Below are 57,671 nucleotides of genomic sequence, written 5' to 3' on the forward strand. Positions count from 1 at the left end.
TGCATCCACAGCTAATTCCAGTAAGTTTCCTTCTCCGGTTTTCGCGCAAAGGATTAATTTATCCAATGATTTCTGTACTTTTTCACTATCTCTGCTCGCTTTAATGCGGTCCAATTGCTCCAATTGCTGTTTTCGAACCATTTGGTTGTCCACATCTAAAATAAGTAAAGGATCTTCTTTGTCGAGTCGGTATTGGTTTACACCTACAATAATATCCTGGCCGCTATCTATACGCGCCTGTTTTCTTGCCGCCGCTTCTTCAATTCTAAGTTTCGGAATGCCAGCTTCGATGGCTTTCGTCATTCCGCCAAGCTCTTCCACTTCTTCGATGAGTTTCCAGGCACTTTCAGCAATCTCATTAGTCAAACTTTCTACATAATAGCTTCCTGCCCAAGGATCGACTGTTTTAGTGATTTTAGTTTCTTCTTGTAAAAATATCTGTGTGTTTCTTGCAATTCGAGCAGAGAAGTCTGTTGGTAAAGCAATGGCTTCGTCCAATGCATTGGTGTGTAACGATTGCGTTCCTCCAAAAGCTGCTGCCGATGCTTCAATACAGGTACGGGCTACATTATTAAAAGGGTCTTGTTCTGTTAAACTCCAACCACTAGTTTGGCAGTGGGTTCGTAAAGCCAATGATTTATCATCTTTTGGATTAAACTGTTTTACTAGTTTAGCCCAAATCATTCTTCCGGCACGCATTTTCGCAATTTCCATAAAATGGTTCATCCCAATAGCCCAGAAAAAAGAAAGGCGCGGAGCGAACTCATCAATTTTCATTCCGGTTGATAATCCCGTTCTGATGTATTCTAGTCCATCGGCTAGTGTATACGCTAATTCAATATCGGCGGTTGCACCTGCTTCCTGCATATGATAGCCGGAAATGGATATGGAATTGAATTTCGGCATTTTCTTGCTCGTGTATTCAAAGATATCTGCAATAATTTTCATCGAAGGAGTAGGAGGATAGATGTACGTATTACGCACCATAAACTCCTTTAGAATGTCATTTTGTATGGTTCCTGAAAGTTGCTCTGGTTTTACCCCTGACTCTTCGGCAGCAACAATATAGAAAGCCATAATAGGCAATACTGCACCATTCATAGTCATTGAAACTGACATTTCATCTAAGGGAATCTGATCAAACAATACTTTCATATCTTCGACAGAGTCAATAGCAACTCCTGCTTTTCCTACATCACCCACAACGCGTTCGTGATCTGAATCATAACCACGGTGTGTAGGTAAATCAAAAGCGATAGATAATCCTTTTTGTCCTGCGGCTAGATTTCGTCTATAGAAAGCATTGCTTTCTTCGGCAGTTGAAAATCCGGCATATTGACGAATTGTCCAAGGGCGACGCACATACATTGTGGTGTAAGGCCCTCTTAAATTTGGCGCAAAGCCAGCACCAAAATCAAGATGCTTTAGGTTTTCAATATCTTTTTTAGAATAGGTGGGTTTGAGTTCAATGCCTTCAGCCGTAAAAAAGTCTGCAGTTGAAGCATCTTGTTCTTGCAACGCCGGTTCTTCTTTCGACTTTTGACTATCTAATTGAATATGTTGGAGGTCATTTCTTATCATTTGTGACACTAATTTATACGTATTGTTGACTGATTGCAGTTCTACACTATTTTTCTAAATCCAGACGTTCTTGTTCTACTTTTTCGGCTAATCGTTTTTCGATTATTGGAGTGATCAAGGTTTTTCTTGGCTTGACTTTTACAAAAGGAAATAATTCTAAATCCTGTTTCATCTTGTCGTCTTTGTTTGGGTATTTATTAGTTCCTAGCAAGACTTCTTTTCCTGAGTCAAAAAGTTCCTGTTCTTTATCAGCGCTTTCCTGAATTTTCCTTTTGATGATGCCTTCATTCAATTGTTTAAGAAAACCGCCATTGGCTTCGATATCTTTGAATAAAGTCAATGCTTTTTCGGCTAATTGAATAGTCAATGTTTCAATATAATAACTTCCGTCCGCAGGGTTATTTACCTTGTCAAAATAGCTTTCGTTTTTTAGAACTAATAATTGGTTTCTGGCGATTCGATCTCCAAATTCATTGTCTTTATGATATAGTGAATCGTAAGGCAAATTAGCAATTGCATCTGCTCCTCCTAGGATTGCCGACATGCACTCGGTTGTAGTACGCAACATGTTTACGTTGTAGTCATAAAGCGTTTTATTCCGTTTTGTAGGAGAAACTAAAAGATGGCATTCTAAGTTATGGTTGTATTCTTTAGCGACTAAATTAAAAAGCAATCGCAACGCTCTTAGCTTTGCGATCTCAAAGAAATAATTGGTTCCCACGGCAACCTCTATAACTATCGGCTGACTGATAACCGGAATTCTGTTGAAATATTCATTGACATGCGCTAAGGTGTAAGCAAGCTGCTGTACCATATTGGCTCCCGCATTTTGATATAAGGTAGCGTCAATACTAATTATGGAACTGTTTGGAATCGCTGTAGAAAGTAAGTTCAACGAATCAAAATTGTTTTTATCTGTAGTTGTAAACCAATTGCCGTCTCGAGCTAATTGCCCTATTGGATCTAGGTTGTAATGCGCAATGGCCTTTTTCTTATATATTATTGCATCAATCTTTTTGACGAAATCGATTGAGAAAAATTTAAAATTGAAGTAAACAGCAACGTTTTCTATAGGAAGTTTTTCCAAAAGTTTTGCTACGTCTACAGTATCATTTTCTAAAGTAAAACGAAGGCTATCGGCACCTCTGTTCAAAGTGTCCAAGGCCCTTTCTACTGATTTTTCAATGTCGAAAACAAAAATGTTTTGACAAATTTTAAATTCAGATGCTTTCGTGTTTACCGCTGCTGCTTTTGTAAACTCATCTTTATGATAAAAAGGTTTTACCTTAATGTCTTCTGGCGAATTCCAGATTAAGGTTTCATTGTAATCTGCTCCCTTTAGTTCAAATTGGATTTTTTGTTTCCATTGTTTGGAAGAAACAGGATCGAAATCTTCGAATAAATTAGTAGCCATTTTAATTTTGATTTTTAATAATTCAAGATTTATTATTTTTTTTCTATGCTGTCACCTTCAAATTCTATGATGTAAATATCCTCGCTATCTTTTTTCATGTAATACTTTTCGCGAGCATATTTTTCTATTTGTTCTGGGTTCTTCAATTGCTTAATCTGTTTTTCGTCTTTTTTAATTTCTTCTTGGTAGTACTCTTTGTTATCCTCGAGTTCGCTGACTTGATTGTCTAGAAATCGATGGTCAAAATACGAATAGTTATCCAGAAAAATCATCCAAGTTGAAAAAAACAACAACACCCACACATATTTATTGCTTAAAAATTTAAACCAAGGTTTGTCTTTATGCGGATTTGTCATGTTTTATTTATTTCCGAGTACAGTAAAAATTAATCGTCTTGACCTGAATTGAAACAGAAAACATTTCCCGATAACAATCAGGATTGTTTCTTAAAATTGTAACGTGATAAAATTACAATAAAATTATAGAATTCTTTGATTTATTACGGCACGAACTACGTCAATTGCAACCGTATTGTATTTATCATTCGGTATGATAATGTCTGCAAATGCTTTAGTAGGCTCTATAAACTGCTGATGCATTGGTTTTAGGGTGTTTTGATATCTGCTAAGAACCTCGTCCATATCACGTCCGCGTTCGGCAATGTCTCGTTTCATACGGCGAATCAGTCTTTCGTCAGAATCAGCATGAACATAAATTTTTACGTCAAACAAATCGCGTAACTCTGGGTTGGCCAGTATTAAAATCCCTTCCACAATCATTACTTTTCTGGGATGAGTAGTAATGGTGTCTTCCGTTCTGTTATGAGTAACAAAAGAATAGACGGGCTGCTGTATTGTTTTCTCTTCTTTAAGCTCTTTTAAATGGGCAACTAACAATTCGAAATCTATAGCGCGAGGATGATCAAAATTAATTAAAGCCCGCTCGTCAAAAGATAAGTTGTGGTTCTCTTTATAATAAGAATCCTGAGAAATAATTCCGACTTCTGTCTCAGGTAATTCATTCATAATCTGATGAACTACGGTAGTTTTTCCGCTTCCTGTTCCGCCTGCAATCCCTATAATGAGCATATAATGGTGTTGTTATAAATTGATAGTGCAAAAATAGGAATTAAATCGGGAGTGATTTTTATTTTTCGCATAAAATATTGGGTTTTAAATGAAGTAGCTATTCCGGCTATCCGTTTCAAGTTTTTGCCCGAAAGCTGTTTTTCCGATGCCCTATAAAGAGCTTCTTCTAGTCGCTTTTTTAGGCCAGGAAAAGAATAGCTTTTGGGCTGCAACGCTTTTCACTACTATCCGGGCTATTAAATGATCATTGGAAAAAAAACGAAATTTACCAAATTGAACTAGTAGTGAGGAAGAAGTGGTAGTATTAAAAACAAAAAGAGAGAACCAAACAAATGGCTCTCTCTTTTTAAAAAGAATTCAGATCTTACTTATTTATTCTTCTTTGCTTTTATCATCATTTCCAGTTGGTCCCAAAGTTCTTCAGGAATAGCTTCCAACATATTAAATTGACCAGCGCCTTTCAACCATTCACCACCGTCAATAACCACGACTTCACCATTTATATAAGCAGAGAAATCAGAAACCATGTAAGCGGCTAAATTGGCTAATTCCTGGTGGTCTCCCACACGCTGTAGCGGTACTTTTTTTGCCATATCAAATTTTTCGGCAAGATCGCCGGGCATCAATCTGTCCCATGCTCCTTTGGTAGGGAAAGGTCCAGGTGCAATTGCGTTGGTACGGATTCCGTACTTTGCCCATTCTACAGCAAGACTTCGCGTCATGGCAAGAACTCCTGCTTTTGCAGTAGCGCTAGGTACAACATAAGCCGAACCAGTCCAAGCATACGTAGTTACTATGTTTAATACCGTTGAAGACTTTTGTTTGGTATCAATCCAATGTTTACCAAAAGCAAGTGTACAGTTTTTTGTTCCTTTTAAAACGATATCAATAACCGTATCAAAGGCGTTCGCAGATAATCTTTCTGTTGGGGAAATGAAATTTCCTGCTGCATTATTTAGCAAAACATCTACTTTTCCAAAGGCTTTCAATACACTTTGCAACATGTTTTCTACTTGATCATAATGACGTACGTCACATTGTAGCGGCAAACAAGTTCCTCCGGTTGCTACCTCTAGTTCTGAAGCAGTATTTTTTAATTTGTCTAAGTCTCTTGAAGTAATGGCAACATTTGCTCCCAGTTCCAGGAAATACTTGGTCATTGCTTTTCCTAAACCGCTACCGCCACCAGTAACAACTATTACTTTTCCTTTTAGCGCATCGTCGCGCAACATTTTATCGGTATAACTCATAATTAGTTTGTTTTTTTTTTTTGGCATTGTAAATATAGAAAAATTTAAATAGTATGCACGCATATTAAAATCAAAAATTCATAGGCTTAGATTTTGCATAACCTTTTTGCCGCTTCTTCTAGAGTCGCATTGTCTTTTGCAAAACAAAAACGGATTAAATGAAGATCTTTTCCATTTTCATAGAAACTCGAAATAGGAATCGCAGCTACACCATATTCCGTGATTAATCGTTTACAAAAATCTACATCATTTTCATTAGAAATAGCGGCGTAGGAAGCTACTTGAAAATATGTACCTTCACATGGAAGGAGTTCGAACCTACTTGTTTTCAATAGTTCTCTGAAGTAATCCCTTTTCGCCTGATATAAAATTCCAATTCCTTCAATCGAAACTACATCTAGGTACTCGCTTATTGCTACTTGGCAAAGACTGTTGACGCTAAAAACTAAAAATTGATGTACTTTTTTAATTTCGTTCATTAAATGTTCCGGGGCGACAAGATAGCCTACTTTCCAACCAGTAACATGAAATGATTTCCCAAACGAAGAAACCATGACACAACGGTTCAGGAGATTGATGCGAGTATGCGCCGAAATATGTTTTTCTTCAAAAGTGATGTATTCATAAACTTCATCAGAGAGGACGATAATTTTTGGATATTTTTTGAGTATCGATTCTAAGGCTTCAAAATCGGATTGGGTCAGAATCTTTCCAGTTGGATTATGTGGATTATTGATGATAATCATTTTAGTATTCGCAGAACATGCTTTTGCGATAGTATCCCAATTTGGGGTATAATCATCGTTTAGAGAAACGCGTACCGGCGTTGCGTTGCACAATAATACAGGAGCTTCATAACAGTCATAGCTTGGATCTAGAATAATTACTTCGTCGTCAGTCTCAACTAAAGCTTGAATAGTGGTAAAAATAGCCTGTGTAGCGCCCGCAGTTATCAGTATCTCTATTTCTGGCAGAATAATTCTTCGGTAGGATTTTTTGACCAGAAGCGCTATGTTAGACAGTAGAGGTGGGTAGCCCGCCATGGGAAGGTATTGATGTACATTCTCTTTGGCCAGATGGGTGACAATATCGGTTAATAGAGAATCAACAGGAAAATTAGGGAAACCCTGCGAAAGATTAATGGCGCCATGTTCTGTAGCCATTTTTGACATTACGGTAAAAATACTCGTAGTAATGTTTGGGAGTTTTGACATACCTTTCTTTTTAGTACTCTAAAAGTAAGCAAATGGTTTGAGTTAATATGCTGTTTCTTTAAGATTCAGAAGTGCTAGATAAAATAAAGAAAGACACTTCTTGCGGAGTGTCTTTCTTTATTGTTTTTATTTTTTCGCCATGGGCATATCTGAATTCCCCATATCTCTGATGCAAATGTATTTTCCTTCCTTTTTTTCAAAAAGACTGATAAAATGTCCGCTATTGATTTTTGTATCTGTGGAGTCCGTTACCTTATATCGGCCGATTTCGACTACCATATTCCCATCAATTGAAGGATGGATTTCTTGAGTTTCGAAAGCGATTTTTGCGCCTTTTGGGAAAGTAAGTAATTCGGTTTTCATGGATTCATGAATCGCTTTTTTTCCTTCTATGGGCATTTTACCGTTTGAAAAACTAACAGCATCCTCCGCATAGTAAATTATTCCATCGGGGTTTCGGTTATTGTAGGCTTCGGCAAAAGCATTTTCCATTGCTTGAATTTCAGTTTTGATTGCCTCTTTGTCAACCAGGACTGCGGGAACTTCTTTCTTTTGATTACAAGCTACCATCAAAGACATGATAACTACCAATAATCCTCCCTTAAAAATACTGTTTTTCATAATTATATTTTTTTAAAATTTAACATAATTGATTAAGTTAAAGATTAAGGGTTAATAAATTTAATTATAAAATATTGATTATCAGTATTTAAAGTGGTCATTTTGATTTTTTATTTTACTTTGAGTCATAAAGTAAAATAAGACTAGTCGTTAAATATTTGGAAGACAATTGTTAATGAACAAGCAATCATGAAAAAAAGATCGCTTATTAACTGATCTCTTTTTTTATGATTGCTTTTTAGTTTATTCAGGAGAGTTTTATTTTATCACGATAGTAGAAGCGGGATTTCTTCCGTCGTCATAGGCTTTCATAAAGGCATCTTTAGATTCTTTCCAGCTATAGATTGATTCAAATATTAAAAAAGCTAACATACCTAATAAGAATACACGAATATCTCTACTAGTTACTTTTATTTAAATAGTTTAAAGGTTTAGGGATGCTAATTTATATTTAAATTATTCTTTTGTATTCACAAAATTACATTTTATGGATAATAAAAATAGTTGGACGTTTATGCAGGTCGATTTTTTCTTTTTTCCAAGCCGAAATTCTCTTGGTTTTGATGTACTCGGTTGGTAATGTGATGTCTGTGGCAATGCATAAATGGGTTTCTGGATGCAACGTCTGTAATAAATCTTCTAGTAAGTTATTATTACGGTACGGTGTTTCAATGAAAATTTGAGACTGATTTTTTTCGAAAGAGGTTCTTTCGAGAGTTTTAAAACTGACTCTTTTTTCGTCTTTATCGATAGGTAAATAACCGTGAAAAGTAAAGCTTTGTCCGTTCATTCCTGAGGCCATCATAGCTAAAAGGATAGAAGAAGGTCCTACTAACGGTACCACTTGTATGCCATTTTCATGCGCTAATTTAACGATTACAGCGCCAGGATCTGCAACGCCAGGACATCCCGCTTCACTCATTAGACCTACATTTTTACCTTCTAATAAAGGTTGGATGAAGTCTTGGTGTTCTTTCACTTCGGTACGTTTGTTCAAAACAAAAAGAATTAATTCTGATTGTTTTTTTTCGGGATGTACTTCTTTGATTGATTTACGAGCTGTTTTTTCATTCTCAACAATATAGTAATCAATGAAATCTATAGTTCTTTTTACGGTCTGCGGTAAAACATCCATCGGGTCACAATCTCCCATTGTTGTAGGGATTAAATATAGTTTTCCTAAAAGAGTAGCTGGTTTCATTATGGGTACGTTTATGTTTTTTAATCGAAATTGTTTGACAAAAATAGAGGATTAAATAGATAATTAAACCTTTCGACAAGTTTAAAAATCCAAAGAATACTAATTTAAGCGTGCTTAGCTATTAATTTGTCGGCGATGATATCACAAACTTCATCGAGCATACCATAGACAATCTCAAATCCGTTTGTCATTCCGAAATACGGATCTGGAACGTCTACGTTTTCGTTTGGATACAATTCATTTAATATGATTTGTACTTTGTCTTTGTGGGCTGTGTTTTCTTTAAGATTAATTACATCCGTATAATTAGAATTGTCCATTACATAGATATAATCATAAGTGTCAAAGTCGGCGGTTTTGAATTGACGTCCTCTTTGATTGGAAATGTCAAGGTTGTGGTTTTTTGCCGCGGCTATCGAACGTGCGTCTGGAGCATGACCTATATGCCAAGATCCTGTTCCTGCAGAAGCTACAGTGAATTTATTTTTGGGAAGTTTAGAGGCTAAAATGCCTTCGGCCAAGGGTGACCGACAAATATTTCCCAAACAAACCATTAAAATTTTTATGGACATGATGCGTTTATAGCGTTAATTTTTTATGGATATCTTCAACAAATTTCTTGAATTGTTTGTCGGTAGCTACAAGATTGTCAACCGTTTTACAAGCGTGCAATACAGTCGCATGATCACGATCTCCAATTTGGTGTCCAATATTCGCCAAAGAAGCTTTTGTAAATTTCTTCGCAAAAAACATCGCTAATTGTCTTGCTTGCACTACATGCCTCTTTCTAGTTTTCGACTGCAACGTTTCTAAATCCAATTGAAAATAATCGGAAACTGTTTTCTGAATATAATCGATCGAAATTTCGCGTTTTACATTTTTCACAAATTTTTCAACGACGCTTTTTGCTAATTCGATTGTTACTTCTTTTTTATTGAAAGAAGATTGAGCGATTAGAGAGATTATCGCTCCTTCAAGTTCTCTTACATTCGATTTGATATTACGCGCTACATATTCTATGATTTCTTCTGGAATCTCAACACCATCACGATACAGAATGTTTTTCAAGATAGAGATTCTAGTTTCGTAATCCGGTTGGTGCAATTCTGCAGACAATCCCCATTTGAATCGAGATAACAAGCGTTGCTCGATATCTTGCATGTCAACGGGTGCCTTATCAGAAGTAAGAATAACCTGTTTTCCATTTTGATGTAAGTAATTAAAGATGTGGAAAAATACATCCTGTGTCCCCGATTTACCAGATAGGAATTGTACATCATCAATAATTAAAACATCAATAAGCTGATAGAAATGAATAAAATCATTTCGGTTATTTTTCTTTACTGAATCAATATATTGTTGGGTAAAAATTTCAGCTGAAATATATAAAACTGTTTTTTCTGGATATTTATCTTTAATTTCTACACCTATTGCATGTGCTAAGTGTGTTTTACCTAGCCCTACACCACCAAAAATTAATAATGGGTTGAAGGAGGTTCCTCCTGGTTTATTGGCAACAGCCATACCTGCTGAACGGGCTAATCTATTTGAGTCTCCTTCAAGAAAATTGTCAAAACTATAGTTTGCATTCAGCTGCGATTCAATTTTTAAATTTCTAATTCCAGGAATTACAAATGGATTTTTTAATTCTGGGTCTAGGTTTTTAAAAGGAGCGTCAATATTTTGAGGTTTCATCGGTGCCCGATTCGCACTTGGCAATTGTTCCGTAAACGGTTGTTTGTTGCCATAAGTGTTTTCCATCTTAATTTTATAAAGTAACTTCGCGTTTTTACCAAGTTCTTTAGTTAAGGCGACTTTTAATAATTTTACATAGTGCTCTTCTAGCCATTCGTAGAAAAATTTACTTGGTACTTGAATATATAATGCGTTATCGGTAAGTTCAACTGATTTAATAGGTTCAAACCAAGTTTTGAATGCTTGATCCTGAATGTTGTCTTTTATAAAAGACAAGCAGTTTTCCCATACTGATTGAGCAGTTTTGTTCATAAATTCTATGTAAATTATTTTATTTAGTAATCTTTGTCTTATTAAATAATGCTTAAAAAAGCACTATTTTTCGGGGTAACAAATATGTGAACAAATTTCTGTAAAAAAAAATATTTAGGGGTTGATTATGTAATATTATTGTTGTAAGTAGTATTTGGAAGCTAAAAATGTAATAAAAATAAATAAAATATAATATGAAAGAACACGAATTTAACGTACGGGTACGGTATGCTGAAACGGATCAAATGGGGGTTGTTTATCATGGGAATTATGCTCAGTATTTTGAGATGGGACGCGTGGAATGGCTTAGAAACCTTGGGATTTCTTATAAATGGATGGAAGAAAATGGGATTATGCTTCCGGTAGTTTCGTTGAATATAAATTATAAAAAACCAGCCCGTTACGATGACCTTTTGAGGGTAAAAACTATTTTTAAAAGTCAGAGCTCCGTTAAGATTGAATTTGATTATGAAATTTACAATGAGCAGGAGGAGTTGTTAACAATTGCTAGCTCAATTTTGGTTTTTGTGAACATGAAGACGGCCCGGCCGACACTTCCACCCGAGTATGTCTTGGAGAAGCTTTTAAAAATGTAAAAATTAAGGAAAAAAATATTTATTCTGTAATATTTATGTCAATTTCAAATATAGAATTAAAAATGTCGAAAATCATTTCGGCATTTTTTTTTCGCGTTTTTATCTCGATTTTTCCTATCGGTAAACCAGTTTCTTCGTTTATCTCCATTTCTTGAGATACGATTTCTAGCTTTTTTTCTTTAATTACTCGCATGACTTTATTCATGTTTTTATAATCAAAGGAAACTTGATAATGGATATCTATCGTTTTTTCGATAATTTCACAACTTTCAAGCGTGAGTTGTGCAGTTGTTTTGTAAGCAGATATTAATCCGCCAACGCCTAGTTTAACGCCTCCAAAAAGTCGAGCGACTACTACTAGTGTCTTTGTGAGAGAAAAGGACTGAATTTGGCCATAAATAGGCATTCCTGCGCTATTGCTTGGTTCTCCATCGTCATTGGCTCGGTAAGAAAGCGTGTCGGTACCTATTTGGTAGGCATAACAAAAATGACCTGCATTTGGATGCTTTTTCCTTAAGCCTTCAATAATCGGTTTTACTTCGTCTTCTGATTGAATAGGATAGGCTGAGCCAAAAAATTTACTGTTTTTTTCTTTATATAGTATTTCTTCCGACGCGAATGCGATGGTATTGTAGGTGTCTTTAATTTCCAAAAGCGGTTTTCTAAATTATATTTTTATTGAATAAGTCTACCACATCTTCTTGGCCTACCTGTAAATTCCATACTTGAAACCCTAGTGATAGCGCAGCGTCTGTGTTTTCTTTTTTGTCATCGATGAATAGAGTGCGCTTTGCTTGCAAATCATGTTTGTTTAAAACGTAGTTGTAAATTTCAAGATTTGGCTTTCTCATCGCTATTTCAAACGAAAAATAAACTTTTTCAAAGCACTTGTAAAAATCACCGTAAAAAGACGCACCATTATTTTGTTCGAATGTTTCGATATGTATTGCATCAGTGTTGCTGAGTAAAAACAAGCGGTATTTTTTAGATAGCATTTGTAGAAATTCTAATCGATATAAAGGGAAATCTAGTAAAATGGCATTCCATGCTTTTAAAATCTCATCAGTACTAGCAGTCGGAATGTGTTTTTGAATGCCTCCAATGAATTTTTCAGGGGATATTTTACCGGTTTCAAATTGAATATTCAACTGGTTTAAATCGTCATTCCACTCCGTAAGTCCTAAATTTCGTAGTCCGTCAACAGTGGCTTGTTTGTCTAAATTAATAAATACATCTCCAAAATCAAAAATAATTGCGTTAATCATGGTTTCTGGATATTAGAAGTTCATCTTGAACTATTATGTTTTTTTCCAAATAAGATCCGCTTAGTATCGGAGCTTTTGTGCCTTCTTTAAAAAAGATATTGCCTTTAAAAACTCGTGCTTCATCCCAGAGATTAGCATCAATGAAAGTTTGCAGTGTTTGCCGGCCTCCTTCAATAATCACCGATTGAATTTGATGTTTGTATATGGCATCTGCCACTTGGCTTGCTATGTTTTTTTTAAAATCAAGGATTTCAAAGGTAAGGTTTTCTTTGTCGGTATTCGTTTTTGTTTTTGAAAAAATAATTGTTTTTACTTGATTGTCAAGTATATGACTATTTTCTGCTATGCGATTGTTCTGATCCAAAACAATTCTGGTAGGATTGTTTCCCGACCAGTCTCTTACATCTAATTTTGGATTGTCGTCAATGACTGTTTGCGTTCCCACAAGAATTGCCTGTTCTTCACTTCTCCATTTATGAACTAATTGCCTTGAATAGCTGTTAGTGATCCAAACCGGTTTTTGTTCTGACTTTGTTTTGGGAGAGATAAAACCGTCTTGACTTTCTGCCCATTTTAAAATAATAAAGGGTCTTTTCTTTTGATGAAAAGTAAAAAACCGTTTGTTCAGTTCGTGGCATTCGTTTTCAAGAATCCCAACGGTTACTTCTATTCCAGCTTCGATTAATTTTTTTATTCCGTTTCCAGCCACTTTTATATTTGGGTCAACCGTTCCGATAACTACCTGTGGAATTTCATTTTTTATGATTAAATCAGAACAAGGAGGTGTTTTTCCAAAATGACTGCAAGGTTCTAAGCTTACGTAAATGGTTGCTTTTTTTAATAGGGATTTGTCTTTGACGGAATTGATGGCATTTACTTCGGCGTGAGGTTCGCCCGCTTTTTTATGCCAGCCTTCTCCTATAATTCTATCTTCATAAACAATTACGCTACCCACCATCGGATTAGGATAGGTGGTTCCTAGGCCGTTTTTGGCTAATTGGATGCATCGCTGGATGTATTTTTCATGTCTCTTCACAATGCAAAAGTAGTTATTTTTGGGGTTTGCCTATAATCTTTGGGATTAGTTTTGAAACTTCTGAAAATAACGGTAAACAATTTCTATTTTTGTCTTTTTATAAACAAGCAGTTATACAGAATGGAAAATTGGATTATTAGAAAAATAGAAAAAAGAGATAATAAAGCTGTTGCTCAGTTAATAAGAGCGGTTTTTGATGAATTGAATATCCCAAAAGTAGGGACGGCTTATGCTGATCCGTATTTAGACTTAATGTTTGAGGAATACAATAAACCCAAATCAGTTTATTATGTTGTTGAAAATAATGGAAAAATAGTTGGTTCGGCGGGAGTGGCTCCTCTTGAAAATGAAGCTGCAACCATTTGCGAATTACAAAAAATGTATTTTTTGCCTGAAACACGTGGTCAGGGGATAGGGGGTCAAGTAATGGCTGTATGTCTGCAAAGCGCGAAAGATTTTGGTTTCGAAAATTGCTATTTGGAAACGATGCCTTTTATGCATGATGCTCAAAAATTATACAAAAAAGTAGGTTTCGAATACATCGATGCTCCCATGGGAAGTACGGGTCATGTTTCTTGTCCAGTTTGGATGCTTAAGAAGTTATAAAATTCCAAAATTGAACATTCAAAATTCCTTGTTCCTTTTTTAATATTGAAATAGAAATAAGAAGGAGTAGTTTAAAAATTTATTTCAGAAAGTTGAAATACAAACACCATGAAAATTAAAGAATACAGAAGCCAATTTATTCAAGAACTACTTCCGATTTATGATGAAGGTGAATCCGAGAGTTTTTTTTACCTGATACTAGAGGAAAAGCGTCAGTTGAAAAGAATTGATTTAGCTCTGAATCCCGAGTTGTTTTTTTCGGAAAAGGAAATAATACTTTGGAGTTCGATCCTAGAGCAATTAAAGTTGGAGATTCCCATTCAATACTTACTGGGAAAAACTAGTTTTTATGGATTAGATTTTGAAGTAAATGAAAACGTATTGATTCCGAGACCCGAGACCGAAGAATTGGTGGAGTGGATTATTGAGGGGAATTCAAAGACTGAGCGATTGAAAGATTTAAAGATTCTAGATATTGGAACGGGAAGCGGGTGCATTGCTATTTCATTGGCTAAAAATATACCGAATGCTAAAGTTTACGCAATTGATGTTTCTGAAAAGGCTTTGGCTACAGCCAAAAAAAATGCTATTCTAAACCAAGTCGATGTAAAATTCATAACCCAGAATATTCTAGAGACAGAGGATTTAAAGGAACAATTTGATATCATTGTTTCGAATCCTCCTTATGTTCGGAATTTAGAGAAACAGGAAATAAAGAAAAATGTTTTGAACAATGAGCCTCATTTAGCTCTTTTTGTAGAAGATGATGATGCACTTATTTTTTATAAAAAAATCGCAGCATTGGCAAAGAAAAATCTTTCGGACAACGGACAGTTATTTTTTGAGATTAATCAATATTTAGTGAAAGACATGGTCGCTTTGCTGAAGAATATGAATTTCAAAAACATTGAATTACGAAAAGATATTTATGGCAATGACAGAATGTTACGAGGGACGATTTAAGATTTTTAGCAACTCTTTAAAAGTCAATAAAAGACCTGGTTTGTCATAGAATTACTCGTATCGCAAAGCTTCAATCGGGTCTAGATAAGCGGCTCTAATCGCAGGATACAAGCCGGAAACGATAGCGACCATGAAACTGGTGAAAAAAGCAGCCATGATGGCTCCCCAGGGAATGACAAATGCAAAACTTAAAGCAGTCGCGATTCCGTAACCGATTAAAATACCTAAAATTATTCCTACAATACCTCCCAGTTGACCAATGAGTAAAGTCTCTATGAAAAACTGAATAGCGACAGTAGATCTTTTGGCTCCTAATGCTTTTCTTACTCCTATTTCTCGTGTTCTTTCAGTTACCGAAACAATCATGATATTCATCAAGGCAATAGAAGATCCTAAAACGGTAATAATTCCTATCAACCAGGAAGCTAAGCCAAGGTATTTGGTAATCCCAAGGATTCTATTGATAAGATCATCACTGCGCACAACCCCAAAATTATTGTCTCTAACGGGGCTTAACTTTCTAACATTACGCATCGTTATGATGGCGTGATCGATGGCTTGATCCAGTAATTCTTTATTAGAAACCATGATGCTCATGGTATAATTAATGTTTGGTGCTGTAAATAAGGATCGAGCGACTTGTATTGGAATTAAAACTCGTAGATCTTGTTTATTACCAAAAGTGGAACCTTTCTCTTTTAAGATGCCAATTACTTTAAACCTTGCGCCACGTATCGAAATTGTTTTTCCAATAGGGTTTGTGTCTTTAAGTAATCCTTTACCAAAATCTGAACCTACGATACAAACATAGTTATTGTTATCAATATCAAAACCCGTAAAATTTCTTCCTAAGCTTGTTTCTAAACCTGAGTTCGTCATAAAATATTCGTCAACACCAACAACTGCAATTTCAGGATCTGTTTTTGTCGCTTCATATTTTACTTCTGCAGTAGAAGTTGCCGTAAAGGATAGGGAAGTTTCTGTAAAGGGATAATCGTATTTATTTTTAAAATCGACTGCTTCGGGGTAGGAAATAATAGGATTTATAATTTCACGTTCGTCTCCTCCTCGTCTTTGCGCTGTGTTTTCGTATTGCTTGACGTTAAAAGTATTGGCTCCCATGGATGCAAAATCAGAAGAGATAGTGTTCTCCAAGGCAGAAACCACAGTCAGAATACCCACTAAAGCTGTAATTCCTATAGCGATAATTAATACGGTGAGCGAGGTACGCAATATTTGGGTCCTAATAGAACCAAAAGCAATTCGTACGTTTTCTTTGAATAAATTTAGCATCATGGTAGTTTGACACGAAAATACAATTTTTGTTACAAGTTTGTTTTGGAAGGAGTGTTATTTATTTTAAAAATAAGATATTTGCAATCTGAATTTACGAATTGGGAGTTTACGAATTGGGAATTGTTTACCATCTGTTTAAATCCTGAATCCTAAATTATAAATCCTAAATTAAAAACAATGGCATCAAAACCGAGCATCCCTAAAGGAACTAGAGATTTTTCACCTGCTGAGGTGGCAAAACGTCAATATATTATCCAAATCATTAAGAATAATTTTGAGAAATTTGGTTTTCAACCAATAGAAACACCATCGTTTGAAAATTCAGAAACCTTAATGGGAAAATATGGAGAAGAAGGAGATCGTTTGATTTTCAAGATTCTAAATTCTGGGGATTTTTTGGCGAAAGCTAATGCTACGCATTTAGAAAATAAAGACAGTACAAAGTTGACATCGAGTATTTCAGAGAAAGCCTTGCGTTATGATTTGACCGTTCCCTTTGCTCGTTATGTAGTGCAACATCAAAATGATATCGAATTCCCTTTTAAAAGATACCAAATCCAACCGGTTTGGCGTGCTGATAGACCTCAGAAAGGGCGTTTTAGAGAGTTTTTTCAATGTGATGCTGATGTAGTTGGGTCTAAATCTTTGTGGCAAGAAGTAGAATTAGTGCAACTTTATGACACTGTTTTTACCGAATTAGGTTTGAAAGGAGTGACCGTTAAAATTAACAATAGAAAAATATTATCAGGAATAGCTGAAGTGATTGGTGCTTCTGATAAACTGATTGACTTTACTGTTGCGCTTGATAAACTAGATAAGATAGGCGAGGATGGTGTAAAAAAAGAAATGATAGAAAAGGGAATTGGAGCAGAAGCGATAGAAAAAGTCCAACCTCTTTTTAATTTCACAGGAACAATTGCTGAGAAAATCGAAAAACTAGGGCTGCTTTTGGCTTCTTCAGATGAAGGGATGAAAGGAGTTGAAGAATTGCGTTTTATTTGCGAAAATGTAATGAAATTGGGATTAACATCGGCAATACTAGATCTTGATGTTACACTTGCTCGTGGACTGAATTATTACACTGGTGCAATATTTGAAGTAGCGCCTCCTAAAGAAGTAGCTATGGGCTCCATCGGTGGTGGAGGTCGATATGATGATTTAACTGGGATTTTCGGATTGAAAAACATGAGCGGAGTTGGGATTTCATTTGGATTAGATCGCATCTATTTGGTGGTAGAAGAGTTGAATCTTTTCCCTGAAACCGTTACCGCAGCATCAAAGGCGTTGTTTATTAATTACGGTGATGCCGAAGCATTTTATGCTTTACAGGCGATACAAAAATTAAGAGCTGCAGGGATAAAAGTAGAATTGTATCCGGATAATGCAAAAATGGCAAAACAGTTTCAACATGCTGATAAAAGAAACATTCCTTTTGCGGTAATAATAGGAGAGCAAGAGATTGCGTCAAATTCGTATTCACTTAAAAATTTAGTAACTGGAGAGCAGCTTTCTCTTAATTTTGAAGGTTTGAAAAACGCGTTGCTGTAAATTAAATTTTACGCATAAAAAAAAGCTTTGTTAGTAAACAAAGCTTTTTTTAATATAAGGTATTCTTGAATTAATAATATTTAGAAACCAACCTTAAATTTGATTTTTAACAGATTAAAAATTTAATCTAGATTAGAACCGATAACAAACTTATAGAAACAAAACTGTAATAGTCTTAAAATTTTATTAAAATTTAAATTAATATAAAAAAGAGAGGCTATTATTCTGTGTATCATAAAAAATTGCTATTAAAAAAAAGAATGACAATTTGACATTTAGTTAGAATTGGCAGTACTTTTGCAATTAAAAGAAAAGTGAAAAAAATGAAGTTTAAGAATATTTTTAAAAATACGGGTAATATGACTACTGAAAATACAGAAATCGATAAAGAGATGGATGATGTAACATTAGAGAACAATGCGAATGAAGAGCAAATTGTTGCTGATGAGTTAAGTGTTGAAGAGCAATTGACGCAAGACTTAGCGAAAGAGAAAGATAAATATTTACGATTATTTGCAGAATTTGAAAATTACAAAAGACGAACTTCAAAAGAGCGTATTGACTTGTATAAAACAGCAAATCAAGAGGTTCTTTTAGCTATGCTACCTGTTTTAGATGATTTTGACAGAGCATTAGTCGAAATACTTAAATCGGAAGACGAATTACTATTGAAAGGAGTAGAGCTTATTCATGAAAAACTGAAAAGCACGCTAGTTTCAAAGGGATTAGAACAAGTAGAAGTGAAAGCTGGAGATGCATTTGATGCTGATTTTGCTGAAGCAATTACTCAAATTCCTGCTCCTAAGATGAAAGGGAAAATTGTTGACGTTCTTGAAAAAGGATATAAATTAGGAGATAAAATTATTCGATTCCCTAAAGTTGTTATAGGCCAGTAATTTAGGCAGGTTTAGACGCGATTAATTGTGTCCGTACTTTCACAAGAAAAAATAAAGATGAAAAAAGATTTTTACGAGATATTAGGCATTTCAAAAGGTGCTGATGCAGCAGCGATAAAGAAGGCTTACAGAAAAAAAGCATTAGAGCATCATCCTGACAAAAACCCTGGGGACAAATCGGCAGAAGAAAAGTTCAAAGTAGCTGCTGAAGCTTATGAAATTTTAAGCGATCCAAACAAAAAAGCAAAATACGATCAATATGGTCACCAAGCTTTTGATGGTTCTGGAGGTTTTGGCGGTGGCGGAGGTCATCCTGGGATGAACATGGATGATATCTTCAGTCAGTTTGGTGATATTTTCGGTAGCGCCTTTGGAGGTGGTGGCGGATTTGGAGGCGGAGGTGGAGGTCAACGCCGAACTAAAGGAAGCAACCTACGAATCAAAGTAAAATTGACATTAGAAGAAATTGCTAATGGTGTTGAGAAAAAAGTAAAAGTAAAACGTAAAGTTCAGGCCCCAGGTGTGTCTTATAAAACATGTTCTACCTGTAACGGGCAAGGTCAAGTAATGCGTGTTACTAATACAATTCTAGGAAGAATGCAATCAGCATCTACCTGTCCTACCTGTGGTGGATCAGGTCAGATTCTAGATAAAAAGCCATCAGAGGCAGATTCTCAAGGGATGATTGTTGAAGATGAAACGGTTTCTATAAAAATTCCGGCGGGGGTTGTTGATGGGATGCAGTTAAAAGTTTCTAACAAAGGAAACGATGCGCCAGGAAACAGTGTTCCAGGTGATTTAATTGTAGCTATCGAAGAGTTAGAGCATGAATTTTTGAAACGCGAAGGAGAGAATTTGCATTACGATTTATACATCAGTTTTCCTGAAGCAGTTCTTGGAGTTTCCAAAGATATTGAAGCCATAAACGGAAAAGTAAGAATCAAATTAGAAGAAGGAATTCAATCTGGTAAGATTCTTAGACTGAAAGGAAAGGGTATTCCAAATATAAATGGATACGCAAGTGGAGATTTATTAGTACATGTAAATGTATGGACTCCTAAAACGATAAGTAAAGAGCAAAAGTTATTTTTCGAAAATAATATGAGTGATGAACATTTTGTTCCAAATCCTGAAAAATCAGACAAATCATTTTTCGAGAAAGTAAAAGATATGTTTTCTTAATTTTTATAAAGGTTAAAAATTAAATATAAGTTTCCCATCCTTGTGAAAATGAGGGTGGGTTTTTTTATGTAACAATTATATCTATTTCGATACTAATTATTTACTTTTACACAAATTCAAAATTTAGCATGAGTACTCTACTTGAAGTCAATAAAGTCGTAAAGCAATATGGTGATTATGTGGCGCTTAACGAAGTTTCATTAACAGTTCCGAAAGGCAGTATTTATGGGCTTTTAGGTCCAAATGGTGCCGGAAAAACATCCTTAATCCGAATCATAAATCAAATTACGTTGCCTGATAGCGGTGAAATCATCCTTGACGGTGAAAGACTGCAGCCCAAACACGTACAATACATAGGCTATCTTCCAGAAGAAAGAGGCTTGTATACCAGTATGAAAGTGGGAGAGCAATGTTTGTATTTGGCTCAAATGAAAGGGCTATCGAAAGCAGAAGCCAAAAAACAGTTGGAATATTGGTTTGATAGATTAGGAATTCAAGGTTGGTGGAATAAAAAAATTCAAGAACTTTCCAAAGGAATGGCTCAAAAAATTCAGTTTGTCGTTTGTGTGTTGCACAAACCTAAATTGTTGATTTTTGACGAACCTTTTTCTGGTTTCGACCCAGTAAATGCGAATGTAATTAAAGATGAGATTCTGGCGTTGCGAGATGAAGGCGCTACGATTATATTTTCTACACACCGCATGGAAAGTGTAGAAGAACTGTGCGATCATATTGCATTAATCCATAAATCAAATAAACTGATTGAAGGAAAGTTAGACGATGTTAAAAGACAATTCAAAACCAATAGTTTTGAGGTAGGTATTGTATCTGATAATGTCGAAGGTCTGATGTACGATATCACTCAAAAATTTACGGTTTCTCCAGCAAATTTTAAATCACTTGGAAAAGAGTTAAAGCTCGAAATCCAACTTGGTAATGCAATGCCAAATGAGTTGCTGCAAGTATTGACGCAACGGGGACAAGTCACTCATTTTGTGGAAAAAATTCCAAGTGTCAATGATATCTTTATTCAAACAGTAAGCGAAAAGTAAATCCTAATTTTAAAAATTCTAGAGCCAAATATGGTATTGGAATTATATATTTGAAAATTATAAATTATGAGTATTATTTCATTAATCATAAAAAGAGAGTTTATTGCCAAAGTGCGTAATAAATCTTTTATAGTTATGACCTTTTTAAGTCCGCTGCTATTTGTGGGTATTGCCGCATTTGTGGGGTATTTAAGTTCGATGAAAGCAGAAACAAAACGAATTGCGATTCATGATGAATCGGGTTTGTTTGTTAAAGAATTTATAGCGCAAAACAATCCGAAAAGTGAATATAAATACCTTGATTTATCTTTAATGGATTCGAAATTCTTAAAAGATAGTATCACTAATGAAAATTATGAGGGTTTATTGCTGATCCCGAATACCACTAATGCTGCCGAACTAGAAAATAAAATTCAATTTATATCTAACAGTAGTCCGAGCATATCGTTTATAGAAAAGGTTCAGGATATCGTTGCCAATAAAATCACTAAAACCAATCTGGAAGAAGCAAATTTGGATACTTTGGCAATCAGAAAGGCCCAGTCAAAGGTTAATATAAGCTTGGCAAAAGCTTCAGGAGAGCAAAGTATAAAAGGAATTAATGAAATAAAAATTGCCATTGGAGGTGGATTTGGATACCTAATCATGATGTTTATTATCATTTATGGTAACATGGTGATGCGGAGTGTGATCGAAGAAAAGACAAATCGTATTATCGAAATTATTATTTCATCGGTTAAGCCATTTCAATTAATGATTGGTAAAATTATTGGAACCTCACTGGCAGGAATCCTTCAGTTTTTTATATGGGCTGTAATAGGACTTTCGCTGATGTTTGCCGCTTCAGTATTTTTTGGAGTAAATGTTGGCCCAACGGCAAGAGTTTCACCGGAATTAATGGATCAGGCACAACATGAATTGTCTGGTACCGCACAAATGTATATCAAGGAGTTATGGAATTTACCCATAGCGAGTATATTGATCGGTTTTGTAGTTTATTTTATTGGAGGATACTTTCTATATAGCTCTTTTTACGCTGCAATTGGTGCCGCTGTTGATAATCAAACCGATTCTCAACAATTTCTTCTGCCTATCATTATGCCTCTAATGCTGAGTGTTTATGTAGGATTTTTTAGTGTAATCAATGATCCGCACGGTACTCTAGCAGTTGTTTTTTCGATGATTCCACTGACATCGCCTATTGTTATGTTAATGCGAATTCCGTTTGGCGTACCTTTGTGGCAAATTGCCATCTCGGTAAGCTTGTTATTTGCCACTTTCTTTTCAGTAGTTTGGTTTGCAGCAAAAATATATCGTGTGGGAATCCTGATGTACGGAAAGAAACCAACGTGGAAAGAGTTATACAAATGGCTTAAATATTAAAGTTTACTTGGTTGCTTGTTGTTTCGTTGAGACGGAACTTCAAAAAGCCAAATACTAATAATCAAAATAGATATGAGTAAAATATTAATCATAGAAGACGAAGCCGCTATTCGAAGAGTACTGACTAAAATACTTTCTGAAGAGAGCGATACCTATCAGGTTGAAGATGCAGAAGATGGTGTGGCTGGCTATGAAAAAATAAAAAATAACGATTACGATCTTGTTTTGTGCGATATAAAAATGCCAAAAATGGATGGTGTCGAATTACTTGAAGCAGTTAAAAAAATAAAACCAGAAATTCCTATTGTTATGATCTCTGGTCATGGCGATATGGAAACGGCTATCAATACAATGCGACTGGGTGCCTTTGATTATATCTCAAAACCACCGGATTTAAACCGATTGTTGAATACGGTCAGAAATGCATTGGACAAAAAACAACTCGTAGTTGAGAATAAGATTTTAAGAAAAAAAGTCAGCAAGAATTACGAAATGATTGGTGATAGCGAAGCAATCGGTCATATAAAAGTGATGATTGACAAAGTAGCCCAAACAGATGCGCGTGTACTTATAACGGGTCCAAACGGAACGGGTAAGGAATTAGTGGCGCATCAGTTACACGAAAGAAGTGAACGCGCTAATTTTCCTTTAATCGAAGTGAATTGTGCCGCGATTCCTTCTGAATTGATAGAAAGTGAATTGTTTGGACACGTAAAAGGAGCTTTTACGTCAGCAGTAAAAGATCGTGCTGGTAAATTTGAAGCTGCAGATAAAGGAACTATTTTCTTGGATGAAATTGGCGACATGAGTCTTTCGGCTCAAGCCAAAGTATTACGTGCGTTGCAAGAAAGCATGATTACAAGAGTAGGAGCAGATAAAGACATTAAGGTTGACGTTCGCGTAATGGCAGCCACCAACAAAGATTTGAAAACGGAGATTGCCGAAGGTCGTTTCCGTGAGGATCTATACCATAGGCTGGCCGTAATCTTGATCAAAGTACCTTCATTAAATGAAAGACGTGAAGACATCCCAATGCTGATTTCTCATTTTGCAGAAAAAATTGCTTCTGAGCAAGGAAATGCAGTGAAGAAGTTTTCTGGAGACGCTGTTAAATTATTGCAGGAATACGATTGGACTGGAAATATTCGTGAATTGCGTAATGTAGTAGAGCGTTTGATTATCCTTGGAGGAAGTGAAATTTCTGAGAGTGACGTGAAGCTGTTTGCCAGTAAATAAAAATAAATTAATGACTAAAATACAGAAATTGGAATTCAATATTACTGTTTTTTACTCTTTCAATAATACCAAATGAAATTAAAGAAAATAAACGAAAAGTTACGAGAAGGATTGGTTGATAATGGTTTAACCGAAGCTAATACTTTACAAAAAGAGACTTTTTCTACGTTGAAAAGTGGTGCAGACTGTATTATTATTGCGCCAAAAGGTAGTGGAAAGTCAACTACAATTGTCATCAATGTGATTCAACAATTGGTTTGTGAGGGAGAACAATCGCCTCGTGCTTTGATTATCGTGGAAGATAAAGCCAAGGTGTTAGAAATGGAAGCCATCTTCGAAAAATTCGAGAGATATACTGATTTGGTAGTATACGGAGTGCACGATAGAGGAGATATGGAATATGACAAAAATTATATTTCAGGTGGAGTTGATGTATTGATAGGGACGCCAATTAAGTTAAACGAAATGTTTACTACTGCAGGTTTTAATGTGAACAGATTGAAAATGTTTATTATTGATGACGCAGATCCTATATTGAAATTACGTCATGAAACTAAACTGATGCGTATGTCTAATAGTATCAATAAAACACAGCGCATTATCTTCGCGGATAGGCTATCGGATAGAATAGAAAGTCTTGCTGATAAAATGATGGTAGAGCCTTATCTATTCGAAATAGAAGAAGGCGAAGAAGAGGATGAGGAAGAAGAGGATACAAAATAATATAAAATAAATTACCATGGGATTAATGAAAGTGTTTTCAGGAAGTGAAATATTAGCATTGGCTTTAAAAGAAAAAATTGAAGCAGCAGGTGTTGATACAGTGATGAAAGATAATATTCAATCTGCTAGATTAGCGGGTTTTGGAAGTTCGGGTTCGGCTGTTGAGGTTTTCATACAGGAAACTGATTTTGCAAAAGCAAATCCAGTTATCGAAGAATTTAGATTAAGTATTTAATAAAGAATTGATTATTCATACAAATTAAACCCTGGCTGTCAATTATGATATCAGGGTTTTCTTTTTTAATGATTTGTATCACAATTATAAAAAAAAAACAGATGAAATATAAGATGCTGGTGATAGACATGGATGATACCTTGTTGACAGACGACCATAAAATTTCGGAAGAAAATAAAGAAATGCTTTTACAAGCGCAGGAAAAAGGAGTGTATGTTATTTTGGCATCGGGGAGACCAACGCCTGCAATGATTGCTTATGCCAAAGAATTGAAAATGGACAATTCCTATATGATTTCTTATAATGGCGCTGTAATCACCGATTTAAAAGAGGACATAGTAATTTTTGAACAAACCTTAACGCAGGAGCAAATACACGAGTTGTACGAGTATAGCATAAAAAGTAAAACGCATATCATTACGTATCTTGATGGTAAAGTAGTGAGCGAAACAAATTCAGAGTATATCGATATTGAGCTAAATATTACAGGTTTATTGCACAATAAAGTATTGGATTTCAAGGCTGCTGTTACTTCATCGGCTGTGAAATGTATTTTATTGGAAGAGCCAAGTTATCTAAAAGCAGTGGAGAAGGACTTGAAACTAGCCATGCCTCATTTGAGCGTGAGTATGTCAAAACCTTTTTTCCTCGAAGTGGCGCAAAATGGTATAGACAAAGCAGCAAGTATAAAAATATTGGCAGAGAAACTGGGTATTCAGCAAAGTGAAATTATCGCTGTTGGGAACGCAGGGAATGATTTGACGATGATAGAATATGCGGGCTTGGGTGTCTGGGTCGATAACGTTACTCCTGAATTAAGAGACAGAGCGAATGTTATTGTTGCCTCAAATAATGACCACGGTGTTGCTGAGGTAGTAAGACGTTTTATCTTAAATTAAAAATACAGCTTTATTTTATTGCAACTGAAAGGAAATAGGTATTACCGTCACCCATTGATAATTTTACTCTTTCGTCACAAATATCTATTGAAAATTTAGCATTTTCGAAACATGAGCAAGTCGTTTTAGCATCTTTGGCCATTTCATTTTCACATTTCATACTTTTATAACTCATTAGTTGTGGCGTGTAAAAACTAACTAAATCAGTTGAAGCGGTTACTAATGAAATGATACTTGCAGAATTGTTATTGGCAATTTTATACACAATACGATCGGTATAGTTAATGTTGCTAACTGCAGTTTTGCGAATGTAAGTATAGGAGGTCGTTGCTGTAGCTGCTGTTTTTTCTTCAAATGTAAATCCTAAAGCTCTAATTTCTAAATCAAATTTAGTTTGAGAATTGTAAGTAGCCCAGGTAGTCAATGTGCTTAATGTGGGAAATGGGTTTGATGATGTAATATTATTGCTTTGAGCTTGTGAAATTGTAATACAGGAAAAAATTAAAAATAGTGTTGAGTATAAATTTTTCATAGTTGAGTTTTAATTTGCTGTTGTGGCTTTTCGATAGGATTTCTTCGACAAATTTTCTTTACACGTCAAAAATAAGTCTTTTTTTAAAAGTAAATGCAGGAATCTATGATTTGTTACTATTACTCCTAATAATTTTTAATAGAGTACTGTGATCGTGTCTAGTATCTTATTTTTTAAAATTGATTTAATTTTTTTCTCACCTTTTTTAGACTCAATAAATTCAAGGGGTTAATTCCTAAGCCTGTGATATTTTTTCTGGTAAACCGGGCTACTTTGTCATAAAACAAAGGAATTATTGGTGCTTGGTCAATAATGATTTTGTCCATTTTTTGATACAAAACAAAACGTTTTTGATCATCCGTTTCCTTAAAGGCTTGTTCGTATAAACGATCGAATTCTTCATTTTTAAAATGAGTGTAGTTTGGTCCGTTTGGAGAGAAATTGTTACTGTAAAACAGCGATAAATAATTCTCAGCATCAGGGTAATCAGCAATCCAACTCGCTCTAAAAAAAGAAACTTTACCGGTAGAAATAGCTTGACGCAATGTAGAAGGAGGACTTATATCGACCTGAACGTCTAATCCTATTTTTTGCCACTCTCGTTGCAAAAACTCTCCAATGTCTACATAAGAAGCATTCGTGCTTAATTGAATAACAGGATTTTTGTCACCCGTAGCTTTCTTATACTCATTCACTAATTTTTTCGCTTTTTCGATATCGTAGGAGTATCCTTTGGCATTATTAAAACTGGGTAAACCTGCAGGGATAATTCCGTTTACTGCCGGCGTTCCCATATTATTTCGCAAATAGGTAATCATTTTTTGGCGGTCGAAACCGTAATTCATCGCTTGCCGAATACGTAAGTCTAATACTGCTTTGTTGTTGCCATCCATTCTAAATCCAAGGTACTCGGTATTAAGGTAAGGCCCAGTAATCAGGTTGATCTCGTTTTTGTATTTGGGCTGTAGTTCTCCCTTTTGGGTCAGAATATCATCTTTATAGGAAGGATCAAGACCGGAAGTGAAATCTAATTTTCCTTGTATGAATTGTAGAAAACCACTTTGCTTGTCTGGTAAAAAAGTAATAGCAACGGCTTCTAGATAAGGCAGTGAATTTCCTTTTTCGTCTTTTTCATAAAATAAAGGGTTTTTTCGCAAGACCAGTTTTACGTTTTCTTCCCATAGTTTCATTTGGAAAGGACCTGTTCCTATAGGGTGTGAACGAAATTCACTACCATAATGGGACACCACTTCTTTTGGTACGACCGAGGCATATTTCATGGCCATTAAACCTAGAAAAGCGGGAAAAGGTTTGGTTAGTTTGATTTCAAAAACGCTGTCATTTTGTGCTTTGAAGCTTTCTACGTTTTGTAAAACCCAACCACCGGGAGAAGCTACTTTCTCGTCTAGTAATCGGTTGAGGCTGTATTCAAAATCGGAGGCTTTTACAATTCTGGTGCTGTCTTTACCAAATAAGATGTGTTTTTGGAAATAGATGTCATTTCGCAACGTAAAAGTATAGGTTTTCGCATCAGCAGAAATAGTCCAAGATTTGGCAATATCGGGTTGGATATTTAATTTTTCGTCCAGTTGTAGTAAACCATTGAAAATGTGGTTACAAGCCCAGATGTTTGATTGTACTTTTGAGAAAGCAGGGTCAAGAGAAGTGATATTAGCACTTTCATTGTAACGAAAAACAAGATGGTCTTTATTTTCTGTACTGTCTTTTCCACAGGAAGCAAATGTTAATACAATACAAAGTGTTGATATATAGTGAATTATTGATTTCATTTTAAAGAATATTGTACGTAAATTTGCAAACTCTTTTTACAAAGATGTAAATATAATAAGTTACTACTAAAAACGTAGTTTATCCCTATGGAAAACAGAAAAAAAGTTGCCTTTTATACGCTTGGTTGCAAATTGAATTTTTCAGAAACTTCTACGATTGCTAGAAGTTTTGAAGACGAAGGTTTCGATCGTGTAGATTTTGAAGAAGTCGCTGACATGTATGTAATCAATACGTGCTCCGTTACTGAAAATGCCGACAAGCAGTTTAAGCAAGTGGTCAAAAAAGCAATGAAGCTCAATAATAAAGCTTTTGTAGCCGCTGTGGGTTGTTATGCACAGTTGAAACCAGAAGAATTAGCTGCAGTTGATGGAGTTGATTTGGTTCTTGGAGCTACAGAAAAATTTAAAATTATCGATTATATCAATGATTTGTCCAAAAACGATTTTGGAGAAGTGCATTCCTGTGAGATCGCTGATGCTGATTTCTACGTAGGAAGTTACTCGATAGGCGACAGAACCCGTGCTTTCTTGAAAGTGCAAGACGGTTGTGATTACAAATGTACCTATTGCACAATTCCGCTGGCTAGAGGAATATCTAGAAGTGATGAATTGAATAATGTTTTGAAAAATGCTTACGAAATTTCGAAGCAAAATATTAAAGAAATTGTTCTTACCGGAGTAAATATTGGAGATTACGGAAAAGGGGAATTTGGAAACAAAAAGCACGAACACACCTTCTTGGAATTAGTTCAGGAATTAGACAAAGTAGAAGGAATAGAGCGTTTGCGAATTTCGTCTATTGAACCTAATTTATTGAAAAATGAAACCATAGAATTTGTTTCGAAAAGCAGAACTTTTGTACCTCATTTTCATATTCCGTTGCAATCAGGAAGTAACGATATTCTGAAATTGATGAAGCGTCGTTACCAAAGAGAAATATACACGGAGAGAGTAAATAAGATTAGAGAAGTGATGCCTCATGCCTGCATTGGCGTGGACGTGATCGTTGGTTTCCCTGGAGAAACCGATGAGCATTTCTTAGAAACCTATCGTTACTTAAATGAAATGGATATTTCTTATTTGCATGTTTTCAAGTATTCCGAACGTGATAACACGGAAGCTGCAAATATGGATGGTGTCGTGCCTGAGAATGTTCGTGTGAAAAGAAGTAAAATGATGCGTGGATTATCAGTCAAAAAACGCCGTTCTTTCTATGAAAGCCAGTTGGGAAGTACTAGAACAGTTCTTTTTGAAAGTGAAAATAAAGAGGGTTACATTCATGGCTTTACTGAAAACTACGTTAAAGTTAAAACACCGTGGAATCCAGAATTAGTGAATACGTTGCATGAAATCAATTTGACTACAATTGACACTGATGGAAGTGTTAGAATGGAATTTGTAGCTGTTGAGGTGTAGGCACTTTAAAATAATTAAAAATTTAAACCATTAAGAGATTAAGAAAATTAAGGTAGAACTTAATAGAACTTAATCTCTTAATGGTTTTTTTTAGCAGTGGTATGTTGTCTTTTGACTTTCCACTAATATTACGGGTTTGTTGACCAAATTCCTGCGTCTTTTATAAATACGCGTCGGTTTAATTTTAATTGTGCGATGATTAATTCAGCTACATCTTCAGCTTGCATCACGTTTTCAGGGTTACCGTCAGTTAGTTTTAAATCTTTGGCCATTTCAGTAGCCACCGTGCTTGGTGTTAAAGCAGTAACGCGAATGTTGTGTTTGCGAACTTCTTGCATTAAGGATTCAGTTAGTCCTAATACGGCAAATTTAGAGGCGCTGTAGGCACTAGTCAACGCATTTCCTTTTAATCCTGCAGTAGAAGAAATGTTTATAATATCTCCAGTTTGTCTTGCGATCATATTAGGTAAAACCGCGCGAGTTGTATAGTACGTTCCCATTAAGTTCACCTGAATGATGCGCTCCCATGCTTTAGGTTCCAATTCTAAAAATTTACCAAAAGCTGCAATTCCTGCATTATTGATTAATATGTCAATCGTTTTAAATTTATCCAGGGCTTCTGCCACTGCTGTATCTACGGAAAAAATATCAGAAACATCCGCTATAAGTGTCAATGACTTTACGCCTAATTTAGTTACTTCTGAAGCTACCTCGTCTAAATCAGATTGGGTGCGTGATACTAAAATTAAATTTACGCCTTCTTTTGCCAATGCAATAGCAATTGCTTTACCTATTCCTTTTCCGGCACCTGTAATTAGCGCATTTTTATTTTTTAAGTCAGTCATTATGTTCAAATTTTAGTTGATTAGTAGCAAAGTTAAGCCATTCTAATTTTTTAATGGCAGAAGAGAAAGTAAATAAAAAGTTAATTTCTACGGGGCCTAAATATTTAAATTTGATAAATTATTCAAATAATTATGTAACACTTTAGTTCCTAAAATAGGTCAATTTTGTAATATAAATAATAACTATGAAAAAATTAGCCCTTCTTTTTAATATAAGTCTCCTGATTCTTTTTGCTTCATGCAAACAACAAGCTGATGTTGAAAGTGTTGAAAGCGATCCGGTAATCAAGCGACAAGAACCGAAAAGTGTTTCTTTTCATTTCGAAAACACAAAACAATGGTTGGCTGTAAATGGCGTCGATAATAAAGCGCTTCGCATTGCATACGCTGTAAACCGAACCGATGCTGTCAATTTCAAGCAAATGGATTCTATTTTAATTCCAGGGGATATGAGCGGCGATATTGAATTCTATCTTCCTTTTCCAATGACTGTTTCGTATTTAAAAGACATAAAAAAAGTCATCTTTTTTTCGTATCCTACGCAAACATTTGCTGCTTATGAAAAAGGGCAATTGATTTATACGGGACCTACTAACATGGGAAGCGAAAAACATAAAACGCCAGAAGGGCTGTTTTTTACGAATTGGAAAGCGGAGGAAACTACAAGCACATTTGATGATGAGTGGGATTTACGTTGGAATTTTAACGTAGAAAATAAATTAGGTGTTGGATGGCATCAATATAGTTTACCGGGTTACCCAGCTTCTCATTCTTGCTTGAGGCTTCAGGAGACTGATGCTAAGTATTTATACGATTGGGCTGATGAATGGCAATTAGCCGATTCAGAAACAGTTAAAGTAAAAGGGACTCCTGTAATCGTTTTTGGTAGTTATGATTTTGCTGCGCCTAGACCATGGCTACAATTGGCTAGTGACCCAAAAGCATTAGCTATTTCAGAAAATCAAATTGAGGAAGAAACAATGCCTTTCTTAAGTGATATTCTAAAAGAACAGAAAAATAGAGAAACGGTTCAGACTGCTAAATTATAGGAATAACATTCTATTTTTTTACTTGAGGTTCATACTTAGTTTGTAAATAGTACTTTCTAAGGCATCTGTGTCCTTGTCCTCACAAAGTAAAAATTGGATTTGATTCTTGGTTTTTAAAAATAAGGTTAGCCCTTCAAATTTATTTGTGGGGCTAATTTTTTGTGTAAAATCTATTTTCATAGTCTCGATGTCAATGCGACCAATAAGGCTTCCTAGGATTTCTCCATCGTCATAAGTAGAGGCGGTATTTTCGGCTGTGGCCAAGAAATAAATTTTATTGTCAACCAACACTGCATCAGTAAAGCTGGTGCGAACGCCTTTTATTTTTGGGAGCTTGTAATCGTTAGAAAGAAGGCTAAATTCTTCGTTTAATTTTTTGGCATGAAGGGTTAAAATGACATTTTTGTTGTTACTTCCATTAGCACGATTGAATAAGTACCAATTTTCGCCATCATAAATAGCGCCTTCTAAATTAAAATCTTCCGGTTTTATGTCTCCAAAACTTTGCATGACTGCATATAAATCAACTAGATTATTAGTCGTTGATTTTTTTCTTGTTTTTAAATCGAATTCGATCATCGCATTCCTTTGTGCGGTGGATCCCGAACCAAAGATATAGAGTGTGTCTTGAAAATGAGTGAGGGATTCAAAGTCGGGCTTGTCCTTTTTTGCAATGTTTTCAATTGGATTTTGGATGAGGGGGTATTTGTTAAGGCTGGTATCAGTGACGTTATATTCGTATAAAAAGCCACTGTTGTCACCAATTAGATAGATAGAATTGCCTTGGAAAAAAATCCCTGATGCGGAACCAATACCGATAATTGTTGTGAATAATTCTAATGTAATTTTTTTCATAATTTGATGTTGAAAACGTAAATCCCTAGCCCAGATAGTAACGAAAATCCTATTGTGCTAGCCCCGAAGCTTCGGGGCGGCACAATAGATTGAAGTGAATAGCTGGAAAAAGCTCCAAAAAATCATCAAGATTACTCCTGATTATTTGTTATATTTGAGAAAGTAAAGATAAAAAAATCCCTATGAAATCGATTAATCCCGAAGATTTTAAAGTAGTTAACAAGATAGAATTGTCAAAACTTCCGACTAATTTAGATATTGGTGCGAGTGATGACAAAAAAGAAGATAAATTAGAAGATGTCATCGATAAGTTGAGTGATTTGCAGGATACGATGTATGCCCACAATAGGTATGGGGTTTTGATTTGTTTGCAGGGCATGGATACTTCAGGTAAAGACAGCTTGATTCGGGAAGTTTTTAAGGACTTTAATTCCCGAGGCGTTGTGGTACATAGCTTTAAAACACCTAATTCGACCGAGCTAGAACATGATTATTTATGGCGACATTATTTGGCATTGCCTGAAAAAGGGAAATTTGCCGTTTTTAATAGAACGCATTATGAGAATGTATTAGTTACTCGGGTGCATCCAGAGTATATTTTAAATGAAAACTTACCAGAGATAGAAGATGTTTCATCGATTACACCTGTTTTTTGGGAAAACAGGATGGACCAAATTAAGAATTTCGAGAAACATATTACTCAAAATGGAACCATAGTGTTGAAATTCTTTTTACACATGAGTAAAGAGGAACAGAGAGAACGTTTGTTGCGACGATTAGAAGAGAAAAAGCACAATTGGAAGTTCTCAGTAGGAGATCTGAAAGAGAGAGAGCTTTGGGATGATTATATGCATTATTATGAAGAAGCAATCAACAAAACTTCTACATCGTATGCGCCTTGGTTTGTAATTCCTGCAGACGATAAAGAAATGTGTCGTTATATTGTGGGTAAAATCATTTGGGAAGAAATGCAGAAACATACTGACATTAAAATGCCTGAAATGGATGAGAAAATTGAAAAAAATATCGAATTGTACAAAGAGATGCTGACAAAAGAATAAAAAAAAATGCTCTGAATTTCAGAGCATTTTTTTTACTAATTCAAAAGAATATTATAGTTCAAAACCATAAGCTACACGAAGTGCAATCTGATTTGTATCATATTCAGTATAGGCTTCATAACGTAAACTTACATCAATATCTTTAGTAGCGTATCCAAGACCTGGAGCCCATAAGTATGTGTTTTTTTTGTTTACGTCAGTGTTTGTTACTGCTAATCCACCACCGATTTCACCTAATACATAAAATTGGTCTTCCCATACGAAAGCCTTGAAACCAGCTTTTACAGGAATGAAACCTAGATCTTTAACTCCGTTGTTAATAAACAAGTTAGTAAAACCTGTAGTTAAGGTCAAAGATGTTCTTTTAGTTAAATCATATTGAAGTCTAACATCAGCACCTAAAGAGTAATTGTAAAAATCAGTATTTGTAGGTACGCCTCCATTAAGACCTATTCCTAAACGGAATCCTTGATCGTAATTTTTTACTTCCGTTGTTTCTTGTGCTTGTACGTTACTTGCAAACATCATTGTGATTGCGAAAGCGAATACCATTTTAATTTTTCCTGCAGTTTTCATAATATGAATTATAGTGTTAAATAAAATTTTGTCTTGTTTGGTTGTTAAAAGTACACTCAAATTGACTGATGCAAATGTATGCCGATTAAAAGCTTGAAAAGTTATAGAATTATTTGATTTTCTTACATAATTCTTGAATAGGGAATAATTTTCTAAGAAAGGTGCGGTTATTAATTGAATAATACAGGAACTATCAATAGCTTCTAATTATATTTGCCATTAAAAAAAAGTAAAGTGAATTTTTCTAAATATACTCAGGAGTTTTCTTATAATTTAAGATTAGCCTATCCAATCATCTTGGGGATGCTTGGACATACAATTGTGGGAATCGTAGATAATATAATGGTTGGAAAACTAGGTCCAACAGAATTAGCAGCGGTTTCTTTAGGTAATAGTTTTATTTTTGTAGCAATGTCAATCGGTATTGGTTTTTCTACGGCTATAACACCCTTGGCAGCAGAAGCTGACGGGAAGAATGATATTGACGAAGGAAGAGGTGTATTTCATAACGGGCTATTTTTATGCACGATCTTAGGTTTGACCTTATTCTTGATTATTTTCTTTTTTAAGCCTTTGATTGCTTTCATGGGACAACCAGATATAGTGGTCGAAATGGCAAAGCCCTATCTTGATATTGTTGCTTTCTCGCTTGTTCCACTTATTATTTTCCAGGCATACAAGCAATTTGCTGATGGCAAATCAGAGACTAAATATTCGATGTGGGCTACTATCATTGGGAACGTCATTAATGTGGTCATCAATTACTTCTTGATTTATGGAATTTGGGTTTTCCCTAAAATGGGAATTGTGGGAGCTGCTATCGGTACGATAGTTTCTCGGATTGTAATGTTGCTTTTTATGCATTACATCATGATTAGAAAGCCAAAATTCCATCCTTATTTTGAGAATTTTAGTTTAAAGGAAATTAAGAAAAAGATGCTCAATAAAATTATCAACTTAGGCTTGCCTTCCTCTATGCAAATGTTTTTTGAGGTAGGCTTGTTTACAGGGGCAATTTGGCTTTCAGGAGTTTTGGGAACGACAAGCCAGGCTGCAAATCAGATTGCGTTGAGTTTAGCTTCTTTGACTTTTATGTTTGCAATGGGTTTAAGTGTGGCTGTAACAATTAGAGTAGGGAATCAGAAAGGATTGATGGATTATGTGAGATTACAGCTTGTGGCGCGATCCATATTTTTATTAGCAATACTTCTTGAGACTGTATTTGCTGTTGTTTTTGTGGTTTTTCACCAATATTTACCTCAAATGTTTGTGGATGTTAACGACATGAAGCACATAGTTGAGACTGAGGAAGTTGTTCTAATAGCCTCCCAGCTACTATTTGTGGCAGCATTTTTTCAAATTTCTGATGGAATTCAAGTTGTTGTTTTGGGTGCTTTAAGAGGTTTGCAGGATGTCAAAATACCAATGTACATTACATTTGTGGCGTATTGGGTTGTTGGTTTTCCAATTTCAATTTACCTGGGGTTATACACTGATTTGAAAGCTACTGGTATTTGGATAGGATTACTGGTAGGATTATCTTTTGCCGCTTTATTTTTGTATCTTCGCTTCTCTCGATTGACGAAAAAGTTAATCTTAGAGAAATCTATAAAATAATGTTATTCTAACATTGTAACTTCTAATTTGTTTATTAGTCTAATAAACATTCTAAATTAAAATACATGATAATACTTATTATTCTAGGCATAATCTTAGTGGTTATGAGCTTTACTTTGAAAACAGATCAAAATCCGCTGTCAAAATTTTCAAGTCTTTTTAAAATTATTGGAATAGTATTAATTGTTGGAGGAATATTCTCTTCAGCATTTAAACAAATCAATGCGGGTACAGTGGGTGTTAAATCCTTGTACGGTAATGTAGAACCAGGTATTCTTACAAGTGGACTGAATGTGATTAACCCACTTTTAGATGTGACTGACTTTGATATTCGAACTCAAAATTACACCATGTCTTCAGGGCAGTCTGAAGGAGATCAAGTGGGTGATGATGCGATTCGAGTATTGTCAAATGATGGACTTGAAGTAGTGATTGATTTAACTGTCCTATACCGTGTGTCAGCGGCAGATGCTCCACGTATTTTTAAAGAAATTGGAGTAAGTTACAAAGATAAAATTGTGCGTCCAGTTACTAGTACACGTATCCGTGATAATGCAGTCTATTATGACGCGGTAGCTTTGTACTCTACTAAAAGAGTTGAATTTCAAGATCGTATTTTTAACACTATTCAAGAGGACTTTAAAGCAAGAGGTCTTATTCTAGAGCAATTGCTGATTAGAAATATTAATCTTCCTACTTCAGTAAAAGCATCTATTGAAAGTAAAATTAATGCGGAACAAGACGCACAAAAAATGACTTTTGTATTGCAAAAAGAAAAACAAGAAGCAGAACGCAAAAGAGTAGAAGCGCAAGGTATTGCTGATTACCAAAGAATTATTTCTATTGGTTTAACGGGAAAACAATTGCAATATGAATCCATAAAAGCACAGAAAGAACTAGCCGCATCACCAAATACGAAAATTATTTTTATGGATGGGAAAGGAAGTTCTTCAATCATTCTTTCTGATAAATAGATTATATTTGTTGCAACGATTATTGATTTAATCGTTGCAATGAATTTAGCAATTAATGATTTAACATTTATAAATGGAATTACCAAAATTTTTACTAGGCGACAACACTGATTTTCAAGAAGATATTTTTATCATTCACTTAGATTATCCAAGATTTATTATCAATCTTAAAGATGATGAGGTAGAATTTATTGAAGAAGCCGAAGATCTTGATGAAGGAGAATTAAATGCCGAAATGGAAGGATTAATAGTTTTGGCTAACGAATTTTATGATCGAGAAATGGAACGTTACGAGAAAGAGTAACGATTAATATATTGTTTTACTGTAAATCTAGATGAGATATCAAATAGATTTATCCTTTAAAATACTTTTCTAACAATATTTGAGCGGCTGCAAAAGGTGATATTTCATCGTTTTGCACCGCTTTTTTGTTTGAATCTAATAATTTTTGAATTTCTGGATTATTGTAAAAACGAAGCTTCAGTTGTTCGTTGATGGTTTCGAGCATCCAATATTCATTTTGCTCCGAACGTTTTACATTAAAGTAATCGTTGCCTTTTGTTAGTTCGACAAATTGTGCAATCGTTTCCCATACATCTGGGATTCCATCTTGGGTAATCGCACTGCAGGTAGCGGTTGTGGGAATCCAACCTGATCTTTTTGCCGGAAATAAATGTAGCGCTCTGTTGAATTCCGTTTTTGCAAGTTTTGCTTTTCGAATGTTATCTCCATCCGCTTTATTGATGACAATCGCGTCTGCCATTTCCATAATACCGCGTTTGATGCCTTGTAACTCATCACCAGCTCCAGCAATTTTTAATAACAAAAAGAAATCCACCATACTATGAACCGCTGTTTCACTTTGACCAACGCCTACCGTTTCTATGATTATGGTGTCAAAGCCACAAGCTTCACAAAGTGTAATTGTCTCGCGTGTTTTTCTGGCTACGCCACCTAATGTGTCTCCAGAAGCAGAAGGGCGTATGTAAGCGTTTTTGTCTTTGACCAATTCTTCCATGCGGGTTTTATCACCCAAAATACTTCCGTGCGAAATGGTGCTGCTTGGATCAACTGCTAGAACAGCGACTTTTTTCCCTAATCCAGTTAAATGTTTTCCAAACGCTTCAATGAAGGTGCTTTTTCCAACGCCAGGAACACCTGTAATTCCAATTCGAACTGATTTATTTGCATGAGGCAAGCACGCATTAATAACTTCATTAGCTTTGACCAAATGATCTGGATTCGTACTTTCTACCAAAGTAATAGCGCGGCTTAGCGCTGTTATATTGCCCGATAAAATCCCGCTAACTAGTTCATTCGATGAAGGCTGTACTTTTCTATATTTTTGAATGTTTTTTACAACAGACGGACTAAATATTTCTGGCTGTGGAATTCCAGCTTTCTCGTTAAGGGCAGTATGTTTTATTTTGTCGTTTTCCAAAGCTTAAATTCATTTTAGTAAAATTAACACTTAAACATGAATTATTAGAATTTAATCCGCTTTTTAAGTAGAATAGTTTAGCTGATCCCGTTGAAATTGAATTATTGAAAAATAGTTCAATACAATTTCAAATATTTGGATTTATACCAAGTGATAGTGCTAAATTAGCTGATATAATTATTAGACGATGACTAACTTTATTCTTATCTTTTTTTATTTAATTCTTGGGATTGTATTGCAACGTGTAAAACGATTTCCTACTAACAGTTATAAGCTATTAAATAAGATTGTAATTTATATTTGCCTTCCGGCTTTGGCCTTGTATTACATTCCTAAAATTCATTGGAATAATCAATTGTTATTTCCTATTGGGGTGGCATGGATAGGGTTTGCCGTTTCGTTTGTGTTTTTTCGTTTTTTAGGAAAAAAGTATGGTTGGTCCAAAAAACTGACTGGATGCTTAATCTTAACGGCAGGTCTCGGGAATACTTCGTTCCTTGGTTTTCCAATTATCGAAGCGCTATATGGTCAGGAAGGAATGAAAACCGCAATATTAGTAGATCAACCCGGAACTTTTGTAGTGCTTTCTACTTTAGGGATTCTGGTAGCTACTATGTATTCTAAAGGGGAGCCAAATGGCATTAAAATTTTTAAGAAAATAATATTTTTTCCTCCATTTATTACTTTTGTGGTCGCCTGTGTAATGAATGTATTAAATTTTGATTTTCATGAATGGATACAATACATTCTCCAAAAAGTAGGTAGCGGAGTCACTCCATTGGCATTGGTTTCAGTCGGGCTGCAGCTTCGTTTTGAAAGTAGAAGCCAACATTGGCCGTTTTTGGGATTGGGACTTTTATATAAACTGATATTGACTCCAGCCATAATTTATGTGTTGTACGTTGTGATTTTAAATCAAAATTCTAAAATGATTGAAGTGGCCATCATGGAGTCAGCGATGGCGCCCATGATAACTGCTAGTATATTGGCTGCTACACATGGTTTGAAGCCTCGTTTAAGTAGTATGATGATTGGTTTTGGTATTCCTATTTCTTTCATCACCTTAGCCTTTTGGTACTTTGTACTGCACTTTATTTAATTAATCATTACTTCTATTTTTTGTTCCAATATGAATACAATCTCTAATGCTACTTTAAAAGTAGAGAATCCTGCAATAGCTCAAAAAACCATTTATTCGGTTTTGTTTTCCATTGCCTTTGCTCATTTGATAAATGATTTAATGCAATCGGTTATTCCGTCTACTTACCCTGTTCTTAAAGAAAATTTTAATTTAAATTTCACTCAGATTGGGTTAATTACTTTTGTGTATCAGCTGACGGCCTCCTTATTACAACCCTTTATTGGTTTTTATACTGATAAAAAACCAAAGCCTTATTCATTGGCAATTGGCATGGTGTTTACGATTTCTGGATTAGCTTTATTATCGGTGTCTACTCAATTTTGGATGATATTAGTGGCGGTTTCCCTCGTAGGTATTGGCTCTTCCATATTTCATCCAGAAGCATCTCGCGTTGCTTTTTTAGGTTCTGGAGGGAAAAGAGGTTTGGCACAATCCATCTTTCAGTTAGGTGGCAATACCGGAAGCGCCATCGGGCCATTGTTAGTTGCTATAATTGTGGCTCCTTATGGTCAATCAAATATCATATGGTTTGTAATTGTTGGTATTTTAGGAATGTTCGTTTTGACTAAGATTGCTGTTTGGTATCAAAACCATTTGAATTTGCGTGCGGCTAAAAAAATAGCTACCGAGGATGAGACTGTTCCTTTTTCGAAAAGAAAAATACAAATTTCGATAGGAGTGTTACTTCTTTTAATTTTTTCGAAATTTTTCTATATGTCTAGTATGTCGAGCTATTTTACATTTTGTTTAATGAAAAAATTTGGACTTAGTATTCAAGAATCTCAGTTTCATTTATTTGTTTTCTTAGCTGCTGTGGCGGCGGGTACATTAATTGGAGGTCCTTTAGGGGATCGTTTTGGAAGGAAATACATCATTTGGATTTCAATTTTGGGAGCCGCTCCCTTTACCTTGCTTTTGCCTTACGCTAATTTATTTTGGACAGGGATATTATCAGTAGTTATAGGAATTGTTATTGCTTCGGCATTTTCAGCCATTTTAGTATTTGCGCAAGAATTGATGCCAGGGAAAGTAGGTATGATCTCTGGATTGTTTTTTGGTTTTGCTTTTGGAATGGGAGGTTTGGGTTCTGCGATTTTGGGATATTTGGCTGATCAAACTAGTATCGAATATGTTTATAAAATCAGTTCTTTTCTCCCTTTATTGGGTGTGTTTACTTATTTTTTGCCCAATGTAAAAATGAAAAAAAACGGACGATAGGTTCGGTATATTTGTTTGTTTACGTGTCTAGTTCACTTTTTTTTGACTAACTTTAATAAAAATATAAAGAAACTATGGCAACATTGCGATTAGGAGATATTGCTCCAGATTTTACAGCAGAAACAACAATGGGGGAAATTAATTTTCATGAGTGGATAGGGGATTCATGGTGTGTTTTGTTTTCACATCCTGCCGATTTCACGCCCGTTTGTACTACTGAACTAGGAACTGTTGCGAATTATTATCCCGAGTTTGAAAAAAGAAATACAAAAGTAATTGCATTAAGTGTCGACGGATTAGAGTCGCATCTAAAATGGATTAAAGATATTGAGGAAACTCAAAATGTTACTTTGCAATACCCGATTATTGCAGACGAAAGTAAGACTGTTGCAAATCTTTATGATATGATTCACCCCAATGCAAATGAAACCTTTACTGTTCGGTCTGTTTTTATAATTGCACCTGACAAAAAAATTAAATTGATATTGACCTATCCAGCTTCTACGGGAAGAAATTTTGATGAAATTCTGCGCGTTATTGATAGTCTGCAGCTCACATCAGAATACAGTGTGGCAACACCCGCAAACTGGAAAGATGGGAATGACGTGGTGATTTCTCCTTCAATTCCTGACCATGATATACCTGCAAAATTTCCAAAAGGATATCAGCAAATAAAGCCTTATTTGAGAATGACTCCTCAGCCAAACAAATAAGATTTTATAGATTTTTAAAATTTGAAAAGTATAATGAAAGCTATTTTATTATACTTTTTTTATGCTTAAAAAGGATGTAAGTGGAACTAGTTTTTTTGCGATTAGTAATAAACAAACCCGCTATAATGATTCCCATACTTATGATTTGGCTCAGAACAATATTCTGATTCAGAAAAAAGTAAGCTAAAACTCCGCTAAAGACAGGTATTAAATAATAGATTAATGCTGTTTTATGTGTCCCAATTAGCGTAATGGCTTCGTTCCATAAATAATAGGAGACCAGCGAGGCAAAGATTCCAACATAAGTGGCAGCAAAAATTGTGACGGAGTCAAAAACAACTTTCTTGTAATAAAGATGTTCCCAAAGGTAGAAAGGGAAAAGAAAAAGAACACCTAAAACAAAAACACTGAATAGAAAGACTTTGGGCGGTAATTCCTTTGGTTTCAGTCTGACTAAAATGGTATAACTCGCAAAGAAAAAACAGGCAATCAGCATCATTAAATCACCTATGGTAAACTGTATTTGTAAGAGGGATTGCAAAGAACCTTTGGTAATTAAGATTAAAACGCCCAATATGATTGTCGCGATTCCAACGATTTTCGTATTACTTACTTTTTCCTTAAAAGCAATTCGGGATATCGCTACAATAAATAAAGGAATAGAAATGGCAATTAAAGAAAGGTTAACAGCTGATGTTGTTCTTCCGGCAAAATAAATCAACGTGTTAAATATGGTGATTCCAAGAACGGCGGTGAGGGCAAGAAAACGGATGTTTTTCTTTATTTCTACACGATTTCTAATAGTATTCTTAATGGCAAAAGGAGCTAAAACTGCACAAGCGATTGTCCATCTCCAAAAAGCTAATCCTACAGGTGGAATATGACCTTTTATGCCGCTGGCAATCACAAAATTTACTGACCAAAGTAGGGTAGCGCATAATGCGAATAAAACACCTTTTGTCTGGTTGTTCATATTTCTAAATTCTAAAGAGATGTTTTAAACGAGATTGTTTATTTTAGCATGCTGCAATAGTATAATAGTCTTAGCATCTTTAATTTCGCCCGTTGCAATCATAGCATATGCCTCGTCATAAGACATTTCCATAACATCAATATTTTCTTCCTCATGTGCGACGCCACCGCCATCACTTACCTTCATAGATTCGTCATATTCACCAGTAAATAAATATAAAATTTCAGTTACAGCACCAGGGGACATGTAAGTTTCCATTACTTTATCCACTTTTGTAATGCGATATCCTGTTTCTTCCTCTGTTTCTCTAATAATGCATTGTTCTGGATTGTCTTGGTCTAAAAGCCCAGCACAAACTTCAATCATCATTCCTGATTTGTTTTCATTTAGATACGTTGGTAAACGAAACTGTCGGGTAAGGATTACTGTTTTTTGTTTCGAATTATAAAGTAAAATGGCTGATCCATTTCCACGATCGTACACTTCTCTTTTTTGAGTAATCCAGCTATTATCTTTTTTTTGGTAGTCGAAAGTTACTTTATTTAATATGTACCAATTGTCAGAAAGAAGTTCTGTTTGTTTTATTTTTATTTGAGGATCTTGCATTTGCGGGATGTTTATAGGCTTTTGAAAAAAGATATATTTTCATAATTAAAAAACGCTCTGAAATTTCAGAGCGTTAGTTAATCTTATTTAGTAATTGTTTGTTTTCTATCTGGCCCTACAGAGACAATTTTGATAGGAACTTCAACTTCTTTTTCAATAAAGTCAATGTATTCTTTTAGTTCTTTTGGTAATTCATCGTATGTCGTCATACCGGTTAAATCTGCTTTCCAACCTTTGAACTCTTTATAAACTGGAGTTACATTTTCTGGTTCAATGTTGTAAGGGAAGTGAGCGATGTTTTTACCTTTATAAGTGTACTCAGTACATATTTTTAAAGTTTCAAATCCTGAAAGAACATCACCTTTCATCATCATTAATTGTGTAACGCCATTTACTTGAATAGCATATTTCAATGCTACTAAGTCCAACCATCCACAACGTCTTTGTCTTCCTGTAACCGATCCAAATTCATTTCCTACGCGTGCCATGGTAGTTCCGTCTTCATCAAAAAGTTCTGTGGGGAATGGTCCACTACCTACACGTGTTACGTATGCTTTGAAAATTCCGTATACTTCTTTGATTTTGTTTGGAGCTATTCCTAAACCAGTACAAGCTCCTGCAGCAGTAGTATTAGAAGAAGTTACAAATGGATATGTTCCAAAATCTACATCCAGTAACGAACCTTGAGCTCCTTCACATAGTATTGATTTACCTGCTTTTTGAGCTTGGTGTAAATATTCTTCACTATCAATAAAATCAAGTTTTTTCAAATCTTCGATAGATTCAAAAAATTCTTCTTCAAGTTCTTGTAAGTTATATTGAATATTTACATCATAAAATGCAATCATTGCCTCGTGCTTATCAGCAAGTGCTCTATATCTTTCTTTGAAGTCTTCTAGTTCGATATCGCCAACACGAATTCCGTTTCTACCAGTTTTGTCCATGTAAGTTGGTCCAATACCTTTCAATGTAGAACCAATTTTAGCTTTCCCTTTTGAAGCTTCAGAAGCAGCATCTAGTAAACGGTGAGTTGGTAAAATTAAATGTGCTTTTCTTGAAATAATTAATTTAGATTTAATATCTAAATTAAATTTAGCTAAACCGTCAACTTCACCTTTAAAAACAACTGGGTCGATTACAACACCATTTCCAATAATATTGATGTTATTATCGTGAAAAATTCCAGAAGGAATAGTTCTAAGGACGTGTTTTATTCCGTCAAATTCTAAAGTATGTCCAGCATTTGGTCCACCTTGAAAACGAGCAATAATATCGTATTTTGAAGTAAGAACATCAACGATCTTCCCTTTTCCTTCATCTCCCCATTGTAATCCTAGTAATAAATCTACGGTCATTCTGTTTATTATTTGTAGTTAAATATTTATCGTCTAAACCTCTCTCAGGAGGTTCTTTTTTTTAAATTTCAGTATCTGATATTGGTTTTTTCTTAACTCCGTATAGGTATAAGGAGTGATTGGTAATTTCAATATCAAATATTTCTTCAATTGTTTTTTTGATGCTTTGTATCCTTGGGTCGCAAAATTCGATTACTTCTCCAGTATCAGTCATAATAATATGATCATGTTGTTTGTCGAAGTATGATTTTTCGTAATGTGCTTGATTTTGGCCAAACTGATGCTTGCGAACCAAAGCGCAGTCCAATAATAACTCAATTGTATTGTATAAGGTAGCTCTACTGACACGGTAGTTTTTGTTTTTCATTTTGATATAAAGATTCTCTATATCAAAATGCTCTTCACTTTCATAAATTTCTTGAAGGATAGAATAACGTTCTGGAGTTTTTCGATGCCCTTTTTTTTCAAGATACATTGTAAATACATTTTTTACAATTTCTTGGTTTTTGTTGTTATCTGTTGAAATGAGTGTCATATCTGGCAAAGATAAATTATTTATTCTAATAGTTTTCAAGTTTAAAGACTTATAAGAGCATAAAATGTGAGTTTTGAAACAAAAAGAACTTAATTACTGTAGTCCTTAACGAGTCGGTAAAACCGATAATTATGCTTTAATCCTAATGCTTTTATTTTTTATAAACACGGGTTACCTTATCGATTCCGTCGATTTTTTTAATATTATCGATTAGTTTATTCAGTATAGTACTATTCTGAACGACAACAATTAATTGTCCTTTGAATAGTCCAGCATCTCCGTTTAAGGATATGCTTTGAATGTTGACCTGCATATTATTCGAAATTACTTTAGTCAATTCATTTGTAAGTCCTAACGTATCCATTCCTGTAATATTGATGATGGCCTTAAATTCTTGTTGTGAAGAATCAATCCATTTGGCTTGCATGATACGATACGCATAGTTCGATTGCATTGCGATTGCATTTGGACAATCTTTTTTATGTACTTTTATACCTTCATTTATAGTGACAAAGCCGAAAACTGGATCTCCTGGAATAGGATTACAGCAGGCTGATAGTTTGTAATCTAGTTTATCTTGTTCCTTACCAAATACCAGCATGTCATAATTGCTGCTCAGTACTTGTTTGTGCAGATCTGCATCGGCAGTCTGCCCAGAACGTTTCATTTTGCTTTTAAAGAAATTGATTAATGTATTGCTTTTTTGGGCAGCATAATCTTTAAGTTGTTGGTTTTCAATTGATCCTGCCCCAACTCTGTAAAATAAATCTAAACTGGTTTTTAGTTTGAAAAAATTGACTAACTCATTAACTACATTCTCATTTAAAGTTATTTTTAGGTGTTTTAATTTACGAGTAAGAACTTCTTTTCCGTCTTCAGCAATTTTTTTAGTATTCTCGTTTAAGACATTTCTAATCTTATTTTTTGCTCTGGATGTGGTTACGTAATCAAGCCAGTTGATCGTTGGTTTTTGATTTTGAGAAGTGATAATTTCGACCTGATCGCCATTTTTTAATTCATAATTTAAAGGAACTAATTTTCCGTTTACACGTGTTCCCCGAGTCTTAATTCCTATTTCTGAATGTATGCCAAATGCAAAATCCAGCGAAGTGGCTCCCTTTGGTAACGATTTGATGTCTCCTTTTGGGGTAAAAACATAGATCTCTTTTGAATACAGATTCATTTTAAAATCTTCAACAAAATCTACGGCACTAGTTTCTGAATTTTCGAGTGCTTCTTTGAGTAAGTTCAACCAAACATCCAAACCACCTTCTTCTGTGGCGCCATTTTTATATTTGTAATGAGCTGCATACCCTTTTTCTGCAATCTCATCCATACGCTCGCTGCGTACTTGTACTTCTACCCAACGCCCTTTTGGTCCCATAACCGTAATGTGCAATGCTTCATATCCGGTAGATTTAGGAGAGGATATCCAATCGCGCAAACGGCTTGGGCTCGGGCGATAATGGTCGGTTACAATGGAATATATTTTCCATGCTAGAAATTTTTCATCGTGCGGATTTGCTTTGTAAACGATCCGAAGTGCAAACTTATCATAGACTTCATCAAAACTTACATTTTGAGCCAGCATTTTTCTTCTGATAGAATAGATCGATTTTGGACGACCTTTTATAACATATTCAACTCCTTCAGCGTCTAAAGAGCTTTTAATCACGTCAGAGATGTCCTTTATGTAGGCATCTTGTTGTTCTTTTGTCTCTTTAATTTTGCTAACGATATTGTTGTAAACGATAGGTTCAGTGTATTTTAGCCCTAAATCTTCCAGTTTTGTTTTGATGTTGTATAATCCTAAACGATGGGCAAGAGGTGCATAGATATATAAAGTCTCAGAGGCAATTTTGACTTGTTTATGGTTTTCCATGGACTCCATAGTTTGCATGTTGTGCAATCTATCGGCTATTTTTATTAGGATAACGCGCACATCATCATTAAGCGTCAATAACATTTTACGGAAATTTTCGGCTTGCATCGATACGTTCATATCTTTTTGAACCAACGAAATCTTAGTTAACCCTTCTACAAGTTGCGCCACTTTTGGATTAAAAATCCGTTCAATGTCTTTAACGGTAGTGGGAGTATCTTCCACAACATCATGTAATAATGCTGCGGCAATAGAAGTGGCACCCAAACCTATTTCTGAAGCAACTATTTTTGCCACGGCAATAGGGTGGAAGATATAGGCTTCCCCTGATTTTCTTCGTTGTTCTTTATGGGCTTCTACTGAAACATCAAATGCTTTACGTATTAGTTTCTTGTCTTCAGGAGTCAAGGTCTGGTAACTAATGCGCAGTAATTCTTTGTATTCCTGAGCAATTGCTTTGTTCTCTTTTTCTATATCTATTTCTGTCATAGCGGCATGGTTCATTTTCTAAAAATAACTATAAGTTAGCAAATATGCAAGAGATAAATTTCTACCTAATATTTAATATTCCGATTGGTCTTTCAATGATGTTTTAGGGTTATTTTTTTTAGATTCGAATAAAATCCAAATCTTGAAAATCATAGCTAAAATCGGTTAAATCAGAGATGGGATTCATTTTTAAAGTAAGGGCTTTTCCTTTTTCATCAAAGCTAAAAAAGAGATGCGCATCAGCATGCAAATAGGCGTTATTCCACTTAACTACATAGTTTCCTTTTTTATAGAAAAACACTTCTCCACTAAGTTGAGAAGAACGTTTCGATTCAAAAAATAACCTCCCTTTTTTCTCGCTTATCACAACATCTCCAAACCATTTGTCTTGATACGTTCCTGTAATTGAAGTTAGGTCAACTTTTACTTTGTCTTTTTTGTTTTTGGCAACGGTAGCCCAAACTTCATCCGTCACTTTATCAGCACTTTCTTCATTAGCTTTAATGCGGTTACTATATATCGTTACATAGTCCTCTGAAACGATATCTAAATAGCTGTCTTTTATGGTGTTTGTAATGGCGTTAAATGCGGCACCTGATTGTTGGTTTGTCAATACAATAATACCTAACTGTAATTCAGGAATATAAGTAGTCTGTGTTACAATTCCCTCAAGTCCACCAGTATGTGTTACTTGTTTGTATCCTTTTACATCACTTAAAAACCAACCTAGTCCATACCCATTAAAATGTGTATTGTAGGGAGCCCTAGTTTTGGTTGGAATAATAGTTTGTAACTGCCACATTTCATCATGCTCTTTCTCTGAAAATAACTGCTTATTTTCAGGACCATATTTTCCATTATTCATTTGCATAATTGCCCATTTGCTCAAATCGTTCACACTAGAATAGATTCCGGCCGCTGCATCAAAAAGTTGGTTTTTGTAGCGTTTGATCACTTTTAACTTTCCATCTATCGGTACGTGAGGTGCAATGATATTAGTAGAATCTTTTAAGCGAACAAATGAAGCTGCGCTGTGATTCATTTCGAGTGGTGCCATAATACGCTCTTCAACAAAATCACACCAGCTTTTTCCGCTGACTACATGTATCACTTCGCCAGCAACAATATATAATAGATTGTCATAATCATATTTAGTTCTAAAAGCCGAAACAGGCTTCAAGTATTGTAAGTTTTGAATAATATCAGTAGCTATAAAGTTACTTCCGTCAGGCCAAATCATTAAATCTCCTGCTCCAAGCCCAAGCCCGCTTCTGTGTGTCAATAAATCACGGATGGTGAATTCCTGAGTTACGTAATCATTATACATTTTAAAGTTAGGAAGGTATTTGATGACTTTATCGTCCCATTTTATTTTTCCTTCATCCACTAATATGGCTAGTGATGCGCTTGTAAAAGCTTTACTGTTAGAAGCAATGCCAAATAAAGTATTGGCATCCACTTTTTCTTTTGTATCGATAGATTTTACTCCATATCCTTTGGCAAGAATTACTTTTCCGTCTTTTATAATCGCTACCGCAATTCCGGGGACATTAAAGGCAGTTAAGGTTTTGTTTACCAATGCGTCCGCTTGCGGTTCTGTTATTTGTCCGAAGGAAACTGTTGTTGTGATTAATGCTATTAGAGCGAATAATTTATTTTTCATATTCTTATTTGTTTAATGGTGGAATCAAAAATGTAATTTTAAAATCCTCTTTGCCTTTTAGCTTCAAAAATCAATATTGCTGCAGCAACTGAAACATTCATACTGTCGATTTCGCCCTGCATTGGGATTATAATATTTTGTGTGGCAGCATCACGCCAATCTTGCGTCAGACCTGTTGCTTCCGTACCTACAACTAGCGCTGTTGGTGTAGTGTAATCTACTGTATGATAAGACGTTGAATTCTGTAAAGTCGCACAATAGAAATTGATTTTTTTCTCTTTTAGAAAAGCAATAATTTCTGCTGTCGTTCCAGTTGCAATTTGGTTTGTAAACAAACAGCCTACACTGGAGCGAACAATATTTGGGTTATAAAGATCACTTTTTGGATTGGCAATAATTACGGCATCAAGATTAGCTGCGTCTGCAGTTCGCAATAAAGCACCAATGTTTCCTGGCTTCTCCGGTGCTTCGGCAACAAGAATCAATGGATTGTCTGATAACTTTAAATCAGACAGCTGTTGCGATTTTATTTTTGCTATAGCCAAAATACCCTCAGTAGTATCGCGATACGCCAGCTTTTGAAAAACCTCTTTGTTGATTTCAATCAGCTCGGTAGTTCTTGATATTTTTTTCGCTTCAATTTCAGTGCAAATTTCAGGATAAAATAGAATGGTTTCTATTTCGTAACCTCCTTTTAGTGCCAAGGAAATTTCGCGTTTTCCTTCTATTAAGAAAGTGCCTGTTTGCTTGCGGTTTTTAGCTTTTTCTTGTAATAATACCAAAGATTTTATGAATGGATTTTGAATTGAAGTGATTTGTTTCAAGATATTCTAAAATTTAATTATTATTTAGGAAACAAAGATACATAGAGAACAGGCAGTTTTAAAAATTTGAAACAGAATATTTGTAAATCTAGAAAGCGATTCGATAGATATGTTTGTCAGAACTACTTTACGCCAGTATTTTTCTTTAATTTTGCGGCAATTGTTTTAGAGAAAACAATACGATTTCTTCAATTTAAATTCATAAAAATCATGTTTCATTTATTGGATATTATAGGAACAATTGCTTTTGCTTTGTCGGGAGCGTTGACTGCTATGAGTAAAAAGCTTGATCTTTTTGGTGTATTTATTATTGCCTTTGTAACAGCAGTAGGTGGAGGAACCTTGCGCGATGTGATGATTGGGAGCACACCTGTGGGATGGATGCTTAATTTAGAGTACGTATACGTGATAGGCATCGCCTTTGTTTTAGCCCTAGTATTTAGAAAGAAATTCGACCGACTTCGCACGTCGCTATTATTATTCGATACGATTGGACTTGGGGTTTTTACTTTGATTGGTCTAGAAAAAGGAATTAATATTGGGCTACACCCTGCAGTTTGCATTGCTTTAGGAACCATGACTGCTTGTTTTGGAGGTGTTATTCGAGATATTTTATGTACTGAAATCCCGGTAATTTTCAGAAAAGAAATTTATGCTACTATTTGTATCTTGGGCGGAATTGTTTTTTTTATGCTAAAAAAATTCAATTTAGACAATGATATTTTATACTTAATAACCTCATTGGTAATTATTTCAGTTCGTTTAATGGCGGTGAAATTCAAATGGTATTTGCCCACTTTAGAAAACGAGTAAAAAATGATTACTTTCACAAAGTCTAAAAATTAATAGTGAAAAATTATTACGTCAAACAATATCAAGGTAGCGATTATGCAAATTGGAATGCTTTTATAAGCAAAGCCAAAAATGCAACTTTTCTTTTTCATCGGGATTTCATGGAATACCATTCAGATCGATTTCAAGATTATTCCTTATTGGTTTTTGAAGAAGACAAACTTATTGCGGTATTACCTGCAAACAGAGTTGGAGAGACCGTGTATTCTCATCAAGGTTTGACTTATGGCGGGGTAGTTTATACTTCTAAAATAAATAGCGAAAAAGTAACTGATATTATTGACGCCATTTTATCTTTTTTTAAAGAGAAAAGGGTGCGTTTTTTTTATTTTAAACCCATTCCTTCTTTTTATACTTCCGGGGGAAATCATGAAATAGATTTTTTTCTACTTAAAAAGGGAGCATTTCTAGATAAAAAAGAGATGAATATGGCCATAAATTTAGCACTGCCATTAACAATTTCAAAAAGCAAATTAAAGCATTTCAGGAAAATGGAAGATCCCGATTTAGAAATAGTCGAAGAAGATCAATTGGAAGCTTTTTGGAAATTGGTTTTGGAGCCAAGATTATGGGAGAAATATAATGCTAAACCAGTTCATACAATACAAGAAATAACAAAGTTAAAGAACAACTTTCTTAATAATATCAAACAGTTTTCTGTGTATTATAACAATGATATAATTGCAGGAATAACACTGTTTGAAACGGATACAGTAGTGAAATCACAATACGGAGCTACAACCAAAAAAGGGGAGGAGTTGCGTGCATTGGATTTTTTATTCATTACTTTAATTAAAAAATACAAGAGAGAAGGTAAACTTTTTTTCGATATGGGAATTGTTAATGAAGATAATGAAAAAGGATACCATGCTGGACTTTTGAAACAAAAAGAAGAATTGGGTTGCTCTGTTTACAGTCAGGATTTTTATAAAATGAATCTTATATGATACCATTCCTTGATTTAAAGAAAATAAATGAGCCTTATGAAACAGCTTTTCAAGAGAAATTGAAATTGGTTTTAGCAAGTGGATGGTATATATTAGGGAATGAAGTAAAAGAATTTGAATTTAATTTTGCTGCTTATTGTAAAGCAAAACACTGCATCGGAGTTGGGAATGGTTTTGATGCCTTAACGCTGATTTTTAAAGGCTATATTCAGTTGGAGAAATTACAAAAAGGCGATGAAGTCATCGTTCCTGCCAATACGTATATCGCGAGTATTCTGGCAATTTTAGAAGCAGGTTTGATTCCGGTTTTGGTCGAGCCAAAGTTGGAAACCTATAACATCAACCCTGATTTAATCGTAGAAAAAATCACTCTGAAGACAAAAGCAATTTTGGTCGTTCACTTATATGGACAATTAGCCGAAATGGATGCTATAAATACTATTGCAGCTAAACATAATTTGCTGGTAGTCGAAGATGCCGCTCAAGCTCATGGAGCGGTAGCAAATTATAATTTCCAAATTCCAAATTCCAAAACACAATCGGATGATAATTTCGCAATTTTACTAGCTCCCCGTTCGGGGGCGGGGGGGGCTTCTGCGTACAGTTTTTATCCTGGAAAAAATCTGGGAGCGTTGGGGGATGGTGGTGCGATAATTACGAATGATTCGGCATTAGCCAAAATCGTATTTTCACTTCGTAATTATGGTTCAGAAACCAAATACTACAATGAGTATGCGGGAGTAAATTCAAGGTTAGATGAGTTGCAAGCCGCTTTTTTAAATGTGAAATTACCGCATTTAGATGCTGAAAATGAACAACGTAGAAGGATTGCGAGAAGGTATTTGGCAGAAATTAAAAACGATAAAATAATGTTGCCCAAATGGGATTCTTCAAATAATCATGTCTTCCATTTGTTTGTGATTCGAACAGAAAAAAGAGCGGAATTACAAAAGTATTTACATGAAAATGGAATACAGACCGTAATTCATTATCCAGTTCCTCCGCATAAACAAAAAGCGTTATCTGAATGGAATGATCTGTCTTTTCCTATTACCGAAATAATACATGAAACGGTATTGAGTTTACCTATAAGCCCTGTTTTGACTGCGGATCAAGTTGATTTTATTATTTCTGTTTCAAATAAATACTAGATATGACAGATAATAAATCTTCGTATCTCCAAATTTTTAAAACTACCTCACTTTTTGGAGGCGTACAGTTTTTAAACATTATCATTTCGATTATTCGCACCAAGCTGATTGCTGTATTTATTGGTCCAGCTGGAATGGGAATTATATCGCTATTAAATTCGGCTATAAATATTATTAACGGAGCTTCCAGTTTAGGGATCGAAACGAGTGCAGTTAAGCACATATCTGTGGATTATAAAGAGAATGACCTGAATAGTGTTTCAAGGATAATCACAATTGTTAAAAAATTAGTTTTAGTTACGGGTATAATTGGTGCGTTATTTACGGTGTTTTTCTCTTCTTGGCTTAGTGTTTTTACTTTTGGAAACACGGATTATACAGCAGCTTTTATTTTTATTTCTATAACTGTTTTGTTTAAACAATTGACTTCAGCACAATTAGCGGTTTTGCAAGGATTAAGAAAAATGAGGCTTTTGGCGAAAGCCAATTTTTATGGCAATTTATTAGGACTACTGGTTTCAATTCCGTTGTATTATTACTACCGAATTGATGCTATAGTCCCCACAATCATTGTTATATCTTTGTCGGCTTTATTATTCTCATTTTACTTTTCTAACAAAGTGGGAATACAAAGAGAAGATCTATCTGGTAGACAAATAATTAGTGAAGGAAAAAGTGTTGTCAAATTAGGAATCCTTTTAACCATAAGTGGATTACTAACTTTATTGACTACTTATTTAGTTCAGATTTATGTTGGGAAACTCGGTGGGTTAGAAGAGGTAGGGCTTTACAACGCGGGTTTTACCTTACTGAACTCCTACGTTGGAATTATTTTTACCGTTATGAGTACCGATTATTTTCCAAGATTATCGGCAATAAGTGATGATAATGTGAAAGTGAGAGCTAGTGTCATTCAGCAATCGTTCATTTCAATTTTGATTATAACGCCAATCATAGTTTTGTTTCTGACTTTTATCCCTTTGATTGTCCAAATCATTTACACACCCAAATTCGATTTGATAATACCAATGGTATGTTTTGGAATTTTGGGAATGCTTTTTAGAGCGGTTTCCTGGTCAATGGGGTTTATTTTAATTGCAAAAGGCGATTCAAAAATGTTTTTACGAACGGCGATTGGTTTTAATAGTATATCCTTATTTTTGAATATTTTAGGCTATTACTATTATGGTTTGGAAGGGCTGGGTTTTAGTTTTTTAATCTATTATGTAATCCATTTTTTAGGATTAAAATTAATTACCCAGAAAAGGTATGGGTTTTATTTTGAAAAAGACTTTTACCTCATTTATCTCGTTTGTATTGTCATGTGTGTCATTACTTTTTTGCTGAGATACATACAAAGTCCGCTTATTAAATACAGTTTAATGTCTGTGATGATCATCCTGTCACTGCTGTTTGTCTTATATCATATTAATTTAAAAATGGGGCTAAGAGAGATGTTTAATTCTATAATCAAAAGGAAAAATGGTTAATATAATGAAAAATAAATATAGAAAATTGAGATCAATTTATCATAAACTTAAAATTTATTATAAAGTAAATTGGACTAAAACTTTGTACTTTAATTTTAAGAAGTTTCCTTTCGCAATTGCTAAGAAGCTTCCTGTTTTTTTTTATGGAAGAGTAAAATTCACCTCCATAATGGGAGAAATTTCGATTGAAGGAAAAGTTAAAAAAGGAATGATTGGTTTCGGTCAGCCTTATGAAATGAATACAGTTCACAAAGGAATTGCTGAAATTATTATTTATGGAAAAATAGTGTTCAAAGGACACGTTCAATTTGGGAAAGATTATTTCGTCTACATTGGAAAGAATGGGTATTGTGAATTTGGACATATGTCATCTATGGGCTCTAACGCTAAACTGATCGCAGTTGAAAGTGTTGTTTTGGGAGATTTTGCTCGTTTTGGTTCAGAATCTCAAATCATGGATACTGATTTTCACCAAATGATTGATACAAGTACTGGGGAGCGATATAAGATTACGCAGCCGGTGTTTATTGGTAGCTATAATTATATTGGTACCAGAGTGTCTATTATGCCAAGTACCCAAACACCGAATTATTGTACAGTAGCTTCCAATAGTTTGTGTAATAAAGATTTTTCTAAGCTAGAGGAAAACATATTGCTGGCGGGTATGCCAGCTAAATTGATACGGAATACGATTTCACGAGATTGGGAAGGAGAGCGTGAAGCATTAGAAAATTATCTAACTATTTAATCAATTTTAAAATAGAATTTTCATTCGAAGCTTAATCTCCATAACGATGTACTTTAGTAATAACTTAAAATTTGACGTTCGAAAAGCTAAAATCATTTCAAAGTGGATTCGTTTTAGAATGGCTTTATTTTCTTCGTTAGTTTGATTTAACCAAATCGCTTTTTTTAATATTATAAAAGTGGAAGCGTTGATTTTATTGTCTTTCTTAAAAAATGTGGTTCCCAATGAATTGGCTACAATTCTCTTTTGAATCAGAATTTCGTCAATATAATCAACTTCATAAGCACGGGAAGCCCGAATCCAAAAATCCAAATCCTCATAAGCTAGATTTTCGTCATAGCCATTAAGTTCGTCAAATACGGTTTTTTTAGCCATTGCCGAAACAGAACAAATGCTATTGCCGCCTGTTATTACCGACAAATAAATGTCGCTTGTTGGTCGTTTTTGAATTACATTTTTACGAGAATCTACGGCAAAATAATAAGAGTCAAAATTGCCATTCTCATTTATTAATGCTGCGTTTCCATAAACCATTCCCAAGTTTTTAAAAAGACTATTAGCAAAAGCATTGCATTGTAAGCTTACACAGTTGTTTAGTAAAATATCGTCTGCGGCTAAGTCAATAATATAGGCTCCTTTCGATATCGCTAGTGCTTTATTAAATGATTTTGTACTTCCTAAATTGGTTTCGTTTGCTATCAACTGAATTTCCGGATGGTCAAGCAGCCATTTCTCGATTATTGATTTAGAGTTGTCAGTACTGCAATCGTCAACAATAATAAGTTCGATCGGTTTGTAGTCTTGATTAATAACAGATTGTAAACTCTCCATAACATAACTCTCTTGATTGTAACACAAGCAAATAATAGTAACTAATGATTTATCTTGCATATCTTTTTAAAAGAGTTATATATTTGATACGAAAATAAGAAATCGATAATGATATTGCCTAACAAAAAACATAAAATTGCTTTAATTGGCTATCGTCTTAGCGCTGGCGGAAGTGACAAAGTGATGGCTAATTTGTCTGTTTTTTTCGAAAGTAAAGGCATTGAAATTCATAACATCATTGTAATTGATGCAGTTTCATTTCCCTATGCAGGTAAACTGGTTAATCTCGGTTTATTAAAAAATGAAAGCAATGGGGTAATTAATAAAATCAAACGGCTAATTGCATTGCGAAAATATCTAAAAGCTAATGATTTTGACTACATTATAGATTTTCGCTTTAGGACTAAAGTACTTCAAGAACTTATAATTTCGCGGCTAATTTACAATACCAAAACAATATTTACAGTCCATAGTTTTTTGATAGATCATTATATGCCCCGTAACTCTTGGCTAACAAGATTAATGTACAATCACTGTTATGCTAATGTGGCATTAGTAGATCAAATGCAGGAATTGATTGTAAATACGCATCAATTAGAGAATGTAGTAACGATTGCAAACCCTGTTAACATTCAGGAAATTAATGAAAAAATTGAGGAAGATATGTCACTTCTATTTGACTATTGTATTGCTATTGGGCAGTTTGAAAATCCAATCAAGCAGTTTGATAAGCTCATTGTGAGTTATGCGAATTCTATTTTGCCAGAAAAAGAGATACACCTGTTAATATTAGGACAAGGTCTTAGAGAAACTTTGGAAAAAGTGGCTAAAGAAAACAAGGTGGCAGATTTTGTTCATTTTTTAGGCTATCAGGATAATCCTTTTCAATATTTAAAAACTGCAAAGTTCTTAATTTTAAGCAGTAAAAATGAAGGGATGCCTAACGTTATTTTAGAATCGTTGGCATGCCATACACCAGTAGTTTCATTCAATTGTGCAACAGGGCCTGCAGCTCTGATTTTTGATAAAGAAAACGGACTTTTAGTAGAAGACCAAGATTTTAGTAAGCTTGCCGAAGCAATGAACGATATGGTAACTGATGAAGCTTTATATCAATACTGTAAGCAGAATGCGGCAAAAAGTATTACGCCATTTCTATTAGAGATAATTGGACAACAATGGTTAGATTTGATGAAAATTAATATTGAGTAAAAAAATGACTGCGCTAAAAAATATACAATTACTGAAAATTCCGGTCGTAGAAGATGTGCGCGGAAATTTGGGTTTTATTCAAAAGGATGCATTGCCGTTTGAATTCAAGAGGGTATATTATCTTTTTGATGTGCCGAGTACAGCCTTTAGAGGCGGACATTCTCATATTGAACAGGAGGAAGTGTTGGTTGCTTTAAGTGGTAGTTTTGAAGTTGTTCTTAATGATGGATACAATAAAAAATCATTTCTTTTAAACAAACCTAATGTTGGATTGCATATACCAACTGGAATATGGAGGGAGTTAGAAAATTTTTCGTCAGGTGCAATATGTCTGGTTCTTGCTTCGGATGAATTTATAGAAGAAGATTATATAAGAGATTTTAATGAATTTATGGATTCAAAAAAATGAGATTACTTTACATTGTCCCCAATAAAAATAATGAAGGTGGAGTCGCTAGAACACTCGCTATAAAAACGAAAGTCCTTATAGAGAAGTGGAATTATGAGGTGCATATTCTTACCCAAAACAACGGCAATTCGGCTCCTTTTTATGATTTCGATGATAAAATTATATTTCGTGATATGATTTTAAATGGAAACGCATTCCGGTTTTTGAATACTTATAAGAAGTCAGTATTAGAACAGATAGATTTTGTAAAGCCAGATATTGTTATTGTTTGTGACAATGGTTTGAAGGCATTTGCTATTCCGTTTTTGATTAGTAATAAAGTGCCAGTTGTTTTTGAATGCCATGGATCAAAATACATTGAAGAATCAAGAGGTAAGTATGGCTTTTTTTCTGAGGGGATTCGGTTTTTTAAATATACTTTTAAAGGTTTTGGAGCTAAAAAATTTACAAAATTCATCGCATTGTCCAATGCAAGTTTGGCAGAATGGGATCTACAAAATTCGATAGTAATTCCTAACCCTTCTTGGTTACAACCAAAAAAGATAAGCGCGCTAAAGAATAAAAAAATAATAGCAGTTGCCCGAAATTCATTCGAAAAAGGATTGGATCGACTCTTGTCGATTTGGCAAAAAGTAGACGTAAAACATCCAGATTGGGTTTTAGAAATTTATGGAAAAGATACCACAGCTTTAAAAGTAGTAGCTGAGAAGTTGGGGATTGATTCGACTGTTCGGTTTTTTGAACCGGTGGAAAACATTGCTGATAAATATAGTGAAGCTTCCATATTTGTAATGGCTTCACGACAAGAAGGTTTTCCTATGGCTCTAATTGAAGCGATGGCTTCGGGATTGCCTTGTGTTGCGTATGACTGTCCTTGTGGTCCAAGAGCGATTATAAAGAATGATGAAGACGGTTTTCTTGTTCCAGATGGTAATGAAACTGTTTTTATAGAAAAGCTACATCAATTAATAGAGGAGGAAGAGTTGAGGAAATCATTTGGCAGAAAAGCTGCTGCAAGTGTTGCTAAATATGATAGCGATTCTGTTATGAATCAATGGAACGAATTGTTCTTACGATTAACGGCTGGGAATTGATTTTTTATTTTGCAATTGGCAGAAATAACCCAGCTTATAAAGATCAAACAATAGAAGCGAAGGTTTATCGGAGACGAGATTTTTTATAA

58 protein-coding genes (2 of these 58 running past the window's edge) are annotated in these 57,671 nt (G+C 34.8%); 29 read left to right on the plus strand and 29 right to left on the minus strand.

The window, feature by feature from the left end:
- From scpA to dnaA, 10 genes are all read right to left on the minus strand, one after another.
- A protein-coding gene (scpA, locus tag AC4PRO_RS07860) for a methylmalonyl-CoA mutase (RefSeq protein WP_074721303.1) crosses the window boundary here: on the minus strand, positions 1–1,581 show its 5' portion. 564 nt of this gene lie to the left of the window's left edge; only the first 1,581 of its 2,145 coding nucleotides appear in the window; it begins with the start codon at positions 1,579–1,581; its stop codon lies off the left edge, out of view.
- 46 nt (positions 1,582–1,627) lie between these two features.
- Positions 1,628–2,995 carry a methylmalonyl-CoA mutase subunit beta gene (locus tag AC4PRO_RS07865; protein WP_492116943.1) on the minus strand — a complete coding sequence of 456 codons (1,368 nt, stop codon included), beginning with the start codon at positions 2,993–2,995 and terminating at the stop codon, positions 1,628–1,630.
- Between the two features lie 32 nt (positions 2,996–3,027).
- Positions 3,028–3,351 carry an FtsB family cell division protein gene (locus AC4PRO_RS07870; RefSeq protein ID WP_074721299.1) on the minus strand — a complete coding sequence of 108 codons (324 nt, stop codon included), beginning with the start codon at positions 3,349–3,351 and terminating at the stop codon, positions 3,028–3,030.
- A gap of 123 nt (positions 3,352–3,474) precedes the next feature.
- Positions 3,475–4,083 carry a uridine kinase gene (gene udk, locus AC4PRO_RS07875; protein ID WP_074721297.1) on the minus strand — a complete coding sequence of 203 codons (609 nt, stop codon included), beginning with the start codon at positions 4,081–4,083 and terminating at the stop codon, positions 3,475–3,477.
- A gap of 368 nt (positions 4,084–4,451) precedes the next feature.
- Complete coding sequence (locus AC4PRO_RS07880) at positions 4,452–5,333, minus strand: SDR family oxidoreductase (protein WP_074721295.1); 882 nt, start codon at positions 5,331–5,333, stop codon at positions 4,452–4,454.
- 86 nt (positions 5,334–5,419) lie between these two features.
- On the minus strand, positions 5,420–6,547 hold the full coding sequence (locus AC4PRO_RS07885; protein WP_492116944.1) for a methionine aminotransferase: 1,128 nt from the start codon (positions 6,545–6,547) through the stop codon (positions 5,420–5,422).
- Positions 6,548–6,673: 126 nt separating this feature from the next.
- Positions 6,674–7,168, minus strand: coding sequence for a YybH family protein (locus tag AC4PRO_RS07890; RefSeq protein WP_492116945.1), 495 nt, complete (start codon positions 7,166–7,168; stop codon positions 6,674–6,676).
- A gap of 478 nt (positions 7,169–7,646) precedes the next feature.
- Positions 7,647–8,369, minus strand: coding sequence for an SAM-dependent methyltransferase (locus tag AC4PRO_RS07895; protein ID WP_492116946.1), 723 nt, complete (start codon positions 8,367–8,369; stop codon positions 7,647–7,649).
- 104 nt (positions 8,370–8,473) lie between these two features.
- Complete coding sequence (locus tag AC4PRO_RS07900; RefSeq protein WP_492116947.1) at positions 8,474–8,941, minus strand: low molecular weight protein-tyrosine-phosphatase; 468 nt, start codon at positions 8,939–8,941, stop codon at positions 8,474–8,476.
- A 7-nt stretch (positions 8,942–8,948) separates the two neighbouring features.
- Positions 8,949–10,376 carry a chromosomal replication initiator protein DnaA gene (dnaA, locus tag AC4PRO_RS07905; RefSeq protein ID WP_492116948.1) on the minus strand — a complete coding sequence of 476 codons (1,428 nt, stop codon included), beginning with the start codon at positions 10,374–10,376 and terminating at the stop codon, positions 8,949–8,951.
- A gap of 194 nt (positions 10,377–10,570) precedes the next feature.
- Between dnaA and AC4PRO_RS07910 the strand changes: the two genes are divergently transcribed.
- On the plus strand, positions 10,571–10,972 hold the full coding sequence (locus AC4PRO_RS07910; RefSeq protein WP_074721284.1) for an acyl-CoA thioesterase: 402 nt from the start codon (positions 10,571–10,573) through the stop codon (positions 10,970–10,972).
- Positions 10,973–10,991: 19 nt separating this feature from the next.
- Here the strand turns inward: AC4PRO_RS07910 and AC4PRO_RS07915 are convergent, their stop codons facing one another.
- From AC4PRO_RS07915 to ribD, 3 genes are read right to left on the minus strand one after another with little or no spacing between them, the layout of a single operon-like run.
- The gene (locus tag AC4PRO_RS07915; protein WP_492116949.1) at positions 10,992–11,624 is read right to left on the minus strand and encodes an IMPACT family protein; all 633 of its coding nucleotides are present in this window, start codon (positions 11,622–11,624) and stop codon (positions 10,992–10,994) included.
- A gap of 10 nt (positions 11,625–11,634) precedes the next feature.
- Positions 11,635–12,237 carry an HAD family hydrolase gene (locus tag AC4PRO_RS07920; RefSeq protein ID WP_074721280.1) on the minus strand — a complete coding sequence of 201 codons (603 nt, stop codon included), beginning with the start codon at positions 12,235–12,237 and terminating at the stop codon, positions 11,635–11,637.
- On the minus strand, positions 12,230–13,273 hold the full coding sequence (gene ribD / locus AC4PRO_RS07925; RefSeq protein ID WP_492116950.1) for a bifunctional diaminohydroxyphosphoribosylaminopyrimidine deaminase/5-amino-6-(5-phosphoribosylamino)uracil reductase RibD: 1,044 nt from the start codon (positions 13,271–13,273) through the stop codon (positions 12,230–12,232). Before ribD ends, AC4PRO_RS07920 begins: the two co-directional genes overlap by 8 nt.
- Before the next feature lie 120 nt (positions 13,274–13,393).
- On the opposite strand from ribD, the gene AC4PRO_RS07930 reads away from it, so the two are divergent.
- The gene (locus AC4PRO_RS07930; RefSeq protein ID WP_074721276.1) at positions 13,394–13,879 is read left to right on the plus strand and encodes a GNAT family N-acetyltransferase; all 486 of its coding nucleotides are present in this window, start codon (positions 13,394–13,396) and stop codon (positions 13,877–13,879) included.
- Positions 13,880–13,987: 108 nt separating this feature from the next.
- Positions 13,988–14,842, plus strand: coding sequence for a peptide chain release factor N(5)-glutamine methyltransferase (prmC, locus tag AC4PRO_RS07935; RefSeq protein WP_492116951.1), 855 nt, complete (start codon positions 13,988–13,990; stop codon positions 14,840–14,842).
- A 51-nt stretch (positions 14,843–14,893) separates the two neighbouring features.
- Here prmC and AC4PRO_RS07940 read toward each other — a convergent pair whose 3' ends face one another.
- Positions 14,894–16,138, minus strand: a complete 1,245-nt coding sequence (locus AC4PRO_RS07940) for an ABC transporter permease (RefSeq protein WP_492116952.1) — start codon at positions 16,136–16,138, stop codon at positions 14,894–14,896.
- Positions 16,139–16,315: 177 nt separating this feature from the next.
- Between AC4PRO_RS07940 and hisS the strand changes: the two genes are divergently transcribed.
- The 9 genes from hisS to AC4PRO_RS07985 all read left to right on the plus strand — a co-directional run bounded on the left by hisS (position 16,316) and on the right by AC4PRO_RS07985 (position 25,292).
- Positions 16,316–17,686 carry a histidine--tRNA ligase gene (hisS, locus tag AC4PRO_RS07945; RefSeq protein WP_492116953.1) on the plus strand — a complete coding sequence of 457 codons (1,371 nt, stop codon included), beginning with the start codon at positions 16,316–16,318 and terminating at the stop codon, positions 17,684–17,686.
- Between the two features lie 323 nt (positions 17,687–18,009).
- Positions 18,010–18,582, plus strand: coding sequence for a nucleotide exchange factor GrpE (locus tag AC4PRO_RS07950; RefSeq protein WP_492116954.1), 573 nt, complete (start codon positions 18,010–18,012; stop codon positions 18,580–18,582).
- A gap of 57 nt (positions 18,583–18,639) precedes the next feature.
- Positions 18,640–19,764: a molecular chaperone DnaJ gene (dnaJ, locus tag AC4PRO_RS07955; RefSeq protein WP_492116955.1), complete on the plus strand. Its 1,125-nt coding sequence runs from the start codon at positions 18,640–18,642 to the stop codon at positions 19,762–19,764.
- A 128-nt stretch (positions 19,765–19,892) separates the two neighbouring features.
- Positions 19,893–20,816, plus strand: coding sequence for an ABC transporter ATP-binding protein (locus AC4PRO_RS07960; RefSeq protein ID WP_492116956.1), 924 nt, complete (start codon positions 19,893–19,895; stop codon positions 20,814–20,816).
- A 66-nt stretch (positions 20,817–20,882) separates the two neighbouring features.
- Positions 20,883–22,199: an ABC transporter permease gene (locus AC4PRO_RS07965; protein ID WP_492116957.1), complete on the plus strand. Its 1,317-nt coding sequence runs from the start codon at positions 20,883–20,885 to the stop codon at positions 22,197–22,199.
- Positions 22,200–22,271: 72 nt separating this feature from the next.
- Positions 22,272–23,435, plus strand: coding sequence for a sigma-54-dependent transcriptional regulator (locus AC4PRO_RS07970; protein ID WP_492116958.1), 1,164 nt, complete (start codon positions 22,272–22,274; stop codon positions 23,433–23,435).
- A gap of 72 nt (positions 23,436–23,507) precedes the next feature.
- Positions 23,508–24,158, plus strand: a complete 651-nt coding sequence (locus AC4PRO_RS07975; RefSeq protein WP_492116959.1) for a DEAD/DEAH box helicase — start codon at positions 23,508–23,510, stop codon at positions 24,156–24,158.
- Positions 24,159–24,174: 16 nt separating this feature from the next.
- Entirely contained in the window at positions 24,175–24,393 is a 219-nt protein-coding gene (locus tag AC4PRO_RS07980) for a putative signal transducing protein (RefSeq protein ID WP_074721256.1), read from the plus strand.
- A 101-nt stretch (positions 24,394–24,494) separates the two neighbouring features.
- Complete coding sequence (locus tag AC4PRO_RS07985) at positions 24,495–25,292, plus strand: Cof-type HAD-IIB family hydrolase (RefSeq protein WP_492116960.1); 798 nt, start codon at positions 24,495–24,497, stop codon at positions 25,290–25,292.
- A gap of 10 nt (positions 25,293–25,302) precedes the next feature.
- On the opposite strand, the gene AC4PRO_RS07990 is transcribed toward AC4PRO_RS07985, so the two are convergent.
- Positions 25,303–25,824 (minus strand): hypothetical protein, encoded by a 522-nt coding sequence (locus AC4PRO_RS07990; protein WP_074721252.1) that lies wholly within the window; start codon positions 25,822–25,824, stop codon positions 25,303–25,305.
- 173 nt (positions 25,825–25,997) lie between these two features.
- The gene (locus AC4PRO_RS07995; RefSeq protein ID WP_492116961.1) at positions 25,998–27,614 is read right to left on the minus strand and encodes an ABC transporter substrate-binding protein; all 1,617 of its coding nucleotides are present in this window, start codon (positions 27,612–27,614) and stop codon (positions 25,998–26,000) included.
- An 87-nt stretch (positions 27,615–27,701) separates the two neighbouring features.
- On the opposite strand from AC4PRO_RS07995, the gene mtaB reads away from it, so the two are divergent.
- Positions 27,702–29,030 carry a tRNA (N(6)-L-threonylcarbamoyladenosine(37)-C(2))-methylthiotransferase MtaB gene (gene mtaB, locus AC4PRO_RS08000; RefSeq protein ID WP_492116962.1) on the plus strand — a complete coding sequence of 443 codons (1,329 nt, stop codon included), beginning with the start codon at positions 27,702–27,704 and terminating at the stop codon, positions 29,028–29,030.
- Positions 29,031–29,158: 128 nt separating this feature from the next.
- On the opposite strand, the gene AC4PRO_RS08005 is transcribed toward mtaB, so the two are convergent.
- On the minus strand, positions 29,159–29,875 hold the full coding sequence (locus tag AC4PRO_RS08005; protein WP_074721246.1) for a 3-ketoacyl-ACP reductase: 717 nt from the start codon (positions 29,873–29,875) through the stop codon (positions 29,159–29,161).
- Positions 29,876–30,060: 185 nt separating this feature from the next.
- On the opposite strand from AC4PRO_RS08005, the gene AC4PRO_RS08010 reads away from it, so the two are divergent.
- Positions 30,061–30,924 (plus strand): L,D-transpeptidase, encoded by an 864-nt coding sequence (locus tag AC4PRO_RS08010; RefSeq protein WP_074721244.1) that lies wholly within the window; start codon positions 30,061–30,063, stop codon positions 30,922–30,924.
- An 18-nt stretch (positions 30,925–30,942) separates the two neighbouring features.
- Here AC4PRO_RS08010 and AC4PRO_RS08015 read toward each other — a convergent pair whose 3' ends face one another.
- Positions 30,943–31,779, minus strand: coding sequence for a DUF6929 family protein (locus tag AC4PRO_RS08015; protein WP_492116963.1), 837 nt, complete (start codon positions 31,777–31,779; stop codon positions 30,943–30,945).
- Positions 31,780–31,961: 182 nt separating this feature from the next.
- Between AC4PRO_RS08015 and AC4PRO_RS08020 the strand changes: the two genes are divergently transcribed.
- Positions 31,962–32,840: a PPK2 family polyphosphate kinase gene (locus tag AC4PRO_RS08020; RefSeq protein WP_492116964.1), complete on the plus strand. Its 879-nt coding sequence runs from the start codon at positions 31,962–31,964 to the stop codon at positions 32,838–32,840.
- Positions 32,841–32,891: 51 nt separating this feature from the next.
- Here the strand turns inward: AC4PRO_RS08020 and AC4PRO_RS08025 are convergent, their stop codons facing one another.
- Positions 32,892–33,416, minus strand: coding sequence for a hypothetical protein (locus tag AC4PRO_RS08025; RefSeq protein WP_074722014.1), 525 nt, complete (start codon positions 33,414–33,416; stop codon positions 32,892–32,894).
- Positions 33,417–33,650: 234 nt separating this feature from the next.
- Here AC4PRO_RS08025 and AC4PRO_RS08030 point away from each other — a divergent pair, with 234 nt between their 5' ends.
- From AC4PRO_RS08030 to AC4PRO_RS08040, 3 genes are all read left to right on the plus strand, one after another.
- Positions 33,651–35,033: an MATE family efflux transporter gene (locus AC4PRO_RS08030; protein WP_074722012.1), complete on the plus strand. Its 1,383-nt coding sequence runs from the start codon at positions 33,651–33,653 to the stop codon at positions 35,031–35,033.
- A gap of 65 nt (positions 35,034–35,098) precedes the next feature.
- Positions 35,099–36,007, plus strand: a complete 909-nt coding sequence (locus AC4PRO_RS08035; RefSeq protein ID WP_074721238.1) for a prohibitin family protein — start codon at positions 35,099–35,101, stop codon at positions 36,005–36,007.
- Between the two features lie 73 nt (positions 36,008–36,080).
- Positions 36,081–36,311: a DUF8828 family protein gene (locus AC4PRO_RS08040; RefSeq protein ID WP_074721236.1), complete on the plus strand. Its 231-nt coding sequence runs from the start codon at positions 36,081–36,083 to the stop codon at positions 36,309–36,311.
- Between the two features lie 49 nt (positions 36,312–36,360).
- Here the strand turns inward: AC4PRO_RS08040 and meaB are convergent, their stop codons facing one another.
- A complete protein-coding gene (gene meaB, locus AC4PRO_RS08045) occupies positions 36,361–37,449 on the minus strand; it encodes a methylmalonyl Co-A mutase-associated GTPase MeaB (protein WP_492116965.1) in 1,089 nt (362 codons plus the stop codon).
- Between the two features lie 187 nt (positions 37,450–37,636).
- Between meaB and AC4PRO_RS08050 the strand changes: the two genes are divergently transcribed.
- From AC4PRO_RS08050 to AC4PRO_RS08060, 3 genes are all read left to right on the plus strand, one after another.
- A complete protein-coding gene (locus tag AC4PRO_RS08050; protein WP_492116966.1) occupies positions 37,637–38,548 on the plus strand; it encodes an AEC family transporter in 912 nt (303 codons plus the stop codon).
- Between the two features lie 30 nt (positions 38,549–38,578).
- Positions 38,579–39,808: an MFS transporter gene (locus AC4PRO_RS08055; RefSeq protein WP_492116967.1), complete on the plus strand. Its 1,230-nt coding sequence runs from the start codon at positions 38,579–38,581 to the stop codon at positions 39,806–39,808.
- A gap of 74 nt (positions 39,809–39,882) precedes the next feature.
- The gene (locus AC4PRO_RS08060; protein ID WP_074721230.1) at positions 39,883–40,521 is read left to right on the plus strand and encodes a peroxiredoxin; all 639 of its coding nucleotides are present in this window, start codon (positions 39,883–39,885) and stop codon (positions 40,519–40,521) included.
- 40 nt (positions 40,522–40,561) lie between these two features.
- Here AC4PRO_RS08060 and AC4PRO_RS08065 read toward each other — a convergent pair whose 3' ends face one another.
- From AC4PRO_RS08065 to AC4PRO_RS08095, 7 genes are all read right to left on the minus strand, one after another.
- A complete protein-coding gene (locus AC4PRO_RS08065; protein WP_492116968.1) occupies positions 40,562–41,494 on the minus strand; it encodes a DMT family transporter in 933 nt (310 codons plus the stop codon).
- 24 nt (positions 41,495–41,518) lie between these two features.
- The gene (locus AC4PRO_RS08070) at positions 41,519–42,100 is read right to left on the minus strand and encodes an NUDIX domain-containing protein (protein WP_492116969.1); all 582 of its coding nucleotides are present in this window, start codon (positions 42,098–42,100) and stop codon (positions 41,519–41,521) included.
- An 83-nt stretch (positions 42,101–42,183) separates the two neighbouring features.
- A complete protein-coding gene (locus AC4PRO_RS08075; RefSeq protein ID WP_492116970.1) occupies positions 42,184–43,455 on the minus strand; it encodes an adenylosuccinate synthase in 1,272 nt (423 codons plus the stop codon).
- 61 nt (positions 43,456–43,516) lie between these two features.
- Positions 43,517–43,990, minus strand: a complete 474-nt coding sequence (locus AC4PRO_RS08080; RefSeq protein ID WP_091084457.1) for a Fur family transcriptional regulator — start codon at positions 43,988–43,990, stop codon at positions 43,517–43,519.
- A gap of 151 nt (positions 43,991–44,141) precedes the next feature.
- Positions 44,142–46,361: a RelA/SpoT family protein gene (locus AC4PRO_RS08085; protein WP_492116971.1), complete on the minus strand. Its 2,220-nt coding sequence runs from the start codon at positions 46,359–46,361 to the stop codon at positions 44,142–44,144.
- Between the two features lie 118 nt (positions 46,362–46,479).
- Entirely contained in the window at positions 46,480–48,024 is a 1,545-nt protein-coding gene (locus AC4PRO_RS08090) for a serine hydrolase (protein ID WP_492116972.1), read from the minus strand.
- A 38-nt stretch (positions 48,025–48,062) separates the two neighbouring features.
- A complete protein-coding gene (locus tag AC4PRO_RS08095; RefSeq protein WP_492116973.1) occupies positions 48,063–48,848 on the minus strand; it encodes a TrmH family RNA methyltransferase in 786 nt (261 codons plus the stop codon).
- A gap of 210 nt (positions 48,849–49,058) precedes the next feature.
- Between AC4PRO_RS08095 and AC4PRO_RS08100 the strand changes: the two genes are divergently transcribed.
- The 5 genes from AC4PRO_RS08100 to AC4PRO_RS08120 are packed head-to-tail and all read left to right on the plus strand — an operon-like array spanning position 49,059 to position 54,036.
- The gene (locus AC4PRO_RS08100; RefSeq protein WP_492116993.1) at positions 49,059–49,661 is read left to right on the plus strand and encodes a trimeric intracellular cation channel family protein; all 603 of its coding nucleotides are present in this window, start codon (positions 49,059–49,061) and stop codon (positions 49,659–49,661) included.
- A gap of 35 nt (positions 49,662–49,696) precedes the next feature.
- On the plus strand, positions 49,697–50,647 hold the full coding sequence (locus tag AC4PRO_RS08105) for a GNAT family N-acetyltransferase (RefSeq protein WP_492116974.1): 951 nt from the start codon (positions 49,697–49,699) through the stop codon (positions 50,645–50,647).
- Positions 50,644–51,798: a DegT/DnrJ/EryC1/StrS family aminotransferase gene (locus AC4PRO_RS08110; RefSeq protein ID WP_492116975.1), complete on the plus strand. Its 1,155-nt coding sequence runs from the start codon at positions 50,644–50,646 to the stop codon at positions 51,796–51,798. The genes AC4PRO_RS08105 and AC4PRO_RS08110 overlap by 4 nt, the downstream gene beginning before the upstream one ends.
- 2 nt (positions 51,799–51,800) lie before the next feature.
- Positions 51,801–53,288, plus strand: coding sequence for an oligosaccharide flippase family protein (locus AC4PRO_RS08115; protein ID WP_492116976.1), 1,488 nt, complete (start codon positions 51,801–51,803; stop codon positions 53,286–53,288).
- A 4-nt stretch (positions 53,289–53,292) separates the two neighbouring features.
- On the plus strand, positions 53,293–54,036 hold the full coding sequence (locus tag AC4PRO_RS08120; protein WP_492116977.1) for an acyltransferase: 744 nt from the start codon (positions 53,293–53,295) through the stop codon (positions 54,034–54,036).
- 6 nt (positions 54,037–54,042) lie between these two features.
- Here AC4PRO_RS08120 and AC4PRO_RS08125 read toward each other — a convergent pair whose 3' ends face one another.
- Positions 54,043–54,927: a glycosyltransferase gene (locus tag AC4PRO_RS08125; protein WP_492116978.1), complete on the minus strand. Its 885-nt coding sequence runs from the start codon at positions 54,925–54,927 to the stop codon at positions 54,043–54,045.
- Positions 54,928–54,975: 48 nt separating this feature from the next.
- Here AC4PRO_RS08125 and AC4PRO_RS08130 point away from each other — a divergent pair, with 48 nt between their 5' ends.
- Genes AC4PRO_RS08130 through AC4PRO_RS08140 form a run of 3 tightly spaced genes read left to right on the plus strand, consistent with a single transcriptional unit; the run spans position 54,976 to position 57,582 of the window.
- A complete protein-coding gene (locus AC4PRO_RS08130; protein WP_492116979.1) occupies positions 54,976–56,079 on the plus strand; it encodes a glycosyltransferase in 1,104 nt (367 codons plus the stop codon).
- 4 nt (positions 56,080–56,083) lie between these two features.
- The gene (locus tag AC4PRO_RS08135; protein ID WP_492116980.1) at positions 56,084–56,488 is read left to right on the plus strand and encodes a sugar 3,4-ketoisomerase; all 405 of its coding nucleotides are present in this window, start codon (positions 56,084–56,086) and stop codon (positions 56,486–56,488) included.
- Entirely contained in the window at positions 56,485–57,582 is a 1,098-nt protein-coding gene (locus AC4PRO_RS08140) for a glycosyltransferase (RefSeq protein ID WP_492116981.1), read from the plus strand. Before AC4PRO_RS08135 ends, AC4PRO_RS08140 begins: the two co-directional genes overlap by 4 nt.
- Here the strand turns inward: AC4PRO_RS08140 and AC4PRO_RS08145 are convergent.
- Positions 57,565–57,671, minus strand: partial view of a glycosyltransferase family 2 protein gene (locus AC4PRO_RS08145; protein WP_492116982.1) — the final stretch only. It continues 802 nt past the right edge of the window; 107 of the gene's 909 nt are visible here — the last part of the coding sequence; the start codon falls outside the window, past its right edge; it ends in the stop codon at positions 57,565–57,567. The genes AC4PRO_RS08140 and AC4PRO_RS08145 overlap by 18 nt on opposite strands.

The organism is Flavobacterium sp. DW-iso2, assembly GCF_058725285.1.

Coding starts and splice junctions, on each gene's coding strand:
- AC4PRO_RS08075 (WP_492116970.1), bottom strand. CDS start 43,455: ATGACCGTAGATTTATTACTAGGATTACAATGGGGAGATGAAGGAAAA.
- AC4PRO_RS08085 (WP_492116971.1), bottom strand. CDS start 46,361: ATGACAGAAATAGATATAGAAAAAGAGAACAAAGCAATTGCTCAGGAA.
- hisS (WP_492116953.1), top strand. CDS start 16,316: ATGGCATCAAAACCGAGCATCCCTAAAGGAACTAGAGATTTTTCACCT.
- AC4PRO_RS08125 (WP_492116978.1), bottom strand. CDS start 54,927: ATGCAAGATAAATCATTAGTTACTATTATTTGCTTGTGTTACAATCAA.
- AC4PRO_RS07965 (WP_492116957.1), top strand. CDS start 20,883: ATGAGTATTATTTCATTAATCATAAAAAGAGAGTTTATTGCCAAAGTG.
- prmC (WP_492116951.1), top strand. CDS start 13,988: ATGAAAATTAAAGAATACAGAAGCCAATTTATTCAAGAACTACTTCCG.
- AC4PRO_RS08110 (WP_492116975.1), top strand. CDS start 50,644: ATGATACCATTCCTTGATTTAAAGAAAATAAATGAGCCTTATGAAACA.
- AC4PRO_RS07895 (WP_492116946.1), bottom strand. CDS start 8,369: ATGAAACCAGCTACTCTTTTAGGAAAACTATATTTAATCCCTACAACA.
- AC4PRO_RS08070 (WP_492116969.1), bottom strand. CDS start 42,100: ATGCAAGATCCTCAAATAAAAATAAAACAAACAGAACTTCTTTCTGAC.
- AC4PRO_RS08040 (WP_074721236.1), top strand. CDS start 36,081: ATGGAATTACCAAAATTTTTACTAGGCGACAACACTGATTTTCAAGAA.
- AC4PRO_RS07970 (WP_492116958.1), top strand. CDS start 22,272: ATGAGTAAAATATTAATCATAGAAGACGAAGCCGCTATTCGAAGAGTA.
- AC4PRO_RS07870 (WP_074721299.1), bottom strand. CDS start 3,351: ATGACAAATCCGCATAAAGACAAACCTTGGTTTAAATTTTTAAGCAAT.
- AC4PRO_RS08100 (WP_492116993.1), top strand. CDS start 49,059: ATGTTTCATTTATTGGATATTATAGGAACAATTGCTTTTGCTTTGTCG.
- AC4PRO_RS07865 (WP_492116943.1), bottom strand. CDS start 2,995: ATGGCTACTAATTTATTCGAAGATTTCGATCCTGTTTCTTCCAAACAA.
- mtaB (WP_492116962.1), top strand. CDS start 27,702: ATGGAAAACAGAAAAAAAGTTGCCTTTTATACGCTTGGTTGCAAATTG.
- AC4PRO_RS08005 (WP_074721246.1), bottom strand. CDS start 29,875: ATGACTGACTTAAAAAATAAAAATGCGCTAATTACAGGTGCCGGAAAA.
- AC4PRO_RS08050 (WP_492116966.1), top strand. CDS start 37,637: ATGACTAACTTTATTCTTATCTTTTTTTATTTAATTCTTGGGATTGTA.
- AC4PRO_RS08115 (WP_492116976.1), top strand. CDS start 51,801: ATGACAGATAATAAATCTTCGTATCTCCAAATTTTTAAAACTACCTCA.
- dnaA (WP_492116948.1), bottom strand. CDS start 10,376: ATGAACAAAACTGCTCAATCAGTATGGGAAAACTGCTTGTCTTTTATA.
- AC4PRO_RS08015 (WP_492116963.1), bottom strand. CDS start 31,779: ATGAAAAAAATTACATTAGAATTATTCACAACAATTATCGGTATTGGT.
- AC4PRO_RS08010 (WP_074721244.1), top strand. CDS start 30,061: ATGAAAAAATTAGCCCTTCTTTTTAATATAAGTCTCCTGATTCTTTTT.
- AC4PRO_RS08060 (WP_074721230.1), top strand. CDS start 39,883: ATGGCAACATTGCGATTAGGAGATATTGCTCCAGATTTTACAGCAGAA.
- AC4PRO_RS08035 (WP_074721238.1), top strand. CDS start 35,099: ATGATAATACTTATTATTCTAGGCATAATCTTAGTGGTTATGAGCTTT.
- AC4PRO_RS07880 (WP_074721295.1), bottom strand. CDS start 5,333: ATGAGTTATACCGATAAAATGTTGCGCGACGATGCGCTAAAAGGAAAA.
- AC4PRO_RS07910 (WP_074721284.1), top strand. CDS start 10,571: ATGAAAGAACACGAATTTAACGTACGGGTACGGTATGCTGAAACGGAT.
- AC4PRO_RS07990 (WP_074721252.1), bottom strand. CDS start 25,824: ATGAAAAATTTATACTCAACACTATTTTTAATTTTTTCCTGTATTACA.
- AC4PRO_RS08135 (WP_492116980.1), top strand. CDS start 56,084: ATGACTGCGCTAAAAAATATACAATTACTGAAAATTCCGGTCGTAGAA.
- AC4PRO_RS07900 (WP_492116947.1), bottom strand. CDS start 8,941: ATGTCCATAAAAATTTTAATGGTTTGTTTGGGAAATATTTGTCGGTCA.
- AC4PRO_RS07985 (WP_492116960.1), top strand. CDS start 24,495: ATGAAATATAAGATGCTGGTGATAGACATGGATGATACCTTGTTGACA.
- AC4PRO_RS07885 (WP_492116944.1), bottom strand. CDS start 6,547: ATGTCAAAACTCCCAAACATTACTACGAGTATTTTTACCGTAATGTCA.
- AC4PRO_RS07890 (WP_492116945.1), bottom strand. CDS start 7,168: ATGAAAAACAGTATTTTTAAGGGAGGATTATTGGTAGTTATCATGTCT.
- AC4PRO_RS08065 (WP_492116968.1), bottom strand. CDS start 41,494: ATGAACAACCAGACAAAAGGTGTTTTATTCGCATTATGCGCTACCCTA.
- AC4PRO_RS07960 (WP_492116956.1), top strand. CDS start 19,893: ATGAGTACTCTACTTGAAGTCAATAAAGTCGTAAAGCAATATGGTGAT.
- udk (WP_074721297.1), bottom strand. CDS start 4,083: ATGCTCATTATAGGGATTGCAGGCGGAACAGGAAGCGGAAAAACTACC.
- AC4PRO_RS08055 (WP_492116967.1), top strand. CDS start 38,579: ATGAATACAATCTCTAATGCTACTTTAAAAGTAGAGAATCCTGCAATA.
- AC4PRO_RS08020 (WP_492116964.1), top strand. CDS start 31,962: ATGAAATCGATTAATCCCGAAGATTTTAAAGTAGTTAACAAGATAGAA.
- AC4PRO_RS08140 (WP_492116981.1), top strand. CDS start 56,485: ATGAGATTACTTTACATTGTCCCCAATAAAAATAATGAAGGTGGAGTC.
- dnaJ (WP_492116955.1), top strand. CDS start 18,640: ATGAAAAAAGATTTTTACGAGATATTAGGCATTTCAAAAGGTGCTGAT.
- AC4PRO_RS07950 (WP_492116954.1), top strand. CDS start 18,010: ATGAAGTTTAAGAATATTTTTAAAAATACGGGTAATATGACTACTGAA.
- AC4PRO_RS08120 (WP_492116977.1), top strand. CDS start 53,293: ATGAAAAATAAATATAGAAAATTGAGATCAATTTATCATAAACTTAAA.
- AC4PRO_RS08080 (WP_091084457.1), bottom strand. CDS start 43,990: ATGACACTCATTTCAACAGATAACAACAAAAACCAAGAAATTGTAAAA.
- AC4PRO_RS07980 (WP_074721256.1), top strand. CDS start 24,175: ATGGGATTAATGAAAGTGTTTTCAGGAAGTGAAATATTAGCATTGGCT.
- AC4PRO_RS07975 (WP_492116959.1), top strand. CDS start 23,508: ATGAAATTAAAGAAAATAAACGAAAAGTTACGAGAAGGATTGGTTGAT.
- AC4PRO_RS08090 (WP_492116972.1), bottom strand. CDS start 48,024: ATGAAAAATAAATTATTCGCTCTAATAGCATTAATCACAACAACAGTT.
- AC4PRO_RS08025 (WP_074722014.1), bottom strand. CDS start 33,416: ATGAAAACTGCAGGAAAAATTAAAATGGTATTCGCTTTCGCAATCACA.
- AC4PRO_RS07920 (WP_074721280.1), bottom strand. CDS start 12,237: ATGATTAACGCAATTATTTTTGATTTTGGAGATGTATTTATTAATTTA.
- AC4PRO_RS08130 (WP_492116979.1), top strand. CDS start 54,976: ATGATATTGCCTAACAAAAAACATAAAATTGCTTTAATTGGCTATCGT.
- AC4PRO_RS07995 (WP_492116961.1), bottom strand. CDS start 27,614: ATGAAATCAATAATTCACTATATATCAACACTTTGTATTGTATTAACA.
- AC4PRO_RS07940 (WP_492116952.1), bottom strand. CDS start 16,138: ATGATGCTAAATTTATTCAAAGAAAACGTACGAATTGCTTTTGGTTCT.
- AC4PRO_RS07930 (WP_074721276.1), top strand. CDS start 13,394: ATGGAAAATTGGATTATTAGAAAAATAGAAAAAAGAGATAATAAAGCT.